This window comes from Streptomyces polyasparticus (genome assembly GCF_014493765.1).
GTDB lineage: Bacteria > Actinomycetota > Actinomycetes > Streptomycetales > Streptomycetaceae > Streptomyces > Streptomyces polyasparticus.
In genome coordinates, this window is sequence record NZ_JACTVJ010000003.1 from 1 (window position 1) to 57,159 (window position 57,159).

54 protein-coding genes and 1 pseudogene (1 of these 55 only partly in view) are annotated in these 57,159 nt (G+C 70.2%); 40 read left to right on the forward strand and 15 right to left on the reverse strand.

The features are described from left to right. The first annotated feature begins 150 nt into the window (after positions 1-150). The 8 genes from rsmD (at position 151) to H9Y04_RS03480 (ending at position 5,888) form a co-directional block, all read left to right on the forward strand. The gene (gene rsmD / locus H9Y04_RS03445) at positions 151-765 is read left to right on the forward strand and encodes a 16S rRNA (guanine(966)-N(2))-methyltransferase RsmD (protein ID WP_187812147.1); all 615 of its coding nucleotides are present in this window, start codon (positions 151-153) and stop codon (positions 763-765) included. Positions 766-800: 35 nt separating this feature from the next. Next, on the forward strand, positions 801-1,283 hold the full coding sequence (coaD, locus tag H9Y04_RS03450) for a pantetheine-phosphate adenylyltransferase (RefSeq protein WP_214660833.1): 483 nt from the start codon (positions 801-803) through the stop codon (positions 1,281-1,283). A gap of 107 nt (positions 1,284-1,390) precedes the next feature. After that, positions 1,391-2,509 carry an ATP synthase subunit B family protein gene (locus tag H9Y04_RS03455; RefSeq protein ID WP_187812149.1) on the forward strand — a complete coding sequence of 373 codons (1,119 nt, stop codon included), beginning with the start codon at positions 1,391-1,393 and terminating at the stop codon, positions 2,507-2,509. 191 nt (positions 2,510-2,700) lie between these two features. Then, complete coding sequence (locus H9Y04_RS03460) at positions 2,701-3,378, forward strand: YceD family protein (protein ID WP_187812290.1); 678 nt, start codon at positions 2,701-2,703, stop codon at positions 3,376-3,378. Positions 3,379-3,380: 2 nt separating this feature from the next. After that, positions 3,381-3,554 (forward strand): 50S ribosomal protein L32, encoded by a 174-nt coding sequence (rpmF, locus tag H9Y04_RS03465; protein WP_003965982.1) that lies wholly within the window; start codon positions 3,381-3,383, stop codon positions 3,552-3,554. 19 nt (positions 3,555-3,573) lie between these two features. Then, positions 3,574-4,377, forward strand: a complete 804-nt coding sequence (rnc, locus tag H9Y04_RS03470; RefSeq protein WP_187812150.1) for a ribonuclease III — start codon at positions 3,574-3,576, stop codon at positions 4,375-4,377. Positions 4,378-4,620: 243 nt separating this feature from the next. After that, positions 4,621-5,475: a bifunctional DNA-formamidopyrimidine glycosylase/DNA-(apurinic or apyrimidinic site) lyase gene (gene mutM / locus H9Y04_RS03475; RefSeq protein WP_187812151.1), complete on the forward strand. Its 855-nt coding sequence runs from the start codon at positions 4,621-4,623 to the stop codon at positions 5,473-5,475. A gap of 38 nt (positions 5,476-5,513) precedes the next feature. After that, on the forward strand, positions 5,514-5,888 hold the full coding sequence (locus H9Y04_RS03480; RefSeq protein WP_187812152.1) for a hypothetical protein: 375 nt from the start codon (positions 5,514-5,516) through the stop codon (positions 5,886-5,888). 18 nt (positions 5,889-5,906) lie between these two features. Here H9Y04_RS03480 and H9Y04_RS03485 read toward each other — a convergent pair whose 3' ends face one another. Beyond that, positions 5,907-6,776 carry a CAP domain-containing protein gene (locus tag H9Y04_RS03485; RefSeq protein WP_187812153.1) on the reverse strand — a complete coding sequence of 290 codons (870 nt, stop codon included), beginning with the start codon at positions 6,774-6,776 and terminating at the stop codon, positions 5,907-5,909. 148 nt (positions 6,777-6,924) lie between these two features. Between H9Y04_RS03485 and H9Y04_RS03490 the strand changes: the two genes are divergently transcribed. The 4 genes from H9Y04_RS03490 (at position 6,925) to H9Y04_RS03505 (ending at position 13,161) form a co-directional block, all read left to right on the forward strand. After that, on the forward strand, positions 6,925-7,206 hold the full coding sequence (locus H9Y04_RS03490) for an acylphosphatase (protein ID WP_187812154.1): 282 nt from the start codon (positions 6,925-6,927) through the stop codon (positions 7,204-7,206). Between the two features lie 388 nt (positions 7,207-7,594). Then, positions 7,595-7,795: a hypothetical protein gene (locus H9Y04_RS03495; RefSeq protein WP_187812155.1), complete on the forward strand. Its 201-nt coding sequence runs from the start codon at positions 7,595-7,597 to the stop codon at positions 7,793-7,795. 243 nt (positions 7,796-8,038) lie between these two features. Beyond that, positions 8,039-11,593: a chromosome segregation protein SMC gene (smc, locus tag H9Y04_RS03500; protein ID WP_187812156.1), complete on the forward strand. Its 3,555-nt coding sequence runs from the start codon at positions 8,039-8,041 to the stop codon at positions 11,591-11,593. Positions 11,594-11,754: 161 nt separating this feature from the next. Next, positions 11,755-13,161, forward strand: coding sequence for a sugar porter family MFS transporter (locus tag H9Y04_RS03505; RefSeq protein WP_308800852.1), 1,407 nt, complete (start codon positions 11,755-11,757; stop codon positions 13,159-13,161). Between the two features lie 44 nt (positions 13,162-13,205). On the opposite strand, the gene H9Y04_RS03510 is transcribed toward H9Y04_RS03505, so the two are convergent. Together H9Y04_RS03510 and H9Y04_RS03515 are read right to left on the reverse strand one after the other, a co-directional pair. Next, positions 13,206-14,186, reverse strand: coding sequence for an LLM class flavin-dependent oxidoreductase (locus H9Y04_RS03510; protein ID WP_187812157.1), 981 nt, complete (start codon positions 14,184-14,186; stop codon positions 13,206-13,208). A 110-nt stretch (positions 14,187-14,296) separates the two neighbouring features. Continuing rightward, positions 14,297-15,775, reverse strand: a complete 1,479-nt coding sequence (locus tag H9Y04_RS03515; protein WP_187812158.1) for a cytosine permease — start codon at positions 15,773-15,775, stop codon at positions 14,297-14,299. Between the two features lie 170 nt (positions 15,776-15,945). Here H9Y04_RS03515 and ftsY point away from each other — a divergent pair, with 170 nt between their 5' ends. Continuing rightward, complete coding sequence (ftsY, locus tag H9Y04_RS03520) at positions 15,946-17,166, forward strand: signal recognition particle-docking protein FtsY (protein WP_187812159.1); 1,221 nt, start codon at positions 15,946-15,948, stop codon at positions 17,164-17,166. A 66-nt stretch (positions 17,167-17,232) separates the two neighbouring features. Here the strand turns inward: ftsY and H9Y04_RS03525 are convergent, their stop codons facing one another. Then, positions 17,233-17,895, reverse strand: a complete 663-nt coding sequence (locus tag H9Y04_RS03525) for a bifunctional DNA primase/polymerase (protein WP_187812160.1) — start codon at positions 17,893-17,895, stop codon at positions 17,233-17,235. A gap of 438 nt (positions 17,896-18,333) precedes the next feature. On the opposite strand from H9Y04_RS03525, the gene nsdA reads away from it, so the two are divergent. The 5 genes from nsdA (at position 18,334) to ffh (ending at position 26,007) form a co-directional block, all read left to right on the forward strand. Next, entirely contained in the window at positions 18,334-19,803 is a 1,470-nt protein-coding gene (gene nsdA / locus H9Y04_RS03530) for a transcriptional repressor NsdA (RefSeq protein ID WP_187812161.1), read from the forward strand. 351 nt (positions 19,804-20,154) lie between these two features. After that, positions 20,155-21,516, forward strand: coding sequence for an ammonium transporter (locus tag H9Y04_RS03535; protein ID WP_187812162.1), 1,362 nt, complete (start codon positions 20,155-20,157; stop codon positions 21,514-21,516). Then, entirely contained in the window at positions 21,513-21,851 is a 339-nt protein-coding gene (locus H9Y04_RS03540; protein WP_030231663.1) for a P-II family nitrogen regulator, read from the forward strand. Before H9Y04_RS03535 ends, H9Y04_RS03540 begins: the two co-directional genes overlap by 4 nt. Positions 21,852-21,881: 30 nt before the next feature. After that, positions 21,882-24,326, forward strand: a complete 2,445-nt coding sequence (locus H9Y04_RS03545) for a [protein-PII] uridylyltransferase (protein ID WP_187812163.1) — start codon at positions 21,882-21,884, stop codon at positions 24,324-24,326. A gap of 124 nt (positions 24,327-24,450) precedes the next feature. Then, positions 24,451-26,007, forward strand: a complete 1,557-nt coding sequence (ffh, locus tag H9Y04_RS03550; protein WP_187812164.1) for a signal recognition particle protein — start codon at positions 24,451-24,453, stop codon at positions 26,005-26,007. 1 nt (position 26,008) lies between these two features. On the opposite strand, the gene H9Y04_RS03555 is transcribed toward ffh, so the two are convergent. The 8 genes from H9Y04_RS03555 to yhfZ all read right to left on the reverse strand — a co-directional run bounded on the left by H9Y04_RS03555 (position 26,009) and on the right by yhfZ (position 33,867). Beyond that, positions 26,009-27,241 (reverse strand): phosphopentomutase, encoded by a 1,233-nt coding sequence (locus tag H9Y04_RS03555; RefSeq protein ID WP_187812165.1) that lies wholly within the window; start codon positions 27,239-27,241, stop codon positions 26,009-26,011. Beyond that, positions 27,238-28,413 (reverse strand): alanine racemase, encoded by a 1,176-nt coding sequence (locus tag H9Y04_RS03560; protein ID WP_187812166.1) that lies wholly within the window; start codon positions 28,411-28,413, stop codon positions 27,238-27,240. The genes H9Y04_RS03555 and H9Y04_RS03560 overlap by 4 nt, the downstream gene beginning before the upstream one ends. 6 nt (positions 28,414-28,419) lie before the next feature. Next, positions 28,420-29,634, reverse strand: a complete 1,215-nt coding sequence (locus tag H9Y04_RS03565) for an aminotransferase class V-fold PLP-dependent enzyme (protein WP_187812167.1) — start codon at positions 29,632-29,634, stop codon at positions 28,420-28,422. Between the two features lies 1 nt (position 29,635). Further along, positions 29,636-30,580 carry a phosphotriesterase family protein gene (locus tag H9Y04_RS03570; RefSeq protein ID WP_187812168.1) on the reverse strand — a complete coding sequence of 315 codons (945 nt, stop codon included), beginning with the start codon at positions 30,578-30,580 and terminating at the stop codon, positions 29,636-29,638. 34 nt (positions 30,581-30,614) lie between these two features. Next, positions 30,615-31,895, reverse strand: coding sequence for a YhfT family protein (locus H9Y04_RS03575; RefSeq protein WP_187812292.1), 1,281 nt, complete (start codon positions 31,893-31,895; stop codon positions 30,615-30,617). Between the two features lie 148 nt (positions 31,896-32,043). Next, entirely contained in the window at positions 32,044-32,400 is a 357-nt protein-coding gene (locus H9Y04_RS03580; RefSeq protein WP_187812169.1) for a DUF2620 domain-containing protein, read from the reverse strand. A 54-nt stretch (positions 32,401-32,454) separates the two neighbouring features. Continuing rightward, positions 32,455-32,832, reverse strand: coding sequence for a PRD domain-containing protein (locus H9Y04_RS03585; RefSeq protein ID WP_187812170.1), 378 nt, complete (start codon positions 32,830-32,832; stop codon positions 32,455-32,457). 93 nt (positions 32,833-32,925) lie between these two features. Further along, a complete protein-coding gene (gene yhfZ, locus H9Y04_RS03590) occupies positions 32,926-33,867 on the reverse strand; it encodes a GntR family transcriptional regulator YhfZ (protein WP_187812171.1) in 942 nt (313 codons plus the stop codon). A gap of 139 nt (positions 33,868-34,006) precedes the next feature. Here yhfZ and ftsH point away from each other — a divergent pair, with 139 nt between their 5' ends. Beyond that, positions 34,007-35,932 (forward strand): ATP-dependent zinc metalloprotease FtsH, encoded by a 1,926-nt coding sequence (gene ftsH, locus H9Y04_RS03595; RefSeq protein WP_308800853.1) that lies wholly within the window; start codon positions 34,007-34,009, stop codon positions 35,930-35,932. A 31-nt stretch (positions 35,933-35,963) separates the two neighbouring features. On the opposite strand, the gene H9Y04_RS03600 is transcribed toward ftsH, so the two are convergent. Next, the gene (locus tag H9Y04_RS03600) at positions 35,964-37,079 is read right to left on the reverse strand and encodes a carboxylate-amine ligase (RefSeq protein WP_214660823.1); all 1,116 of its coding nucleotides are present in this window, start codon (positions 37,077-37,079) and stop codon (positions 35,964-35,966) included. A gap of 91 nt (positions 37,080-37,170) precedes the next feature. Beyond that, positions 37,171-38,034 carry an SAM-dependent methyltransferase gene (locus H9Y04_RS03605; protein ID WP_187812174.1) on the reverse strand — a complete coding sequence of 288 codons (864 nt, stop codon included), beginning with the start codon at positions 38,032-38,034 and terminating at the stop codon, positions 37,171-37,173. 245 nt (positions 38,035-38,279) lie between these two features. On the opposite strand from H9Y04_RS03605, the gene proS reads away from it, so the two are divergent. From proS to H9Y04_RS03695, 18 genes are all read left to right on the forward strand, one after another. Beyond that, positions 38,280-39,695 carry a proline--tRNA ligase gene (gene proS / locus H9Y04_RS03610; protein WP_187812175.1) on the forward strand — a complete coding sequence of 472 codons (1,416 nt, stop codon included), beginning with the start codon at positions 38,280-38,282 and terminating at the stop codon, positions 39,693-39,695. Between the two features lie 259 nt (positions 39,696-39,954). Next, positions 39,955-40,548, forward strand: a complete 594-nt coding sequence (locus H9Y04_RS03615) for a hypothetical protein (protein WP_187812176.1) — start codon at positions 39,955-39,957, stop codon at positions 40,546-40,548. 249 nt (positions 40,549-40,797) lie between these two features. After that, positions 40,798-41,238: a 30S ribosomal protein S16 gene (rpsP, locus tag H9Y04_RS03620; RefSeq protein ID WP_187812177.1), complete on the forward strand. Its 441-nt coding sequence runs from the start codon at positions 40,798-40,800 to the stop codon at positions 41,236-41,238. Between the two features lie 2 nt (positions 41,239-41,240). After that, positions 41,241-41,480, forward strand: a complete 240-nt coding sequence (locus H9Y04_RS03625) for an RNA-binding protein (protein ID WP_165332918.1) — start codon at positions 41,241-41,243, stop codon at positions 41,478-41,480. A 108-nt stretch (positions 41,481-41,588) separates the two neighbouring features. Further along, positions 41,589-42,191: a ribosome maturation factor RimM gene (gene rimM, locus H9Y04_RS03630; RefSeq protein ID WP_187812178.1), complete on the forward strand. Its 603-nt coding sequence runs from the start codon at positions 41,589-41,591 to the stop codon at positions 42,189-42,191. Continuing rightward, the gene (gene trmD / locus H9Y04_RS03635; protein ID WP_187812179.1) at positions 42,191-43,012 is read left to right on the forward strand and encodes a tRNA (guanosine(37)-N1)-methyltransferase TrmD; all 822 of its coding nucleotides are present in this window, start codon (positions 42,191-42,193) and stop codon (positions 43,010-43,012) included. Before rimM ends, trmD begins: the two co-directional genes overlap by 1 nt. 128 nt (positions 43,013-43,140) lie before the next feature. Further along, on the forward strand, positions 43,141-43,491 hold the full coding sequence (rplS, locus tag H9Y04_RS03640; protein ID WP_187812180.1) for a 50S ribosomal protein L19: 351 nt from the start codon (positions 43,141-43,143) through the stop codon (positions 43,489-43,491). Positions 43,492-43,566: 75 nt separating this feature from the next. Next, entirely contained in the window at positions 43,567-44,298 is a 732-nt protein-coding gene (lepB, locus tag H9Y04_RS03645; protein ID WP_187812181.1) for a signal peptidase I, read from the forward strand. After that, the gene (lepB, locus tag H9Y04_RS03650) at positions 44,291-45,319 is read left to right on the forward strand and encodes a signal peptidase I (protein WP_187812182.1); all 1,029 of its coding nucleotides are present in this window, start codon (positions 44,291-44,293) and stop codon (positions 45,317-45,319) included. The genes lepB (H9Y04_RS03645) and lepB (H9Y04_RS03650) overlap by 8 nt, the downstream gene beginning before the upstream one ends. A gap of 88 nt (positions 45,320-45,407) precedes the next feature. Beyond that, complete coding sequence (gene lepB, locus H9Y04_RS03655; RefSeq protein ID WP_438818069.1) at positions 45,408-46,226, forward strand: signal peptidase I; 819 nt, start codon at positions 45,408-45,410, stop codon at positions 46,224-46,226. Positions 46,227-46,438: 212 nt separating this feature from the next. After that, entirely contained in the window at positions 46,439-47,191 is a 753-nt protein-coding gene (gene lepB, locus H9Y04_RS03660) for a signal peptidase I (RefSeq protein WP_187812184.1), read from the forward strand. A gap of 88 nt (positions 47,192-47,279) precedes the next feature. Beyond that, complete coding sequence (locus H9Y04_RS03665; RefSeq protein ID WP_236070578.1) at positions 47,280-47,777, forward strand: NUDIX hydrolase; 498 nt, start codon at positions 47,280-47,282, stop codon at positions 47,775-47,777. A gap of 55 nt (positions 47,778-47,832) precedes the next feature. Further along, positions 47,833-48,141 carry a DUF2469 domain-containing protein gene (locus H9Y04_RS03670; RefSeq protein WP_003965949.1) on the forward strand — a complete coding sequence of 103 codons (309 nt, stop codon included), beginning with the start codon at positions 47,833-47,835 and terminating at the stop codon, positions 48,139-48,141. A 151-nt stretch (positions 48,142-48,292) separates the two neighbouring features. Then, positions 48,293-48,673 carry a YraN family protein gene (locus H9Y04_RS03675; RefSeq protein ID WP_187812186.1) on the forward strand — a complete coding sequence of 127 codons (381 nt, stop codon included), beginning with the start codon at positions 48,293-48,295 and terminating at the stop codon, positions 48,671-48,673. Continuing rightward, a complete protein-coding gene (locus H9Y04_RS03680; protein ID WP_187812187.1) occupies positions 48,673-50,292 on the forward strand; it encodes a YifB family Mg chelatase-like AAA ATPase in 1,620 nt (539 codons plus the stop codon). Before H9Y04_RS03675 ends, H9Y04_RS03680 begins: the two co-directional genes overlap by 1 nt. Positions 50,293-50,324: 32 nt before the next feature. Then, complete coding sequence (dprA, locus tag H9Y04_RS03685; protein WP_187812188.1) at positions 50,325-51,587, forward strand: DNA-processing protein DprA; 1,263 nt, start codon at positions 50,325-50,327, stop codon at positions 51,585-51,587. 253 nt (positions 51,588-51,840) lie between these two features. Further along, positions 51,841-52,713 (forward strand): RNA polymerase sigma factor WhiG, encoded by an 873-nt coding sequence (whiG, locus tag H9Y04_RS03690; protein WP_187812189.1) that lies wholly within the window; start codon positions 51,841-51,843, stop codon positions 52,711-52,713. Positions 52,714-52,944: 231 nt separating this feature from the next. Then, positions 52,945-53,502: a TetR/AcrR family transcriptional regulator gene (locus H9Y04_RS03695; protein WP_187812293.1), complete on the forward strand. Its 558-nt coding sequence runs from the start codon at positions 52,945-52,947 to the stop codon at positions 53,500-53,502. A gap of 331 nt (positions 53,503-53,833) precedes the next feature. Here the strand turns inward: H9Y04_RS03695 and H9Y04_RS46520 are convergent. Continuing rightward, positions 53,834-54,373: pseudogene (locus H9Y04_RS46520) on the reverse strand (M23 family metallopeptidase); the annotation flags it as partial. Between the two features lie 276 nt (positions 54,374-54,649). On the opposite strand from H9Y04_RS46520, the gene rpsB reads away from it, so the two are divergent. The 3 genes from rpsB to pyrH form a co-directional block, all read left to right on the forward strand. Next, complete coding sequence (gene rpsB / locus H9Y04_RS03705) at positions 54,650-55,534, forward strand: 30S ribosomal protein S2 (protein ID WP_187812191.1); 885 nt, start codon at positions 54,650-54,652, stop codon at positions 55,532-55,534. A gap of 105 nt (positions 55,535-55,639) precedes the next feature. Further along, a complete protein-coding gene (gene tsf, locus H9Y04_RS03710; protein ID WP_187812192.1) occupies positions 55,640-56,476 on the forward strand; it encodes a translation elongation factor Ts in 837 nt (278 codons plus the stop codon). A gap of 196 nt (positions 56,477-56,672) precedes the next feature. Continuing rightward, positions 56,673-57,159, forward strand: the 5' portion of a protein-coding gene (gene pyrH / locus H9Y04_RS03715) for a UMP kinase (protein ID WP_052579761.1). It continues 260 nt past the right edge of the window; the window shows 487 of its 747 coding nt (coding positions 1-487); it begins with the start codon at positions 56,673-56,675; the stop codon falls past the right edge of the window.

Consider the following 57,159-nt stretch of genomic DNA (forward strand, 5'->3'; position numbering starts at 1 on the left):
CCGCAGGCGCCACCCACCCAGCCCGAACGGACCCGCAGGCGCCACCCACCTCGGCCCAAGCGAACCCGCACCCCCACCCGCCCCCGAGCCACCTCCCACCCGGCCCCATATCGTGGACGCAACACCCGCCCACCCCCCCCAAGGACCCAGATGACCCGCGTGATCGCCGGCACCGCCCGCGGCCGCCGGATGGCCGTGCCGCCGGGCAACACCACCCGGCCCACGTCCGACCGCGCCCGCGAGGGCCTCTTCTCGACGTGGCAGTCGCTCCTCGGCGGCTCGCTCGACGGTGAGCGCGTGCTCGACCTGTACGGGGGCTCCGGAGCCGTCGGCCTCGAGGCGCTGTCCCGTGGCGCGGCTCACGCCCTGCTCGTCGAGGCCGACGCCAGGGCCGTCCGCACGATCCGCGAGAACGTGAAGACGCTCGGCCTCCCCGGCGCCGAGGTCAGGGCCGGCAAAGCCGAGCAGATCGTCGCGGGACCGGCCCCGAAGGACCCGTACGACATCGTCTTCCTCGACCCTCCGTACGCGGTCACGGACGACGATCTTCGCGAGATCCTGCTCACACTCGCCGCCCAGGGCTGGCTCGCGGACGAAGCGCTCGTCACCGTGGAGCGCAGCACCAGAGGCGGCGAATTCGGCTGGCCGGACGGCTTCGAGGGACTCAGGTCCCGGCGTTACGGCGAGGGCACGTTTTGGTACGGTCGCGCCGCCTCGACCAGCGAGGACACGGATTCCCCGACCGCCGAGGAACCGTACTCATGACCGCCCGGTCCGGACCGGAGAGCGAGGGACACCAGTTGCGCCGCGCCGTCTGTCCGGGGTCGTTCGACCCCATCACCAACGGACATCTCGACATCATCGCCCGCGCCTCCAAGCTGTACGACGTGGTGCATGTGGCCGTGATGATCAACAAGTCCAAGCAGGGACTGTTCACCGTCGACGAGCGGATCGAGCTGATCCGCCAGGTCACCGCCGAGTTCGGCAACGTGGAGGTGGAGTCCTTCCACGGCCTGCTCGTCGACTTCTGCAAGCAGCGCGACATCCCGGCCATCGTGAAGGGCCTGCGCGCGGTCAGCGACTTCGACTACGAGCTCCAGATGGCCCAGATGAACAACGGCCTCTCGGGCGTGGAGACCCTCTTCGTCCCCACGAACCCCACCTACAGCTTCCTGTCCTCCTCGCTGGTCAAGGAGGTCGCGACCTGGGGCGGCGACATCGCCCACCTCGTGCCGCCGGTGGTGCTCGAAGCCCTCACCGAGCGCCTCGCCGAGGAGCACTGACCCGCTCCGAAAGCTGACGGCTCGTCAGTTTGTGTCGCGGGCGCACCCCGTGGCCGTACAGTCGTGCCGTCCGTCTCCCAACCAGTTCTAGAGAGTGGCGAGCCACGGTGGACGTGCAGAAGAAGCTGGACGAGATCGTCGGGGCCGTCGAGGGCGCCAGATCGATGCCCATGTCGGCCTCGTGCGTGGTCAACCGCGCCGAGCTGCTCGCGATGCTCGAAGAGGTGCGCGGTGCGCTGCCCGGTTCGCTCGCCCACGCCGAGCAGGTCATCGGCGGCAGCGAGCAGCTGGTGGAGCAGGCGCGCCAGGAGGCCGAGCGGATCGTGCAGTCCGCCCAGGCCGAGCGCGGCTCGCTGATCTCGGACACCGCGATCGCCCGGCAGTCCCAGGAGGAGGCCGAGCGCATTCTCGCCGCCGCCCGCCAGGAGGCCGAGGAGATCAAGGCGGAGGCCGACGAGTACGTCGACTCCAAGCTCGCCAACTTCGAGGTCGTCCTCACCAAGACCCTCGGCTCGGTCGGCCGCGGCCGGGAGAAGCTCCTCGGTACGGGCATGGGCCTGGACGAGCAGGGCTACGAGGACCCGGACTTCACCGAGGCCCCCGAGCGCAGCCAGGACCCGGGGACTCAGCGGCAGCGGGCCGACGAGTACGTGGACGGCAAGCTCGGCGCCTTCGAGGCGGTCCTGGCCAAGACCCTGGAGGCGGTCGGCCGCGGCCGGCAGAAGCTCCAGGGCCGGATCGCCAGCGACGACCTCGGCCGCCTGGACGCCCTGCCGCAGCAGCAGACGACGGACGCCGACTTCCTCGCGGACCTGGCGGAGCCCGAGGCCCCGCAGCAGCAGAGCCCCCAGCATCAGGCCCCGCAGGACCCGCCGGCCTTCCCGCAGCAGGAGGCCTACCAGCAGCCCGACCCGTACGCGTACCAGCAGCAGCCGCACCAGCAGCAGGATCCGTATGCCTATCAGCAGCAGGGCTACGACCAGAGCGGCGGCTACGGGCAGAACGGCGGCGGACAGGCCGACCCGTACGGCTACCAGCAGCAGGACCCGTACGCGTACCAGCAGCAGGGCTACGACCAGAGCGGCGGCTATGGCCAGGGCAATGGCTACCCGGCGGCGGACGACCAGCAGGCCGCCGCGGCGCTCGACGAGACGAGTCTGTTCGACACCAGCATGATCAGCGTCGATCAGCTCCGTCAGTACGAGCAGGGGCGCGGCCAGAACTGAGACGCGGCGATCGGGGCCGGGACGGCCCGGGACCCCGTACGGACAAGGTCCGAGACCCCCGTAAAACAGGGGCCTCGGGGACCGGATTGGGCCGATGGCGAAAGGTCCAGTATCCTGGCTCTTCGGTCGCGCATACGCCCGCGATCACGGCTGCCCGCTCGAAGCGATCGGCAGCCGCCTTCTCGACTTCCATGATTGTGAAAGCAGGAAAAGCCCTGAACGGCCGCCTCGACCACCGCAACCCTCTCGTGTTCGATACGCACGAGCTGGGTCGGCGTCCTGGTGCCATGCAGCGCGTTTCCCGCACTGTGGAGGCGCCCGCCAAGGACGAGATCTTCGGCATCCAGGGCGTCATCGGAGTGCCTGCCGGCGCTCCGGTGGAGCTTGAGCTCCGCCTCGAATCGGTCATGGAAGGGGTGCTTGTCACAGGCACCGCCCGTGCACGGGCCGAGGGGGAGTGCGTAAGGTGTCTGGAGCCGGTCGGGCAGCAGCTCGACACGGACTTCCAGGAGATGTTCTCGTACCCCGACGCCGATGACCGGGGCCGCAAGCACGCGGAGCCGGTCGACGACGCCGAGGAGGACGAGGAGATCATCCCCCTCGAGGACGGACTTTTCGACCTCGAACCCGTGCTGCGTGATGCGGTGGTGCTCGCACTGCCGATGCAGCCGGTGTGCCGGGAGGACTGTGCAGGTCTTTGTTCCGAGTGTGGAATGAACCTGAACGACAACCCGGACCACCACCATGACGTCGCCGACATCCGTTGGGCGGCATTGCAGGGACTCGCCGGTTCGCTCCAGAGCGGCGAGAAGGACGAGATGAGCGGCGCCGAAGCTGAAGCGGGCGTCGACGAGAAGCAGGAGAAGTAGCCGTGGCTGTTCCGAAGCGGAAGATGTCGCGCAGCAACACGCGCCACCGCCGGTCGCAGTGGAAGGCTGCGGTCCCCACCCTGGTTTCGTGTGAGCGTTGCCAGGAGCCCAAGCTGCAGCACATTGCGTGCCCGTCTTGTGGCACTTACAACAAGCGCCAGGTCCTCGAGGTCTGAGCGGCTGGTGAGAGGCACGATGTCTGAACCGTCGAACAAAAAGCAGACGGAGAACACGGCCTCGTCCCACACGCTTCTGGAAGGGCGGCTCGGCTACAAGGTCGAGTCCGCCCTTCTGGTGCGTGCACTGACCCACCGTTCCTACGCATACGAGAACGGCGGTCTGCCGACCAATGAGCGTCTGGAGTTCCTCGGGGACTCCGTGCTCGGCCTGGTCGTCACGGACACGCTGTATCGCACCCACCCCGACCTGCCCGAAGGCCAGCTGGCCAAGTTGCGGGCCGCGGTGGTCAATTCGCGTGCGCTGGCGGAGGTGGGCCGTGGGCTCGAACTCGGTTCCTTCATCCGGCTCGGCCGTGGTGAAGAGGGCACGGGCGGCCGGGACAAGGCGTCCATCCTCGCCGACACCCTTGAAGCGGTGATCGGCGCGGTCTATCTCGACCAGGGTCTCGACTCGGCCTCGGAGCTGGTGCACCGCCTCTTCGACCCGCTGATCGAGAAGTCCTCGTCACTCGGTGCCGGCCTGGACTGGAAGACCAGTCTCCAGGAGCTCACCGCGACCGAAGGGCTCGGCGTACCCGAGTACCTGGTCTCGGAGACCGGCCCCGATCATGAGAAGACCTTCACAGCTGCCGCCCGCGTCGGAGGCGTCTCGTACGGCACCGGCACCGGCCGCAGCAAGAAGGAAGCGGAGCAGCAGGCTGCGGAGTCCGCGTGGCGTGCGATTCGTGCGGCCGCGGATGAGCGGGCCAAGGCTGAGGCCTCGGCTGAGGCCACGGCCTCGGCATCTGCCTCGGCTGAGGCGGACGCTGCTACCGCGTAGCGGTTTTCGGTACGACGGTCCGTCGCCCCTTTCCGGGGTGACGGACCGTCGGCGTTTTTTCTGCCGTACGTTGCGACGGGTGGCGCTTCCGGCAGATGTGCCGTGTCCGTGGGGCCTGCGCCCACCCGTGCCGCCCTGCGGCACGACTGCCCGCAGGAGGGGGCACGACTGCCCGCAGGGGTGGAACGGGCTGCCCGCAAGGGCGGAATGGGCTGCCCGCAGGGGGAGTGGGAGACTTCATCTGTGCCTGAGTTGCCGGAAGTTGAAGTCGTACGCCGTGGTCTCGAGCGGTGGGTCAGTGGTCGGGTCGTGACGGACGTGGAGGTGCGGCACCCGCGTGCGGTGCGTCGGCATCCCGCCGGGGGAGCGGACTTCGCCGCCCGGCTCAAGGGGCATCGCATCGGGCTCGCCCAGCGGCGCGGCAAGTACCTCTGGCTGCCGCTCGCCGACGCCTCGTACTCGGTGCTCGCGCATCTCGGGATGAGCGGGCAGCTGCTCGTGCAACCGGCGGATGCTCCGGACGAGAAGCACCTCCGCATCAGGGTCGCCTTCGACGACGATCAAGGCACCGAGCTGCGCTTCGTCGACCAGCGGACCTTCGGCGGCCTCTCGCTGCACGAGAACACCCCCGACGGGCTGCCCGACGTCATCGCGCACATCGCCCGCGACCCGCTCGACGCCGCGTTCGACGACGCGGCCTTCCACGAGGCGCTGCGCCGCAAGCGCACCACCATCAAGCGTGCGCTGCTCGACCAGTCCCTGATCAGCGGTGTCGGCAACATCTACGCCGACGAAGCGCTCTGGCGCTCGAAGCTCCACTACGAGCGCCCGACCGCGACCTTCACCCGCCCCCGTACCGCCGAACTCCTCGGCCACGTACGGGACGTGATGAACGCCGCACTGGCCGTCGGCGGCACCAGTTTCGACAGCCTCTACGTCAATGTGAACGGCGAGTCCGGCTACTTCGACCGCGCCCTCGACGCATACGGCCGCGAGGGCGAGCCCTGCCACCGCTGCGCGACCCCGATGCGCCGCCGCCCCTGGATGAACCGCTCGAGCTACTTCTGCCCGAAGTGCCAACGGCCTCCGCGTCCGTAGCCCTGTCGCGGACGGGCCGGCGGGCCTAGGATCCGCGCATGCCCGTAGCTGCGGTCCTGGTGATCCTGGCGTTGATCGCCGTCCTGGTCTGCATTCCGGGAATCCGTACGGCTCCCTCGGGGCTCGTGGGGGGCTGGGCGCTGTCCGTGCTCGCCTGTGTCCCGGTTTCCTACGTATGGGGACGAGCCGCCTCGCCCTGGGGCCCGGCCAATGAGGAGCTGTATCAGGGCGCCGAGTCGAACGAGCTCTGGGTCGTCGCCCCGTACGCGGTGCCACGCTTCGCCTGGCTCGCTCTCATGGCGACCGCGGTGTGGCTCTACGGCGCCTACCGGCACACGCTGGCACAGCAGCACGAGCGATCGCCTCGCCCATGGACACGCAGCGGCGCCGGTCACGGAGACCGGCGCCGCTGACGTACGGACGAGAAGGATTCAGAACCCGAAGTCCTGCGTCCACCAAGGGCCGCCCGCGCCGAAGTGGGCGCCGACGCCGAGGGTTTCGTACTCGCAGTTGAGGATGTTGGCGCGGTGGCCCGGGCTGTCCATCCAGGAGTCCATGACGGACTGGGCGTTGGCCTGGCCGCGCGCGATGTTCTCGCCGCCGAGGTTCGCTATGCCGACCGCGTCCGCGCGGTCCCAGGGGGTGTCGCCCTCGGGGTCGGTGTGGTCGAAGAAGCCGCGGGCGGCCATGTCGGCGCTGAAGTCCGAGGCCAGCTCGGCCAGCTGGGGATCGGCCTCGACCGGCTGGCAGCCGGCCTGCGCACGCTCCTGGTTGACCAGCGCGAGCACCTGGGCCTCGGCGCCGGACTGCGTGTCCGGGGTGTCCGGGGCCGCGGACTTCTCGGGGGCCCGGGTCTTCTCCTCGGCCGGCTTCTCGGTCTTGTTCCCGCCGCCGGTCTCGTCCTTCGCGTCCTCCTCGGCGGTACGCGAAGGAGTGGGCGACGGCTTCTCGGTCGACTTGGAGGGGCTCGCCGACGGCGCCTGGCGCTCCTCGTCCCGGCTGGCCTCGCTCGCCTGGCGCTCCGGCGTCTTGGAGCTGCCGCCCTGCGACTGCACATCGCCCGATACATCGGCGGCCTGCACCTTGTCGGTGGGCTCGTTGCCGAACCGGTAGTTCTCCGTGCCGGGCAGCACGCCCGAGGCCACGGCCACGGCGCCCAGGGCCACGGCCGCGGAGACGCCGAGGAGTCCCGTGCGTACGGGCTTCGCGGCGGCGCGCTTCCTTCGACGGTGCGATCCGCCGGTGCCAGTCGTCGCCGTGGGCTGCTGCGTATCGGCGGCGACGCGTCGGTGGCGTCCCATCTCCCGGCCTTCCGTGCTTTACGAACCAGACTCAGTCTTACGGTCGACGTGACTCACCCGAACGGGTGAGGCTCATCTTTCGCGACTGTACGCGATGACGGATGGGGGTGAAGTGCTCGATGAGGAATTGGCCGGTTAGCTTTCCCACATGAATGAGGAAGTACGCATGGTCGCCTGGGTGCGCGGGCGAGTACAGAAAGTGGGCTTTCGCTGGTTCACCAGGGCGAAAGCCCTGGAGATCGGCGGCCTGGTGGGATTCGCGCTCAATTTGGACGACGGCCGTGTGCAGGTCGTGGCGGAGGGAACCCGGTCCGGGTGCGAACAGCTTCTGGACTGGCTGCAGCGCGGCGACACTCCCGGGAGGGTCGACGGCGTGACCGAGATCTGGGACACACCGCGGGGGATCTACGAGACCTTCGCCATTCGCTGAGGGATGCGGCGCTCCGACCTGGGGGTGGGCCTCCAGCAGATGCCGGTGGCAACTGTGCGGGGCAGAAATGACCTGGTGGTTGCCAAGAACGGCATGTCGTGCAAGGCTGCGCGATAACGAAGATCTCCACGCCCCCAGGGCCCCGAAGGAGAGCACCGCCAGAAGGTTCGAGGCGCTGTGCCCCCGGGTTTGCCCGCCAATACGGGGTGTGATCGTGTTGACCGTCAAACATTTTGGTGAGACGCTGGAAGCCCCGCGCACCCTAGCTGTTTGGCATGTGAGAACGGCAGCACGACAAGCAGTGCCAGCCAGCCGCGGGTGCGATTTCCCTCACGACCAACGACCCACACCGCTTCGGTCGGTCACTCAGTGTGGAGGACCATCCATCATGGCAAAGGCGCTTCTCGGTTACGTCGGCGGTTCCGACCCGCGACTTCTCGCCGAGATGCGACGGCTCCAGCAGCGCGTACAGGACCTGGAATCCGAGCTCGTACGGATCCAGGCCGAGAATGACGCGCTGACGGCTACTGCTGTCGCTTCGCACAGCGAGCTTCTCGACGTACCCCAGGCGGAGCCTGCGCTCACCTGATCTTCGTCCGCTGCGGGACAAGATCAGGCTGCCCATGTCAGCCGCTTGAACAAGAAATGCAAGGGACGCTTCGGCGTCCCTTTTTTCTTTCGTGCGGATATGCCGCAGGCCCCCGCCGTGTCCTTACAAGTCTGATGTGCCCTGCATCTTCCCTGGCGAAACCGTGAGTTCATCCAGGGAACGCTTCGCCGCACTCGGACTTGCCTCCTGTACCGCGGCCCCCGCCCGGTAAAGTCCGTCGGCGTGCACCTCAAGGCCATGACCCTCCGCGGGTTCAAATCCTTCGCCTCGGCGACGACGCTCCGGTTCGAGCCCGGGATCACCTGTGTCGTGGGACCGAACGGCTCCGGCAAGTCCAATGTCGTGGACGCGCTGAGCTGGGTCATGGGCGAACAAGGGGCCAAGTCGCTGCGCGGCGGCAAGATGGAGGACGTCATCTTCGCCGGCACCACCGGGCGCCCGCCGCTCGGCCGGGCCGAAGTGTCGCTGACGATCGACAACTCCGACGGTGCGCTGCCCATCGAGTACGCCGAAGTCACCATTACGCGGATCATGTTCCGCAACGGCGGCAGCGAATACCAGATCAATGGTGATACCTGCCGACTCCTCGATATTCAGGAGCTGTTGTCCGATTCGGGCATCGGCCGTGAAATGCATGTCATCGTCGGGCAGGGCCAGCTCGACTCCGTCCTGCATGCCGATCCGATGGGCCGCCGGGCCTTCATCGAGGAGGCCGCAGGCGTACTCAAGCACCGCAAGCGCAAGGAGAAAGCGCTGCGGAAGCTGGACGCGATGCAGGCCAATCTCGCGCGCGTGCAGGACCTCACCGACGAACTGCGCCGCCAGCTCAAGCCCCTTGGCCGGCAGGCCGCCGTCGCACGCAGGGCCGCCGTCATCCAGGCCGATCTGCGCGATGCGCGGCTGCGGCTGCTCGCCGACGATCTCGTACGGCTGAAGGAAGCCCTGCGGACCGAGATCGCGGACGAGGCCGAGCTCAAGCGGCGCAAGGAGTCCGCCGAGGCGGAGCTCAAGGCGGCGCTCGCGCGCGAGGCCGATCTGGAGGACGAGGTACGGCGGCTGAGCCCGCGGCTGCAGCGGGCTCAGCAGACCTGGTACGAGCTGTCGCAGCTGGCCGAGCGCGTGCGCGGCACCATCGGTCTCGCCGACGCCCGTGTGAAGAGCGCGACGGCGGCGCCGCCCGAGGAGCGGCGCGGGCGCGAACCCGAGGACATGGAGCGCGAGGCCGCGCGGATCCGTGAGCAGGAGGCCGAGCTGGAGGCCGCGCTCGAAGCGGCCCAGCGCGCGCTCGATGACACGGTCGCGCACCGGGCCGAGCTGGAGCGCGCCCTGGCCGCCGAGGAGCGGCGGCTCAAGGACGTGGCGCGGGCCATCGCCGACCGGCGTGAAGGGCTCGCGCGGCTGACCGGGCAGGTCAACGCCGCCCGCAGCAGGGCCGCTTCGGCCCAGGCCGAGATCGACCGGCTCGCGCTCGCGCGGGACGAGGCCGATGAGCGCGCGGTCGCGGCGCAGGAGGAGTACGAGCAGCTCAAGGCCGAGGTCGACGGGCTCGACGCCGATGACTCCGAGCTCGGCGAGCAGCACGACGCCGCCAAGCGCGCACTTGCCGACGCGGAGGCCGCGCTGACCGCCGCGCGCGAGGCGGCCACCACGGCCGAGCGGAAGCGGGCGGCGGTGGCCGCGCGGCGCGAGGCGCTCGCGCTCGGGCTGCGGCGCAAGGACGGTACGGGCACGCTGCTTGCCGCCAAGGAGCGCCTGACCGGGCTCCTGGGCCCGGCCTCCGAGCTGCTCTCCGTCGCTCCCGGGTACGAGGTTCCCGTGGCCGCGGCGCTCGGTGCCGCAGCCGACGCGATCGCCGTGTCCACGCCCGCGACCGCCGCGGACGCGATCCGGCTCCTGCGCAAGCAGGACGCGGGGCGCGCGGCCATACTGCTCGCCGGCGGACCCGACGAGGTACGGCAGGAGCAGCGGCCGGACGGGCCGCCGTTCGCGGCCGACCTCGTGCGCGGGCCCGATGAGCTGCTGTCCGCCGTACGCAGGCTGCTCCGCGGGATCGTGGTCGTCGGGACGCTGGAGGACGCCGAGGATCTGGTCTACGCCCGGCCGGAGCTGACGGCCGTCACGGCCGAGGGCGATCTGCTCGGGGCGCACTTCGCGCAGGGCGGTTCGGCGGGTGCGCCGAGCCTGCTCGAAGTGCAGGCCTCCGTGGATGAGGCGGCGGCCGAGCTGGAGGAACTCTCCGTCCTGTGCGAGGAGTTGGCCGAGGCGCAGCACGCGGCCACCGAGCGGCGGCGTGAGTGCGCCGCGCTCGTCGAGGAGCTGGGGGAGCGGCGCCGGGCCGCCGACCGCGAGAAGTCGGCCGTGTCCCAGCAGCTCGGGCGGCTCGCCGGGCAGGCGCGCGGAGCGGCCGGTGAGGCCGAGCGGTCCACGGCCGCGGCGGCGCGTGCGCAGGACGCCTTCGACAAGGCGCTGATGGACGCCGAGGAGCTCGCGGAGCGCCTTGCCGTCGCCGAGGAGGCGCCGGTCGAGGAGGAGCCCGACACGTCCGTACGGGACCGTCTGTCGGCCGACGGTGCCAATGCGCGGCAGACGGAGATGGAGGCCCGGCTCCAGGTGCGTACGCACGAGGAGCGGGTCAAGGGGCTCGCCGGGCGGGCCGACGGGCTCGACCGGGCCGCGCGCGCCGAGCGCGAGGCCCGCTCCAGGGCCGAGCAGCGGCGCAACCGGATGCGGTACGAGGCGGCTGTCGCCGAGGCCGTCGCCTCCGGTGCGCGCCAGCTGCTCGCGCACGTCGAGGTCTCCCTCGTACGGGCGCAGGAGGAGCGTGATGCCGCCGAGCGGGCCAAGGCCGAGCGCGAGCAGGAGCTGACCGCGGCGCGCGGCCAGGGGCGCGATCTCAAGGCCGAGCTCGACAAGCTGACGGACTCGGTGCACCGCGGCGAGGTGCTCGGCGCCGAGAAGCGGATGCGGATCGAGCAGCTGGAGGCCAAGGCCCTGGAGGAGCTTGGCGTGGAACCCGCCGGGCTCGTGGGGGAGTACGGGCCCGACCAGCTGGTGCCGCCCTCCCTGCCCGCCGAGGGCGAGGAGCTGCCGGAGGACCCCGAGCATCCGCGCAACAAGCCGCGGCCGTTCGTACGGGCGGAGCAGGAGAAGCGGTTGAAGGCCGCCGAGCGCGCGTATCAGCAGCTCGGCAAGGTGAATCCGCTCGCGCTTGAGGAGTTCGCGGCGCTGGAGGAGCGGCACAAGTTCCTCAGCGAGCAGCTGGAGGACCTGAAGAAGACCCGCGCCGACCTCCTCCAGGTCGTCAAGGAGGTCGACGAGCGGGTCGAGCAGGTCTTCACCGAGGCGTACCGCGATACGGCGCGGGAGTTCGAGGGCGTCTTCAGCCGGCTGTTCCCGGGCGGTGAGGGGCGGCTGATCCTGACCGACCCCGACAACATGCTCACCACCGGCGTGGACGTCGAGGCGCGGCCGCCGGGCAAGAAGGTCAAGCGGCTCTCGCTGCTCTCGGGCGGTGAGCGGTCGCTGACCGCCGTGGCCATGCTGGTGTCGATCTTCAAGGCCAGGCCGAGCCCGTTCTACGTGATGGACGAGGTCGAGGCGGCGCTCGACGACACCAACCTGCAGCGGCTGATCCGGATCATGCAGGAGCTCCAGGAGTCCTCGCAGCTGATCGTGATCACGCACCAGAAGCGCACGATGGAGGTCGCCGACGCGCTGTACGGCGTCTCCATGCAGGGCGACGGCGTCTCGAAGGTGATCAGCCAGCGGTTGAGGTGAGCGGCTGCCGCGTTGTCAGTGGGCGCCGATAGCCTGAAAAGGGGCTCGGCCCCCGGGAGGGCGGGTTCTGTCCGGCGTACGGTGGTCCGCACCCCCGCTGACCTGCCCCCTTTGGGCACGCTCCAGTGGTGGGGCGGCCGGAGGTGTGCGGGACTGGACGGGTGACCAGCACACAAGCGCGTGAAGCCGCTCCGGAGCACCTCGGGCATGTCATCTTCATCACGGCCGCCGCCGCGATGGGTGGCTTTCTCTTCGGCTACGACAGTTCCGTGATCAACGGGGCCGTCGAGGCCATCCGTGACCGCTTCGACGTGGGATCCGAGGCCCTGGCCCAGGTGATCGCCGCCGCGCTGATCGGCTGCGCCATCGGCGCTGCCGTCGCGGGCCGGCTCGCCGACCGGATCGGCCGTATCCGCACGATGCAGATCGCGGCCGTGCTGTTCACCGTGAGCGCCATCGGCTCGGCGCTGCCCTTCGCGCTGTGGGACCTGGCGATGTGGCGGGTGCTCGGCGGTGTGGCCATCGGCATGGCGTCCGTGATCGGCCCGGCGTACATCGCGGAGGTCTCGCCGCCGGCCTACCGCGGCCGTCTCGCCTCCTTCCAGCAGGCCGCCATCGTCATCGGCATCGCCATCTCGCAGCTGGTCAACTGGGGCATCCTGAACGCCGCCGGCGGTGACCAGCGCGGCAAGATCATGGGGCTAGAGGCCTGGCAGGTGATGCTCGGCGTGATGGTCGTGCCGGCCGTGCTCTACGGGCTGCTCTCCTTCGCGATCCCGGAGTCGCCGCGCTATCTGATCGCCGCCGGCAAGGTAGACAAGGCCAAGGAAGTCCTGCGCGAGGTCGAGGGCGAGAAGATCGACCTGGACGCCCGGGTCGGCGAGATCAACACGGCGATGCGCCGCGAGCACAAGTCGACCTTCCGCGATCTGCTCGGCAAGCGGGGCTTCCTGCCGATCGTCTGGATCGGTATCGGGCTCTCCGTCTTCCAGCAGCTCGTCGGCATCAACGTGATCTTCTACTACAGCAACGCGCTGTGGCAGTCGGTGGGCATCGACCCGGCGAGCTCGTTCTTCTACTCGTTCGAGACCTCGATCGTGAACATCATCGGCACCGTGATCGCCATGGTGCTCGTGGACCGGATCGGGCGTAAGCCGCTCGCCCTGATCGGTTCGACCGGTATGGCGATCTCGCTCGGACTCGCCGCCTGGGCCTTCTCGTACAAGACGGGCACGGGCGACGACATCACCCTGCCCGACCTGCAGGGCACCGTCGCGATCGTCGCCGCCAACTGCTTCGTGCTCTTCTTCGCCCTGTCGTGGGGTGTGGTCGTCTGGGTGCTGCTCGGCGAGATGTTCCCCAACAAGATCCGCGCCGCCGCGCTCGGTGTGGCCGCGGCAGCGCAGTGGATCGCGAACTGGGTGATCACGGTGAGCTTCCCGACGCTGTCCGACTGGAATCTGTCGGGCGCCTACATGATCTACACGGCCTTCGCCCTGCTCTCGATCCCGTTCATCCTCAAGTGGGTGCCGGAGACCAAGGGCAAGTCGCTGGAGGAGATGGGCTGACGTCTTCCGCACGGGTCCGGCAGGGAAGCGGGTCCGTACGGGCGTCAGTTCTTGCAGCGGGGCAGCACCTGCTCCGTGAACAGGTGCAGACTGCGCCAGCCCTCGTCGATGGGCATGCCGCCGCACAGCGGGTGCAGGACCAGGTTGTCGAGCGTGCTGTCCGAGGCCGCCACGCACTCGTCGGGCGTGAGGATCCGGTAGACGCCCTCGGCGCGCAGCTCCTCGACGGTGTTCGCGCCCGAACTGACCGCGGACTTGATGTCCTTGGACTGCCAGGACTTGTACATCTTCGCCTCGTGCAGGAAGTGGTGCCCGTACTCGGCCCAGGTGCGGTCCGGGTCCTCGGAGATGTGCAGGAGCGGGGTCTCCTTGCCCGGCATCAGGATCCAGCCCTCGGTGCCGTGCTCCGCGAGCTGCTCCTCGTAGTACGTCTGGAGCTCGGGCAGATGCGCGCTGGGGAAGAACGGCAGGCCCAGACGGGCCGCGCGGCGGGCGGCGGGCTTGGAGGAGCCGCCGACGACCAGCATCGGGTGCGGGTCGGTGTACGGGCGGGGCGTGACGCGGACGGTACGGCCCTCGAACTCGAAGGGCTCGCCGGTCCAGGCCTTGAGCAGGGTTTCGAGGAGGCGGTCCTGGAGCTTGCCGCGCCGGCCCCACTCGACGCCGAACATCTCGTACTCCTCGGGCCGGTAGCCGATGCCGGCCACCGTCATCAGACGGCCCTTGCTCATCAGGTCGAGGACCGCGATCTCCTCGGCGATGCGCAGCGGGTCGTGCAGGGGGCCGAGGATCGCGGAGATGGTGACGGCGATGTTGCGGGTCGCGCCGAAGATGCCGGCGGCGAAGGTGAAGGGGGAGGGCAGCCAGTTGTTCTCGACGCCGTGGTGCTCCTCGGTCTGGATCATGGTCATGCCCGCGCTGTCGGCGAACCGGGCCATCTCGAGCGCGGCGCCGTAGCGGTCCGCGAGCTGGGCGGGTGTGCCTTCGGGGTCGATGAGGTTGAAGCGTGCGACCGAGACGGGCATGGCAGGCGTCCCCTTTGACGACGATGGTCGGGCGGGGCGCAGGCGCGGATACGCGAACGTCCCCCTTCGGGCCGTGGGTCCGGCGAAGGGGGACGTTAGCTGACGTAGCGTCAGATGGACAGGGCCGGGACGCGCTCTTCCGCGGGGGCCTCGACTGCCGTCTCGGTCACGGGCGTTACGGGCTTCGTACGCGGCAGCACCGCGTACAGCGCGGCCGCCACGACGATGGTGACCGCCCAGCCGAGACCGTTCCGGCCGAGCCAAGTCGAGGACAGCGGGCCCGCGAACCAGTCGACCTTGGTGAAGGCGAGACCGGTCAGGAGCGCCACGCCCCAGGCCGCCATGGCCTGCCAGGCGAAGCCGCCCTTGTACCAGTAGGCGCTGGTGCGGGTGGTGTCGAGCAGAGCCTTCGCGTCGTACGTCCTGCGCGTCAGCATGTCGACGCCGAAGACGCCGATCCAGGCGGAGAACGCGACCGCGAGCAGCGTCAGGAACGAGATGAACGAGCCGATGAAGCTGGTCGCCACGACCATCAGCAGGAAGCCGAAGACCAGGCTGATCACGGCGTTCACGGAGACCGCCCAGTGGCGCGGGACCTTGATGCCGAGGGTCTGCGCGGTGAAGCCGGCCGAGTACATCGACATCGAGTTGATCAGCAGCATGCCGATCAGCGCGATGAGCAGGTACGGGACGGCGATCCAGGTCGGGAGCAGGGCGCCGATGAAGGAGACCGGGTCCTGGGCGTTGGCCAGATCCGGGGTGCCCACCGCCATCACGGCGCCCATGAGCACCATCGGGAGCACGACGATGCCGGCGCCGCCGATCGTCGAACCGACCATCTTCGGCGCGGAGGCCGTACGCGGCAGATAGCGCGTGAAGTCCGGGGCCGAGGGCACCCAGCTGATGCCGCCCGCGCCGATCATGCCGATGCCCGCGACGACCATCGCGGCCGAACCGGCCGGCTTGTCGAAGACGGCGGACCAGTCGGTGTTCGCAATCAGGTAGACGAGCACGAGGACGCTGAAGGCGCCGAAGAGGTACGTGGACCACTTGCTGCACACGCGCAGGGCGTTGATGCCGAGGCCGGAGACCACGAAGGTCAGCGCCACGAAGACAAGCAGGGTCACCACGATGAGAGCGGTGTTGGACTTGATGCCGAAGAGCAGGTCGAGCACGGTGAGGATCGCGTACGCGCCGGTGACCGCGTTGATGGTCTCCCAGCCCCAGCGGGCCACCCAGATCAGCGAGCCGGGGAAGAGGTTGCCGCGCTGGCCGAAGACCGCGCGCGAGAGGGCCATGCCCGGGGCGCCGCCGCGCTTGCCGGCGATCGAGATCAGACCGACGATGCCGTACGAGACGACCGGGGCGACGGTGGCGACGATCAGGACCTGCCAGAAGTTCAGGCCGTTGAAGACCACCAGGCCGGCGCCCATGGTCAGGAGCAGCACGCTGATGTTGGCCGCGACCCAGGTCGGGAACAGCTCGCGTATCTTGCCGTTGCGCTCGTGGTCGGGGACCGGTTCGAGGCCCCGGGTCTCTATCGCGCTCTCGCTCTGGGAGGCGGCGGTGGCGCTCTTGGACGCGGACATGCACATGCTCCGTGGGGGGAGGGGGATGCCACAGCAATGTCAGGTGGCGGGGGTGGGGAGTTGCCCATCATCGTACATTCGCCCGAAAAAGACCAAAAAGAGGCCTTGGTCCTTAGTGGGATCCTCCAGGCGCTCCTGCCCGGCGGTCCGTGGCTGATACTGGGTGGGTTATGGAAATCGTCATCCTTGCTGTAGTCATCGCCCTGGTCGCGGTCGGTGCGATCAGCGGGCTCGTGGTCAGCGGCCGTAAGAAGAAGCAGCTGCCGCCCTCGGCCCCGTCGACCACGCCGACCATCACCGCGCCCCCGGCCGAGCCGCATGTCGGCGAAGAGGCCGCGGAGCCGCGCGAAGAGCCGCGCCGCACGATCGAGGAGGTGGACCTCCCGAAGGCCGGCGAACCGGCCGTCGAGGCGCCCATCGCCCCCGAAGAGATCGAGGAGCTGCCCGCTCCCGAGCTCGACGTGCCCGAGCCCACGGCGGGACGTCTCGTCCGGCTGCGCGCCCGGCTCGCCCGCTCCCAGAACTCGCTCGGCAAGGGGCTGCTCTCGCTCCTGTCGCGCGAGCACCTCGACGAGGACACCTGGGAGGAGATCGAGGACACGCTGCTCACCGCGGACGTGGGCGTCGCGCCCACCCAGGAGCTGGTCGAGCGGCTGCGTGAGCGCGTGAAGGTGCTCGGCACGCGGACACCCGAGGAGCTGCGCGCGCTGCTGCGCGAGGAGCTGCTCACGCTGGTCGGGCCCGACATGGACCGCGAGGTCAAGACCCAGAACGACCGGGAGACCCCGGGCATCGTGATGGTCGTCGGCGTCAACGGCACCGGCAAGACCACCACCACCGGCAAGCTGGCCCGTGTCCTGGTCGCGGACGGCAACACCGTCGTCCTCGGCGCCGCCGACACCTTCCGTGCCGCGGCCGCCGATCAGCTGCAGACCTGGGGCGAGCGCGTCGGTGCCTACACCGTGCGCGGGCCCGAGGGCGGCGACCCCGCCTCCGTCGCGTTCGACGCGGTGAAGGAGGGCAGGGAGATGGGTGTCGACGTCGTGCTCATCGACACGGCCGGCCGTCTGCACACGAAGACCGGGCTCATGGACGAGCTGGGCAAGGTCAAGCGGGTCGTGGAGAAGCATGCGCCGCTCGACGAGGTGCTGCTCGTGCTCGACGCGACGACCGGTCAGAACGGTCTGGTCCAGGCCCGCGTCTTCGCCGAGGTCGTGGACATCACGGGCATCGTGCTCACCAAGCTCGACGGTACGGCCAAGGGTGGCATCGTGGTCGCGGTCCAGCGTGAGCTGGGTGTTCCCGTCAAGCTCGTGGGCCTCGGCGAGGGGCCGGACGATCTGGCTCCGTTCGAGCCCGGTGCGTTTGTGGATGCGCTGATCGGGGACTGATCTGTCCCCTGGCTGTCGGAGGGCCCGCTCCCGGGTGGGGGCGGGCCCTTCCGTGTACGGGGAGAGCTACCGGCTCACCCGATGCGACGCATACGCCAGCGCGCCAAGGACCAACCGCGCCTGCGGCGGATTCGACGCCGAGTCCAGGGCCGGGGCGCGGAGCCAGCGGACCGGGCCGAGGCCGGCGCGATCGGACGGGGGAGCGGTGATGTAGTCGCCGTGGCCGAGGCCCCGCAGGTCGAGGTCGGCGTCGTCCCAGCCCATCCGGTAGAGGAGCGAGGGGAGTTCGGCGGCGGCGCCGGGGGCGACGAAGAACCATGCGCGCCGGTCCGGGGTGGAGATCACCGGGCCGAGGGGCAGGCCCATCCGCTCCAGGCGGATCAGGGCGCGGCGGCCGGCCGACTCGGAGACCTCGAGGATGTCGAAGGTGCGGCCGACCGGGAGCATCGCGGCGGCGCCGGGGAACTCGCCCCAGGCGCGCGTGACTTCGTCGAGGGTGGCGCCCGCGGGCAGCTCGCCGGCGAAGCTCAGCGGGTGCGCTCCGGGCGCCGCGCACCGCGTGTCACCGCAGGAGCAACTGCCGGACGCGGCACGGGCGCCGGGGACCACGGCCCAGCCCCACAGCCCGGTGAACTCGGCCACGGCCGTGCACTCGGACATACGGCCGCGCCGCCGCGCACCGGTGCGGTTCTCGCGGATCCCGCGGCTGCCGCCGATAGTGAAGCCCATGCCCCCTCCAACGGGTCGAGCACGTCCATGGTTACGAGCCGGAGTGCGCCCCTGACTCTCCGTACAACGGCGCCCCATGGTCCGGTGCGGCGCCGGGGAAGGTCAGGGGTGGTGCGAAGCCGGGCGTGCGCCCCGGTGTGCTTCGCTCCGCCCACTCCCGTCCGTCATGTGTCAAGTGAATCGCGTGTAGCCGCAGCTGAGTTCATTCGAAGGGGTGGCGAAAGGTGGCGTTTCCTGGAACGCCCTCGCCGGAGGGGTGATCGTAGGATTACTTTCAGTGCACGGACCCGGGGCTGTTCGCGGCCGTGGGTATGCCAAGGGCAAGTCGGTTTCCTGTTCGACGGGTGAGCAAGTGCCGGACAAGGGGACTCAACTCCCGGCATTCTGTAAGGACTTGAGAGCCGGACTCGAAGAACTGTCAGGGATGGGGGCGTTCCAGTGGGCGGCACGGGAGGCGGCGGCACGCAGGCCGAGAAGCGCCCCAACGAGCAGCTGACGTCCTGGTTCGTGCGCAGCGGCTGGTCCAAGGGAGAGCTCGCGCGCCAAGTGAACCGTCGCGCGCGGCAGATGGGCGCCAACCACATCTCGACCGACACCTCGCGCGTCCGGCGCTGGCTCGACGGCGAGCAGCCCCGCGAGCCGATCCCGCGGATCATGTCGGAGCTGTTCTCCGAGCGCTTCGGCTGTGTGGTCGCCGTCGAGGACCTCGGGCTGCGCACGGCGCACCAGGCACCCTCCGTGTCCGGCGTGGACCTGCCGTGGACCGGCGATCAGACCGTCGACCTGATCAGCGAGTTCTCGCGCAGCGACCTGATGCTCGCGCGCCGCGGCTTCCTCGGCACCTCGCTCTCCCTGGCCGCAGGACCCGCCCTGATCGAGCCGATGCAGCGCTGGCTGGTGCCGACCCCGGCCGTGCCCGCCGTCGAGCCGCCCACCCCGATCCGGCGCAGCGGCCGGCTCTCGGGCCCCGAGCTGGATCTGCTCGAGTCGACCACCGTGATGTTCCGGCAGTGGGACGCGCAGTGCGGCGGCGGTCTGCGGCGCAAGGCCGTGGTGGGCCAGCTGCACGAGGTGACGGATCTGCTGCAGGAGCCGCAGACCGAGGAGACCCGGCGCAGGCTCTTCAAGATCGCGGCCGAACTGGCCGAGCTGGCCGGGTGGATGAGCTATGACGTGGGCCTGCAGCCCACCGCGCAGAAGTACTTCGTGCTCGCGCTGCACGCCGCCAAGGAAGGCGGGGACAAGCCGCTCGGCTCGTACATCCTGTCCGGGATGAGCCGGCAGATGATCCACCTCGGGCGGCCGGATGACGCTCTTGAACTCATCCACCTCGCGCAGTACGGCAGTCGGGACTGCGCCACCCCGCGCACCCAGGCGATGCTGTATGCGATGGAGGCCCGGGCGTACGCCAATATGGGACAGCCCAGCAAGACCAAGCGGGCCGTGCGGATGGCGGAGGACACCTTCGCGGACGCCCTCGAGGCGAACGAGCCCGAGCCCGACTGGATCCGCTTCTTCTCCGAGGCGGAGCTGAACGGGGAGAACGCGCACTCGTACCGCGACCTCGCCTATGTCGCGGGCCGCAGCCCCACGTACGCCTCCCTGGCGCAGCCCGTCATGGAGCGCGCGGTCGAGCTCTTCGCGAAGGACGCCGAGCACCAGCGTTCGTATGCGCTGAATCTGATCGGCATGGCCACCGTGCACCTGCTCCAGAAGGAGCCCGAGCAGAGCGTGGCGCTCGCGGAGAAGGCGCTGGGTGTGGCCAGGAAGGTGCGCTCGGAGCGGGTCAACACCCGGCTGCGCAAGACGCTGGACTCCGTGGTCCGCGAGTTCGGCGAGGACAACAAGCTCGTGGACCTGACCGACCGGCTCGCCCGGCAGCTGCCCGAGGCGGCGGAGGCCGTCTGACCCCGCCGCCCTGAGCGGCACCCCCACAGACACCGGCCGCGGCCGGCCATCCCGGATCACCCGACTCGGCTCCCCCACCGCCAGGTCAACCGGATGGCCCCCGCGGCCGGGTTCTTTGTGTGCTGCACAGGATAGAACCGGACAAGCCGCCCGACAGGGGCAGTTCATGTACGCGTAACACGCACGACCTCTTCGTCACTGCCGCGAAACATCGAGGGGCATCCGTCGAAACGGCGCTGCGGGAATCTCTGGCCCATAACCGGCCGACCGCTACGGCCCACCTGACGGCCCACCCCTCATGCACGCAGAGCTTCGCCCGCACGGGCCGCATACGACGACGAGGAGACGCCGATGCCCCCAGGCATCATGATCGCCGCAGAGGAGCCCACGCTTTCTTCTGCCAACACCGGGTTCATGCTCATCTGCTCAGCCCTGGTGATGCTGATGACGCCTGGCCTTGCCTTCTTCTACGGAGGCATGGTCCGCGTCAAGAGCACCCTGAACATGCTGATGATGAGCTTCATCAGCCTCGGGATCGTCACGATCCTGTGGGTCCTGTACGGCTTCAGCATCGCGTTCGGCACCGACAAGGGCGGCATCGTCGGCTGGGAGGGCGACTTCCTCGGCCTCAGCGGCCTCGGAATCACCGAGCTGTGGCCCGGATACACGATTCCGGTCTATGTCTTCGCCGTCTTCCAGCTGATGTTCGCGATCATCACGCCCGCGCTGATCAGCGGTGCCCTCGCGGACCGTGTGAAGTTCACGGCCTGGGCGCTGTTCATCGCCCTGTGGGCCACGATCGTGTACTTCCCCGTCGCGCACTGGGTATGGGGCACGGGCGGCTGGGCCTTCGAGCTCGGCGTCATCGACTTCGCCGGCGGTACCGCCGTGCACATCAACGCGGGTGCCGCGGCGCTCGGCGTGATCCTCGTGATCGGCAAGCGGGTCGGCTTCAAGAAGGACCCGATGCGGCCGCACTCCCTGCCGCTCGTGATGCTCGGCGCCGGTCTCCTGTGGTTCGGCTGGTTCGGCTTCAACGCCGGTTCGTGGCTGGGCAACGACGACGGTGTGGGCGCGGTCATGTTCGTCAACACGCAGGTGGCCACGGCCGCCGCGATGCTGGCCTGGCTGGCGTACGAGAAGATCCGGCACGGCGCGTTCACCACGCTGGGCGCCGCTTCCGGTGCCGTCGCCGGTCTGGTCGCCATCACCCCGTCCGGCGGCTCCTGCTCGCCGCTCGGCGCGATCGCCATCGGTGCCATCGCGGGTGTCCTGTGCGCCATGGCCGTCGGCCTGAAGTTCAAGTTCGGCTACGACGACTCGCTCGACGTCGTCGGCGTCCACCTCGTCGGCGGTGTCGTCGGCTCGCTGCTCGTCGGCTTCTTCGCCACCGGTGGTGTGCAGAGCGACGTCAAGGGCCTCTTCTACGGGGGCGACGCCTCGCAGCTCGGCAAGCAGGCCGCCGGTGTCTTCGGAGTCCTTGCGTACTCCCTGGTGGTCTCTGCCATCCTCGCCTTCGTCATCGACAAGACGATCGGGATGCGGGTCTCCGAGGACGACGAGGTCACGGGTGTCGACACGGTCGAACACGCCGAGTCCGCCTACGACTTCAGCGGCGCGGGCGGCGGTACGGCCTCCCGTACCGCAGCGGTCCCCGCACCGCCGGCCGCAGCCCAGGACAGCAGCGCACCCGCAAAGAAGGTTGACGCATGAAGCTCATCACCGCGGTCGTGAAGCCGCACCGGCTCGACGAGATCAAGGAGGCCCTGCAGGCCTTCGGGGTGCACGGGCTCACCGTCACCGAGGCCAGCGGATACGGCCGCCAGCGCGGACACACCGAGGTGTACCGGGGTGCCGAGTACACGGTGGACCTCGTGCCCAAGATCCGTATCGAGGTACTGGTCGAGGACGACGACGCCGAGCAGCTGATCGACGTCGTCGTGAAGGCCGCCCGCACCGGCAAGATCGGTGACGGCAAGGTCTGGTCGATTCCGGTGGAGACGGCGGTACGCGTCCGCACCGGCGAGCGCGGACCCGACGCGCTCTAAAGGGCAACTGAACAGGCAAGGAGCTGCTGGGTGACGACGACGGACACCGTGACGGAATCTCAGGGGGATTCGAATCCCAGCGGCTATGCGGCGGCCCGGCTGCGCCTCCTTCAGGGGGAGGCGCAGTCCGGGCCGCCGCGCCGTGCGTCGCTCGCGCGGCTCACGGACGACTGGCTCGCCGGTCTGTTCGCCGCACAGCCGCTGAAGGGGACGGCGCTGGTGGCGGTCGGCGGCTACGGGCGCGGGGAACTCTCCCCGCGCAGCGACCTCGACCTGCTGCTCCTGCACGACGGCAGCGCGGACGCGGGCGCGCTCGCCGCGCTCGCCGACCGCATCTGGTACCCCGTGTGGGACCTCGGGCTGGCGCTCGACCACTCGGTGCGTACGGCAGGTGAGGCGCGCAAGACGGCAGGCGAGGACCTCAAGGTCCAGCTCGGATTGCTCGACGCCCGGCACATCGCCGGTGATCTGGGGATCACGGCGGGGCTGCGGACCTCGGTGCTCGCCGACTGGCGCAACCAGGCGCCGCGCAGGCTGGGTGAGCTGCGGGAGCTGTGCGCCGAACGGGCCGCGCGGCAGGGCGAGTTGCAGTTCCTGCTCGAACCCGACCTCAAGGAAGCGCGCGGCGGGCTGCGCGACGCCACGGCGCTGCGGGCCGTCGCGGCGTCCTGGCTGGCCGACGCGCCGCGCGCCGGACTCGACGAGGCGCGCAGGCAGCTGCTCGACGTACGCGACGCGCTGCATCTCGTGACCGGGCGGGCCACGGATCGCCTCGCTCTGCAAGAGCAGGATCAAGTCGCTTCCGCACTCGGCCTGTTGGACGCCGACGCACTGCTGCGTCAGGTATACGAAGCGGCCAGGACCATCTCGTACGCGAGTGATGTCACCTGGCGCGAGGTGAGCCGGGTGCTGCGCTCGCGCAAGGCGAAGCCGCGGCTGCGCGCGATGCTCGGGTCGAAACCGGCGCCCGAGCGGAGCCCGCTGGCCGAGGGGGTCGTCGAGCAGGACGGGGAGGTCGTGCTCGCCCGGGTCGCGCGCCCCGACCGCGATCCGGTCCTGCCGCTGCGGGCCGCAGCCGCCGCGGCGCAGGCCGGACTGCCGCTCTCCCTGCATGCCGTACGGGCGTTGGCGGGCGCGACGCGCCCCTTGTCCACTCCGTGGCCGGCCGAGGCACGCGAGCAGTTCGTGACGCTGCTCGGAGCCGGGAGGCCGATGGTCGGTGTCTGGGAGGCGCTCGAGGCCGAGGGGCTGATCACCCGGCTCCTTCCCGACTGGGAGCGGGTGCGGTGCCGGCCGCAGCGCAATGCGGTGCACACCTGGACCGTGGACCGGCACCTGGTCGAGACCGCCGTCCAGGCGGCCGAGCTGACCCGCCGGGTGCACCGTCCCGACCTGCTGCTCGTGGCGGCCCTGCTGCACGACATCGGCAAGGGCTGGCCCGGCGACCACTCCGAGGCGGGCGAGGTCATCGCGCGGGACGTGGCCGCGCGGATCGGATTCGACCGTGCGGACGTCGAGGTCCTCTCGACGCTCGTACGGCATCACCTGCTCCTGGTGGACACCGCGACGCGGCGTGATCTGGACGACCCGGCCACGATCCGCTCGGTCGCCGAGGCCGTCGGTTCGGCCGGGGTGCTCGAACTGCTGCATGCGCTCACCGAGGCGGACGCGCTGGCCACCGGGCCCGCCGCGTGGTCCACATGGCGCGGGTCCCTGGTGGCCGACCTGGTGAAGCGCGTGGGGGCGCTGCTCGCCGGGGATCCGGTGCCGGATCCCGTGCAGGTGCCGAACACCGTGGAACAGGAGCGGCTCGCCCTGGAGGCGTTCCGTACCGGGGGCCCGGTGCTCTCGCTCCGTGCCCAGGTGGAGTCCGGCGCCTCCGACGAACCGGTCGGCGTCGAGCTGCTCGTCGCCGTGCCGGACCAGCCGGGGGTGCTGCCCGCGGTGGCGGGCGTCCTCGCGATGCACCGGCTCACCGTGCGTACGGCGGATCTGGGGGCGATCTCGCTGCCGGACGAAGTCGGCTCGGAGTCCACTTCAGGCGCGGTGCTGCTGCTCCAGTGGCGGGTCGCCGCCGAGTACGGCTCGCTGCCCGAGGCGGCCCGGCTGCGGGCCGATCTCGTACGGGCGCTCGACGGGTCTCTCGACATCGCGGCGCGGCTCGCGGAGCGTGACGCGGCCTATCCGCGGCGCCGCGGCGCGGTGGCACCGCCGGCCCGGGTGTCGGTCGCGGCCGCGGGCTCGCAGCTGGCGACGGTGATCGAGGTACGGGCCCAGGACGCGCCGGGGCTGCTGCACCGGATCGGGCGGGCGTTGGAGGGGGCCGGGGTCTCGGTGCGGTCGGCGCATGTGTCGACGCTGGGGTCGAACGCGGTGGACGCGTTCTATGTGACCGGCGTGGAAGGGGAACCCTTGTCGAGCGAGGATGCGGTGACGCTGACCAGGGTGGTGGAGCGGGCGCTCGCACCCAGCTGATCCGGCCCTTCCACCAGCACTCCGGAGATCGGACTCCGGCCGCCGGGACCGCTTGCTCCCGGCGCCGGATACCCTGGAGGGCGCACCATCCCGCCCGCCACCGACCCGAGGATTCGCGACCGCCGTGTTCGATACTCTCTCCGACCGCCTCGCAGCGACATTCAAGAACCTCCGCGGCAAGGGTCGCCTCAGCGAGGCGGACATCGACGCCACGGCACGGGAAATCCGTATCGCGCTGCTCGAGGCCGATGTCGCGCTGCCCGTCGTGCGCGCCTTCATCAAGCAGATCAAGGAGCGCGCCGCCGGCGCCGAGGTCTCGCAGGCGCTGAACCCCGCGCAGCAGGTCATCAAGATCGTCAACGAGGAGCTCATCGGCATCCTCGGCGGCGAGACCCGCCGGCTGCGCTTCGCCAAGTCCGGCCCGACCGTGATCATGCTCGCGGGTCTGCAGGGCGCCGGTAAGACGACGCTGGCCGGAAAGCTCGGCCACTGGCTGAAGGGGCAGGGCCACGCGCCGCTGCTCGTCGCCTGTGACCTGCAGCGCCCCAACGCCGTCAACCAGCTCAGCGTCGTCGCCGAGCGCGCGGGCGTGGGCATCTACGCCCCGCAGCCGGGCAATGGCGTCGGCGACCCGGTGCAGGTCGCGCAGGACTCGATCGAGTACGCGAAGACCAAGCAGTACGACGTGGTCATCGTCGACACCGCAGGACGCCTCGGTATCGACCAGGAACTGATGCAGCAGGCCGCGGACATCCGCGACGCGGTCAAGCCCGACGAGGTCCTGTTCGTCGTCGACGCGATGATCGGTCAGGACGCGGTCAACACCGCCGAGGCCTTCCGCGACGGCGTCGGCTTCGACGGTGTCGTGCTGTCGAAGCTCGACGGTGACGCCCGCGGTGGTGCCGCGCTGTCGATCGCGCACGTGACCGGCCGCCAGATCATGTTCGCCTCCAACGGCGAGAAGCTGGACGACTTCGACGCGTTCCACCCGGACCGCATGGCGTCCCGCATCCTCGGCATGGGCGACATGCTCAGCCTGATCGAGAAGGCCGAGCAGACCTTCTCGCAGGCCGAGGCCGAGAAGATGGCCGCCAAGCTGCAGAGCGCCAAGGGCGGCAAGGACTTCACGCTCGACGACTTCCTGGCTCAGATGGAGCAGGTCAGGAAGATGGGCTCGATCTCCAAGCTGCTCGGCATGCTGCCGGGCATGGGCCAGATCAAGGACCAGATCAACAACATCGACGAGCGCGATGTGGACCGTACGGCGGCCATCATCAAGTCGATGACCCCGGCCGAGCGCGCGGACGCCACGATCATCAACGGCTCGCGCCGTGCGCGTATCGCCAAGGGTTCCGGTGTCGAGGTCAGCGCGGTCAAGAACCTCGTCGAGCGGTTCTTCGAGGCGCGCAAGATGATGTCGCGCATGGCGCAGGGCGGCGGCATGCCGGGTATGCCCGGGATGCCGGGCATGGGCGGCGGCCCCGGCCGGCAGAAGAAGCAGCAGAAGCAGGCCAAGGGCAAGCGGAAGTCGGGCAACCCGATGAAGCGGAAGGCCGAGGAGCAGGCGGCGCAGGCCAAGCGGGAGCAGGCCGCGCAGGGTGGGAACGCGTTCGGCCTGCCCTCCGGTCAGCAGGGCAAGGACTTCGAACTCCCGGATGAGTTCAAGAAGTTCATGGGCTGATTCAGCCCCTGCGGCACTTGAGCAGATCCGAGCGAAGCTCGGATGCGGGGGGCTGGGGGCGTAGCACGGACGCGTCCAGCCCCAGGGACGCCGCCGCCATGGCGCCGACGTCCGCCAACGATCCCGCGTCCGGGAGGAGTTCCAGCGCCGTGGCCTCCGGGCGGTGGATCAGGACCGGGACGTATTCGCGGGTGTGGTAGGCGTGGCCGATGGTCGGGTCGTTGCCGTGGTCGCCTGTCACGATCAGGCGGTCGCCCGGCTCGCGGAGCTCGGAGAGGAGCTCCAGGAGGCCTGTGTCCACCTGTTCGAGGATCTCGCCGTAGCGGCGTACGTCCTGCTGATGGCCGGCCAGGTCCGTCTCCTGGACGTTGGCCACCACGAGGCCGGGCCGGCGGGCCGCCTCCAGGGTGTGGGCCAGGACATCCGCGGTCGGCACGGCGGGGCGCCGTACCGCCTCGGCGCACTCCAGGATGTCCGCCGCCTTGCCGACCAGCGTGACCGGGATCCCGGCCGCGGCCGCGAGCGAGGGCAGCTGGCGGGTGTGGTCCAACTCCGCTCCCAGGTGCTGCACTTGGAGCCCGCCGCCGCGGTAGAACCCGCTCGCCGGAGTGTCGAGGCCGACGGTGCCCGCGTCCCCGTCCCGTACGTACGAGGAGAGCGGCGCCGGGGCGTGGCCGCCGACCACGATGACACGGGCGACCGGGGCGACCGCCCGTACCGTACGGGCGATGGAGAGGATCCGGTCGAAGGGGAGGTCCTCGAGGCGGCCGGAGGTGTTCCAGTTGATGCCGGGGTCGGCTTCGAGGTTGTCGTGGACGAGGACGGTGCCGTCGACCACCAACAGGGGCTTGCCGCCGAGGAGTTCGACCCGGTGGCCCGCCGTACGAAGCGTCGCGGCCACCTCGTCCAGATGCTCCGCGAGCCGCGCCACCGTGACCCTGCTGAAGTCGGCGCCCATCATCGTCTGGTGCCCGGCGAAGGTGTCCGCCCCCGGGTAGCCGAGGGCCGCGCGCCCCGCCGCGACGGGCAGCGGTGTGCTGGGGGGCAGGGCGGCGTGCGGGTGGACGAGTCCGAGGCCCAGCCTGCCGAGTGCGGGCAGGCGCAGGGCGCGGCCGCAGTGGTCGAGCACATGACCGCAGGTGTCGGCGGCCAGATCGCCGGGGCGCAGCGCGCCCGCGTCGGGCATCGCGCCCACGCCGAAGCCGTCGATGACGACGACGACCGTACGGTTCATCGGGCAGTCACCTCCTGCTGCGGGCGGCCCAGCGCGTCGTACAGGCCGATGAGCCGTGGGCTGCCGGTGGAGAGGCCGGCGACGACGGCGACATTGCTGCGGGTCACGAAGATCTGGGTGCGGAAGGCGAGCAGCGCCGTGTCGCCCGCGCGCACCGCGGCGCCGGGCGCTGCCAGCAGCCGGTAGTAGTCGATGTTCTCGGCGGGGGCGTCGAGCACGGCGGCCCTCGTGCCCGTGCGCGGGAGCAGCGCCTCCTTGATGCCGGCGCGCGGGTAGAAGCCGCCGCCGTACACCGCGGGCCGGCCGTCGGCGAGGGTGTGGGCGACTTCGGTGACGTACACGTAGGCGGGGATCTCCGGCTGGCCAGGGTCGACCGCGTGCAGGGGAGTGGTGCCGGTCAGGGCGTGGCCCGGCTCGCCGTGCGTGGCGCCCATCGCGGCGAGCAGCGGCAGGGAGGCCACCGAGGTGGCGCTGGGGGCGCTGAGCTTGAGGCCGGTGTGGCCCCGGGCGGCCAGCAACTCGCGTGCCTTCAGGGCGAGTTCGAAGTTGGCGGTGGCCTGCGGGGCGCCGGTGCCGGGGTCGCACAGGACACACGGGAAGGCGGTCACGCCCGCGATCCGGATGCCGTCGAGCCGCTCGGCATCGGCTGCGAAGGCGTCCAGGGAGTCGAGCGGCACCCCGCCTTCCTGCCCGGGATATACGGCGCCCGGCGCACCCTCCAGACGGATCAGCACATCCTGGACAAAGCCGAGTGCGCGAGCCGCTTCGGATACGGCGCGGGCGTTGGCCAGGTCGAAGACCGTGACCGCCTCCGGGCGCCAGGTGAGCAGCTCGGGCAGCTGCCGGTGCGGGATCTGCACCAGATGGCCGAGGTTCCCGGCCTCGGCGCCCGCGGCGTGCAGGACGCGGGCCTCGGGCGGGTCGATGGCCGCGAACCTGGGGATGTGCCGGGCGACCGCCTTGATCAGCTCGGGGTTGCGCCCGAACTGCTTGACCACGAACCACAGCGTGAGCCCGAGCCGTTCGGCCTCGGCGGCGAGCAGCCGCGCGTTGGCCTCGACCGCGTCGAGGTCCATCACGTATGTGTCCGGGGGGATCGCGCCCGAGCGGTGCAGGCCGGCCGCCGTATCGGCCAGACCGGGATTGCGGGCGAGGAGGGTGTCGAGGAACACGGTCGTTCAGTCCTTGCTGTGGGGAGCGAAGGGCTCGGTGCCGGAGGGCTCGGTGCTGTGGGTTTCGGTGCTGTGGGTCTCGGCGCTGTGGGTCTCGGCGCTGTGGGGCGCGCTCGTCGGGCGCAGCTCGCGAAGTGCCTTGCGCAGGATGTCGATCACCAGGTCGGCGCCGGCCCGCATCGGATTGATCCGTACGGTCCAGTCGGCGAGTTCGGGTGCGTCGTCGAGGGAGGAGCTCGACATCCGGTAGAAGAGCGGGGCGATCTCGTAGCGCGAGTTGGAGCCCACCGGGTAGGGAGCGGCACCGAACTTCGCGGCCGCGGCCGGGAGTTCACGGGCCACCGGACGGTCGAGCCGGACGAGAAGGCAGCGGTCCTGCGCGTTGGCGATCCGCACCTCGGCCACGCCCTCGACCTCACCGGCCGCGAGCCGCCCGGCGACCTCGGCCCCGACCTGCGACTGCACCGACCACATCACCGGTACGTGGGTCAGGGCCCGCAGCGCGTCCAGCGCCTGGTGGCCCTGGACCTGGCCGCCGCCCGAGTAGTTGTCCGTGCGCACCCGCGCGACCACGTCCCGGGCGCCGACGACGACGCCCACGCCTTCAGGTCCGTGCAGCTTGAAGAGGGAGAAGCAGGAGGCGTCCGCGCCCAGCTCCACACCGGCTGCGGGGGTGCGCATGACCGCGTAGTTGTCGTCCACGATCGTGCGCACACCGGCGGCCCTGCAGGCCGCGAGCACCTCGCCGGGATCGTACGAGTCGCCCAGGCGCTGGCGGGTGTGCTGCACATAGGCCCAGGTGAACCGGCCGGACGCCAGCGCCTCGCGGAGCGCGCCGAGGTCGTTGAAGTCGGCCTCGACGGTCTCCATGCCCAGGCCGCGCAGGGTGACCTCGGTGCTCCGGTAGACGGGCGCGCTGTGGATGAGCAGCGGTCCGTGCGCGGTGGCCAGCGCGGCCCGGATCGCCCCGGTGCCCGCACCCTGCACGAGCGCGGCGTCCTCGGCGCCGAAGAACGCGGCGAGGACGGCCTCGACCCGTGCGGTCGTCCGCGGCCGACCGAGGCCCGGCACGACACCGGCGTCGGCGGCGAAGAGCTGTTCGCCCTCGAAGTGGGCGGCCGTGCACTCGAGCAGCCGGAACTGCCGGGCAATCGCGTCCTGGAGGGGGACGGTGGCCAGCGGGAAGGTCTCGGGGAGCTTTGCGCTGTGGGGGAGCTTCATCTCATATGTCCTCATGGGCAGCGCCGCCCGTCAGGAAGCGCACCGGATTGCGGCGCGTCATCAGATCGATCAGGTCCTCGTCGACCCCGGCGGCCCTGGCCTGCCCCAGGAACGTACGGAACAAGTGGCCGTACCCCGTGCCGCCTTCGGACTCCAGATAGCCGTGCCGCGAGATGTCGCAGCTGAGCAGCACCCGGTCGGCGTGCCCGGCCTCCAGCAGCCGCAGGAGCAGCCGGAGGCGGGCCGCATCGGGCTGATAGCTCTCCTTGCCGACGGTGTCGAAGGCCACGTAGGCGCCGCTCGCCGCCAACTCCCGGTGTACGGAGGGATCGTCGAGCAGATCCTGGTGGCCGACCGAGATCCGGTGCGGGGCGAGACCCGCACCCGTCAGGAGGTCGAGCTGGGCCGGACCGCCGCGCCCCAGCTGGGCGTGGGTGGCGACGGAGAGCCCGGTGGCCACGGCCGCCCTGGCCGCGGCGAGCAGGGAACGCGTCTCCGGCTCGCTCGGTTCGGCGCCGTGGCTGCCGACCTCCCCGATGACGCCCGGCCGTATGCCCGTGGTGCCGATCCTGCCGTCGATCTCGCGGATCAAGGTGTCCGCGAGCCGCTCCACGCTCGCGTCGCCGATCTCCGGTGGGTGGAAGGGCTCGTAGTACCAGCCGGTCGCCGCCACGACGGCGACCCCGGACTCCTTCGCCATCCGCGCCAGGGCTTCGACGTCGCGGCCCATGCCCCGACAGGTGAGCTCGACGACGAGCGAGAGGCCGAACTCCGCGCGCAGCGCCGCGAGTTCCCCGACGATCCGCGGCCCGTGCAGCTGCGGGTCGAGGACGGCGGCCCGGTCGCCGGAGCGGTCGAGATCGAGGGCCAGATGTTCGTGGGCGAGCACGGGACCGTGCACGTCGGTGGGGGAGAGGGGGCCGAGAACGGTCTGCAGGTGGTTCATGTCGTACGCCTAACGGGTGTTTTGGCGGGGCGGTTCACTTGACCGGGGTGAACAGGTCCATCCAGTACAGGAGGTTGAGCAGGATGCCGCCGATGATCACCGCGACCGGCGCGGCCGCCATCCGCACGACCGGGCGTCCCATGGCCTCGTTGAGCAGGTAGAGCCCGCCGCAGATGAGGATGCCGAGGCCGCCGCCCATCGCGTTGGCCGCCATCAGCGAGCCGAAGAGGATCGCGAGCCCGAGCGCCTCGCTGATCGCGCTGCGCAGATGCTCCGAGGAGTCACGGACGCTGGGCAGCCTGCCGAGGACCCTCCCGATGTACGACAGGGCGAGCACTTCGAGCGCGAAGACCGCGGCGCCGGCGAGCGCGGCCAGGAACGGGTTCGGCATCAGATAGCCGATGGGGTACGCGAGGGTGAAGCCCGCGATGCCGTACGCGCCCGAGGCGAGCGCGGTCGTCGCGATCAGCGGGACGAAGCCGAACACCCGGTAGAAGTCGACCTGCGCGGCCTCCGCGTACTGGCCCTTGGCGATCAGGAAGCTGGTCGCCTCGCCACCGCCGAAGATCTTCATCTGCGCCAGCACACAGACACCGGCGCCGAGCACCATGAACAGCGGCAGATGTCTGCGCAGCCGCGCCGCGCTCGCGCTGAACAGCGAGGCCATCGGGTCCTCGACCCCTTCGGGGAGTTCGTACGAGACTCCGGCGGCCCGGTCGGCCCTGCGCTGCTTGAGGTCCTTGTCGATGGCGAAGCCGATGAGGGCGAGGACGCCGACGGCCATGGCGATCGCGCCGGGGAACACCGAGGGCCAGAGCTTCATCGTCATGACCACCAGGGCCAGTTCGACGACACCGACGATGCCGCCGCGAAGGCGGCCGAACTGCTTGGTGACGGCGAGCACCGGGAACAGCGTGAACAGGAACAGGATCGGCGTCGACATCTGCTGCATCGCGTCGAGGAAGTCGACGGGCAGCTTCTTCGCCAGATCGTTCGCGCCGCCGAGCCCGTAGACCACGACCGCGCCCCAGCCCGCGCCGAGCAGCGGCGCCAGCCACTTCTTCGGCGACAGGAGGCCGAGGATGTCCGTGGGCAGGAAGAGCAGCCACGGGTTCAGGACCCCGGAGACCAGCGCCATCGGCGCACCCAGACCGAAGATGAACCCCGCCGAGAGGCCGAACGAGACCGCGGTGGTGGCGCTGCGGGTGGTGCGCTTCTGGATGAAGTCGAGCATGAAGGGCCGTACGCCGTCGTTGAAGACGGCGAGGGCCATATGCGAGACGTACGCCGTGAGGGCGCACAGCGCGATCACCATCAGCTGCTGTGACAGCGTGAAGTCCAGGTTGTTCGCGGCCAGTTGGAGCGTGTGCGGATCGCCGAGCGGGGCGGCGGGTGCGGCGGGGTTCACGGGGTCACTCCTTTGTGCCCTGGGTCCTTTGTGCCCTGGGTCCTTGTGGCGGGCGTCAGCCGCGTGCGGCTATGGCGCGGGCGATGACCGGCGCGACCTCGGCGATCTGGTCCATGGCGAAGCCGAAGACCTTCTTGCCGCTCGCGATCAGCGCGGTGACCTCGTCCTCGGAGGGGACGCTCCGGCCGAAGGTGTGGCAGGCGGCCTGGCCCATCAGACCGACGAGGACGCCCAGGGAGGCGCCGGCTCCGGTGTGGCAGGTGCCGAGGTAGAAGTCGGCCTGGTTGACGCGCAGCTTCATCGCGGCGTCCATGTCGCTGGAGACGACGACCTCGACGCCGTCGAGACCGAGGTTCCTGACCGTGTCCGCGACCTCGACCTTGCCGACGCCGCCGGTGAGGATCTTCGTCATGGTGCTGTCCTTCTTTCAGGGGGCCTTGAGGGGCTTTGAGGGGCCTTCAGGGGTTCAGGGGGTGGAGGTCTGCTGAGCCAGTACGGCCAGATGCAGGGCGAGGAAGTTGACCTCGGAGTCGGGGAGCCGGGCGCCCAGTGCGCCCGCGGCCCGTTCGGCGATCTCGCGGGCGCGGGCCACGGCCCCGGGATGCGCCGCGAGCTCGGCCCTCACCTGCTCGTCGGTGAGGAACTCCTCGATCGGCTCATCGGTCAGCAGCCGGGTGAGCGCCATCATCAGATGGCTCGTGAGCATGCCCGCGGTGTCATCGGTGACCGGTCGGCCCTCGGCTTCGAGCGCGGTCAGCTCGGCGGTCACGAAGTCGGCCACATCGGGCCGGACCTGACCGCTCTCACGGAACAGCCGGATACGGAGTGCGAGCTGCTCGTCCATGACCTTCCCTTCCTTCCGGCTTGGACAGTAACCAGGATTCTGGATTCTCAGGAGGGGCCTTGGTCCTGTCCGCGGCGGGTCTTTGTGGTGTCGTCAGTACGAGGGGATCCGCTCGCCCCTCAGCACTTCCTGCTGCAGGGCGGTGACGAGCGAGAGATCGAGACCGTCCCGTACGGCGTCCAGCGCGTGCGCGCCCTCGGAGCGCCCGACGATCGCGGCGGAGGAGTTGCGCAGGGAGAGCTCACGGGTGATCTCGTCGCCGAGCGGGAGCACGTCCACGAGGTCCTCGCCGAGCCGGTCCACCTCGTCGAGATTCCAGACCGTGGCGTCCACGCGGCCCTGCCGGAACAGATCGCGCAGCTGCATGTACGAGGCTTCGATCCACTCGATGTCCGGGCGCTGCGCGAAGGCCCGCTCGACGAGCATCGACTGGTCCTGCGAGGAGTGGTCGATCGCCACCCGGAGTCCTGGCCGGTTGGGCTGGACTCCCTGGCGTACGAGTATTCCGTGGGCCCCGACATAGCTGGCGGGGCCGAGATCGGCGACCAGCTCGACGGGCTCGCCGCCCTCGATCAGGCGGTCGGCGGCGAAGCGCGAGAGCACGACGAGGTCCACCTTCCGCTCGACCAACGCCGTGACCCGGTCGGTCGCACCCCGCATGAAGGTGATCGCGAAGGGCGCGCCGGCCTGCTCGAACGCGGTCCGCAGACCGGTCGCGAGACCTTCGTAGCGGCGCGAGTACGGCAGGGGCATCGCGGCGAGCAGCGTGCCCAGGCCCGACAGGCGCCAGAGTATGGCGCGGTCCGAGCGGACCAGGAACGTGCCGAGGTGGCCGCGGGCCTGGGTGGTGATGGCGCCCGATTCCTCCAGGAGGTGCAGCGCGGCCTGGACCGTGCCGTTGCCGACCTTCAGCTGCTCGGCGAAGTCGCGCACCCGGGGGAGCCGGGTGTCGGGCTCATGGCCGAGGAGCAGCACCGCCACCTGGCGGGCGGTGAGGCCGTTGCGGGTCAGGAAGCGCTCGTCGATGCCGTTCACGCAGCCGACAGTAACCAGGATCCTGGATACTGCACAAGGGGCGAGCGCCGGGATTTATGCACGACAGGGGCCGAGGGGGCGGGTGTCCATGTGCGGGCCCGGAATGCCGGAAATGCCCACCTCTCGAATAATGGCGAGCGTGACAGCCCCCAGCCCCGTGCCCCCGCGCGACCGCACCGACCAGCCGTGGCGCTCCGAGGGTGCACCGCCGCCGCCCCCGCCCAAGAAGAAGCTGTCCTGGCGCAGCCTGCTGTGGACGGCGCTCCTCGTCTATCTCCTGACCAACCTCGTCCTCGGCTTCTTCGGCGACGACAAGCCGAAGACGATCTCGTACACCGAGTTCAGCAGCCAGTTGAACGCCGGCAACGTCGAGAAGATCTACGCCAAGGGCGACCAGATCCAGGGCGATCTCAAGGCGGAGAAGCCGGTCCCGGACGGCGGCAAGGGCGACTACAAGGAGTTCATCACCCAGCGCCCGAGCTGGGCGGACGACCAGATCTGGGCCGAGCTGACCAAGCAGAAGGTCACGGTCACCGCGGAGCCGGTCTACAAGGAACCGAGCCTGCTCACCAACCTTCTTCTCTCCCTCCTGCCCATCCTTCTTCTCGTCGGCCTGTGGATGTTCATGGCCCGCCGGATGGCGGCCGGCATGGGCGGCGGCGCGGGCGGCATGCTGGGGCGCAAACAGCCGCCGAAACCGGTCGAGTTGGAGGCCGGCAAGCGCACCACGTTTGCCGATGTCGCGGGCATCGACGAGGTCGAGGGCGAGCTCAACGACGTGGTCGACTTCCTCAAGAACCCGGACGCCTACCGGAAGATGGGCGCCAAGATGCCCGGCGGCGTCCTGCTCGCCGGCCCGCCCGGCACCGGCAAGACCCTGCTCGCGCGGGCGGTCGCGGGCGAGGCGGAAGTCCCCTTCTTCTCCGCCTCCGCCTCCGAGTTCATCGAGATGATCGTCGGCGTCGGCGCCTCACGCGTACGCGAACTCTTCGCCGAGGCGCGGAAGGTGGCGCCCGCCATCATCTTCATCGACGAGATCGACACCATCGGCCGGGCCCGCGGCGGCGGCTCGGGCATGGGCGGCCACGACGAGCGCGAGCAGACCCTCAACCAGATCCTCACCGAGATGGACGGCTTCTCCGGCTCCGAGGGCGTCGTGGTCCTCGCGGCCACCAACCGCGCCGACATCCTCGACCCCGCGCTGACCCGGCCGGGACGCTTCGACCGCACGGTCACCGTCAGCCCGCCCGACCGCAAGGGACGCGAGGCCATCCTGGAGATCCACACCCGCGGGATCCCGCTCGCCCCGGACGTCGACCTCGCCCAGGTGGCCCGTACGACCCCGGGCATGACAGGCGCGGAACTGGCCAACCTCGCGAACGAGGCGGCCCTCCTCGCGGTCAAGCGCAAGCAGCCCCAGGTGAGCCAGTCCGACCTCTCCGACGCCTTGGAGAAGGTCCAGCTCGGCGCCGAGCGCCCGCTGGTGATGCCCGACGAGGAGCGCCGGCGCACCGCGTACCACGAGAGCGGACACGCTCTCCTCGGCATGCTGCAGCCGGGCGCGGACCCGGTCCGCAAGATCACCATCGTGCCGCGCGGCCGGGCCCTCGGTGTCACCCTGTCGACCCCGGACGCCGACAAGTACGCGTACACCGAGGAGTATCTGCGCGGCCGGATCATCGGCGCGCTCGGCGGCATGGCGGCCGAGTACGTCGTCTTCGACGAGATCACCACCGGCGCCGAGAACGACCTCGAACAGGTCACCAACATCGCCCGCGGCATGGTCGCCCGCTGGGGCATGAGCGAACGCGTCGGCCGCCTCTCGGCGGTGCCCAACGACGGCCAGAGCCCCTACGGCCTGACGGCGGCGCCCTCCACCCTCGACGCGATCGACAACGAGATGCGCCGCATCGTCGACGAGTGCTACGAGTCCGCCTGCCGCCAACTCCGCGACAACCGCGACAAGTTGGACGCCCTCTCCGAGGCGCTGCTCGCCAACGAGACCCTCGACGAGGCGGAGGCCTATCGCGCGGCCGGGATCACACGGCTGACCAAGGAGTCATGAGCGGCCGCCAGGAGCTGTAGGGGCGGCGCCGTCACCCGGCCCCGACCACCGCCGGGGCGGCCCCGCCCTCCGCGGTCGCCACCAGCAGGTCGTCCACCACCGCCGTGAGCCCGCGTGCCGCGGAGGCCCGCTGCCGGGCCGCACCGCCACCCGCCGTGAGGAGCTCCCGCAGCCAGTCCGAGGCCGGCGGCAGATCCTCCCCGAGATACGGTCCGAGCCGCGCGAACAGCTCGGTGAGTACGGTCCGTACGGGCCGCAGAGCGCCGGTGAGCGGATCGAGATGGTCGCCGTCGAGCCCGTCGCGTGCTGCTCGCCAGTACGCCACCCGCAGCAGCTCGGGCGAGGGCTCGGGCCCGCTGTCGCCCCGGTCGACCGCCGCGTCCGCCTCGCGCACCAACGCCCGTACCAGCGCCGCGATCAGCGCCGAGGTCGACGCGGACTGCGGTACGTCGGCGGCCCTGACCTCCAGGGTCGGCAGCGAGTGCGAAAGCCGGATGTCCCACCACAAGGTGCCCTCGTCCACCAGTGCTCCGGTGTCCAGGAGCCGGGCGACGGTCTCGTCGTAGTGGCGCGCGGAGCGGAAGTGCGGCGGCGGTCCCGCCACCGGCCAGCGCTGCAGCCCGACGCTGCGCCAGCTCGCGTATCCGGTGTCCCGGCCGCACCAGAAGGGCGAGTTGGCGGCGAGCGCGACAAGCAGCGGCAGCCGCGGCCGCAGATGATTGCTGAGCAGCACGGCCCGGTCCCGGTCCGGTGCGTGGACGTGCGCATGCATCGCGCAGACGGTCACCTCGTCGTGCAGCGCACGGAATGTGGCGTCGCCGCGCTGCTGCCGTTCGCCCTGGGTGATGGTCGCGGGCGCCACGTTTCCCCGTACGGGGGATCCGCTGGCCACGACGCCGGCCCCGGCCCGCGCGGCGGCTGCAGCCAACTCGCGCCGGGCATACGTGAGTTGATCGAGGATCTCCGTCGCCGGGCCGCACGGTGCGGTCCTCGTCTCCACCTGCATGTCGGTGAACTCGGGGCCGACGCGCTCGCCGAGCACCGGACTCGCCTCCGCGATCACCTGCCCGGCCCGCGCCGCCATCATCCTGGAGTCGGGATCGACGACGAGGAACTCCTCTTCCACCCCGAGGGAACGCTCCACCATGTCCGCCATGGTGCACACGCTCCCACGCCACCGCCCGGCGTGGCCGAGAGGTCCGCCGGGCGGGTGAAGGGGGACTGCGCCCGTTGACGGGTCAGCTCGTCCGTGCCACCAAGTAGCGGAAGACGTTCGCCATCCACACCGTCCCGTCCCGGCGCAGATGCGGGTGCAGGGCCTCGGTGAGCTCCTTGCGGACCTGGGCCGGGTCCGTCGCCCCGACCGCCGCGTCGAACAGACCCGTCGAAAGGAGTCCGCGCACCGCGCTGTCCATGTCCGCATAGCCGAACGGGCAGGCCACCCGCCCCGAGCCGTCCGGCTTGAGCCCGGCGCGCTGCGCCACGTCCTCCAGATCGTCGCGCTCCGAAGGACGCCAACTCCCCGTGGACCGCAGCGGATCCGCAAGCCGCGTCGCCACCCGCAGCACCGAGGACGTCGTGCACCGCTCGGGCGGCCCCCAGCCGGCGAGCACCACCGGCGAGCCGCGCTCCGCGAGCGGCGCCGCGCGCTCCAGGACGGGCGCGAGCCCTTCCGAATCCCCTGCCATGCAGCCGATCGGCTGGAACGCGGTGATCAGGTTGTACGGGGGACGCGCGACGTCCTCGGCCGCCTCGGGGCCGCCCGCCACGAGCCGTGCCTCGGGGGCCCGGTCGTCCCACGCTCCGTCGGGCAGCAGCCGTTCGCGGGCCAGGGCGAGCCGCTCGGGGCAGAGGTGCTCGACACCGGTGACCGAGGCGCCGCGCGTGGCCGCCATGAGAAGAGCGAGCCCGGATCCGCAGCCGAGGCCCAACAGCCGTGTGCCGGTGCCCACTTCGAGCCGTTCGTGGACCGCGTTGTAGAGCGGAACGAGCATCCGCTCCTGGATTTCCGCCCAGTCACGCGCGCGAATGAGGGCATCCGTCGCCCGGGGTGTGCTGGTGCCCGGGTGGGTCAGGTGCCGCTGCGCGAGCGTAGGTGTCATGAAGAGCGCCCCAATCGCCGAGAGAAGCCGAGAGTTTCGACGGTGACCTGGTGTGCCGGTGTGTTCGTGTCGTTCCGGACTGCCCGCCCCCGTACGGTGCGCCCGCACTCCCCCCGTATGCCAGACAACTCCCCATCCGCGCCCGCGTCCAGAGCGTGAAAGCAAAGCTTGGGTGCACCTCGCCCGACGCCGTACGGGGGAAATGAACTCCCTTCCTCCGCCGGCCCCGCCGTACCATGCGCGCCATGGCAAAAGCACCCATTCTCACGCCCCGGGCGGACGACTTCCCGCGCTGGTACCAGGACCTGATCAACAAGGCCGAGCTGGCCGACAACGGGCCGGTGCGCGGCACCATGGTCATCCGGCCGTACGGCTACGGCCTGTGGGAGCGGATGCAGCAGGAGATGGACGCGCGCATCAAGGAGGCGGGTGCACAGAACGCGTACTTCCCGCTCTTCATCCCGCAGTCGTATCTGACGCGGGAGGCCGAGCACGTCGAGGGCTTCGCCCCGGAGCTCGCGGTCGTCACGCACGGCGGCGGCAAGGAGCTGGAGGAGCCGGTGGTCGTCCGGCCGACCTCCGAGACGATCGTCAACGAGTACTTCTCGAAGTGGGTGCAGAGCTACCGGGACCTGCCGCTGCTCATCAACCAGTGGGCGAATGTGGTGCGTTGGGAGATGCGCCCGCGGGTCTTCCTGCGCACGACGGAGTTCCTGTGGCAGGAGGGCCACACCGCGCACGCCACGTACGAGGAGGCGCGTGACTATGCGGCGTACATCCACGAGAAGGTGTATGCCGACTTCATGGTGAACGTGCTCGGGATCGACGTCGTCCTCGGACGCAAGACCCCGAAGGAGCGCTTCGCGGGCGCCGTGAACACGCTGACCCTGGAAGGGATGATGGGCGACGGCAAGGCGCTGCAGATGGGCACGAGCCATGAGCTCGGCACCAACTTTGCCAAGGCCTTCGGCACCGAGTACCTCTCCAAGGACGGCAAGCAGGAGCTCGTCTGGCAGACGTCCTGGGGGTCCTCCACGCGCATGGTCGGTGGCCTGATCATGTCGCACGGCGACGACAACGGTCTGCGCGTCCCGCCGCGCCTCGCCCCGGTCCAGGCCGTCGTGCTCGCGATCAAGGGCGACGATGCGGTTCTGGCCAAGGTCCGCGAGCTCGGCGACCGCCTCAGGGCCGCCGGCATCCGGGTCCAGGTCGACGACCGTACAGACACTCCGTTCGGGCGGCGCGCGGTCGACTGGGAGCTGAAGGGCGTTCCGGTACGGATCGAGGTCGGGCCGCGCGATCTGGAGAACGGCACAGCGATGCTGGCCCGCCGCATCCCGGGCGGCAAGGAGCCGGTCGCGCTCGACGCACTGGCCGGTCTGCTGCCCGCGATCCTGGAGGAGGACCAGGCTCAGCTGCTGCGCGAGTCGCGCGAGCGCCGCGAGTCCCGCACGTCGGACGTCTCCACCGTCGCGGAGGCGGCGGATGTCGCCGCGGCCGGCGGCTGGGCCCGCATCCCCTGGTCCGTCCTGGGCGAGGCGGGCGAGGCCGAGCTCGCAGAGAAGTCCGTGACCGTACGGTGTCTGGTCGCCGAGGACGGCTCGGTGCCGCGGTCCGACGACGAGGCGGGCGCGCTGGCGATCGTGGCACGGGCCTACTGATGCGGAGCCTCCGCATCTAAAGAGGCGGAAAAGCCTCTTGCGTAACGGATGACAACTACCGCCCCGGCGCGTGTACTTGCCCTACGCGCCGGGGCGTACGCGCCGCTACGTACCCACTTAGTACGAGGTATGCGGCATCTCCGCAGATCAGCGCACCCGCCCTCGTCCTGGCGTATGAGCGGCAACTGACTGGTACGGGCAAATTATTTGGGATGCCCCGGAATAGGAACACCAAGGGGCCTTGGCTCGTTGTCACGACGTGAGCACGACACCACCTGTTCTCGCCGCAGAGCTGGCGCAGGCGTGGGCCGATATTCAACGGTTCCACCCCGAGCTGCCGGACCTTGCCGCGCCCGAATCCCTGATCGGGGAGTCCTCGTCCGCCTGTGGCGCCGAGCTCTCCTTCGAGCGTCTGCTGCACGAGGCCGTGCACGGCATCGCCGCGGCCCGCGGCGTCCGTGACACCTCCCGCGCGGGGCGCTACCACAACCGCCGCTTCCTCTCGATCGCCGAGGAGATGGGGCTCGACCACCCGGCAGAACCGCATGCGAGCAGCGGATTCTCCCTGGTCACGCTGAATCCGGAGGCGAGAAAGCGCTACCGGCCGACGATCGAACGGCTGCAGCGCGCCCTCAAGGCGCACACCGCCGCCACCTCGGCGGACACGGCCCGCTCCTTCCGCGGTCCGGCCGCGCGCCACGGCTCCTCGGGCGGCGGCGTCCGCGTCAAGGCGGTCTGCGACTGCGGCCGCAATGTGCGCGTCGTGCCCTCGGTCCTGGCCCAGGCCCCGATCGTGTGCGGCGGCTGCGGCAAGCCGTTCCGTATCCCGGAAGCGGTGGCGGCGGCGAGCTGAGGCAGGGCTCCGGGCGCCGGGGGAGCGACCTCCGGCGTCGCGGAGCGGCGCAGCAGCCTGCCCAGGCAAGGGGCACAAGGGCCGGGGACGACGCCCCCACTCCGTATGGCACAATGGCTAGCTGTACTCGACAGCCGCATAGGAACCCTCTCGCCTCCGGCTGACGCGTCCATCGGGCACCCGAGTACCGCAACCCCACGTGGCATCTCATGTGCCCAACCACGTCATAGACCAGGAGACACCACTCCCGTGGCAGTCAAGATCAAGCTGAAGCGTCTCGGCAAGATTCGCCAGCCCCACTACCGCATCGTCGTCGCCGACTCCCGTACCCGCCGTGACGGCCGGGCCATCGAGGAGATCGGTCTGTACCACCCGACGTACAACCCCTCGCGCATCGAGGTCGACTCCGAGCGTGCCCAGTACTGGCTGTCCGTCGGCGCCCAGCCGACCGAGCCGGTCATGGCCATCCTGAAGCTCACCGGCGACTGGCAGAAGCACAAGGGCCTGCCGGCCCCGGCTCCGCTGCTGCAGCCGGAGACGAAGGAAGACAAGCGCGCCTCCTTCGACGCGTTCGCGAAGACGCTCGAGGGTGACGACGCCAAGGGCGAGGCCATCACGCCGAAGGCGAAGAAGGCCGACAAGAAGGCGGACGAGGCCGAGGCCTCCTCCACCGAGTCGACCGAGGCCTGAGCATGCTCGAGGAGGCTCTCGAGCACCTCGTGAAGGGCATCGTCGACAACCCCGACGACGTGCAGGTTGCTTCCAAGAACCTGCGCCGTGGCCGTGTGCTCGAGGTCCGGGTCCACCCCGACGACCTCGGCAAGGTGATCGGCCGTAACGGCCGCACCGCACGCGCCCTGCGCACCGTCGTGGGCGCCATCGGCGGCCGCGGTGTCCGCGTCGACCTCGTCGATGTGGACCAGGTTCGCTGAACCACAGCAGTACCGGCACGGGCCGGGGAGGGCTTCAGGGCCCACCCCGGCCCGTAGTCGTACGTCCGTAAAGCAGCAGGTCGTACGTAAAGCATTCAGGAGACAGCAGTGCAGCTCGTAGTCGGACGGATCGGCCGCGCCCACGGGATCAAGGGCGAGGTCACCGTAGAGGTGCGCACGGACGAGCCCGAGCTCCGGCTCGGCCCCGGCGCCGTACTGACCACCGACCCGGCCTCCGCCGGACCGCTGACCATCGCGTCGGGACGGGTGCACAGCGGGCGGCTCCTGCTGCGCTTCGAGGGCGTGGCCGACCGCACCGGCGCCGAGGCGCTGCGCAACACCCTGCTCATCGCGGACGTCGACCCCGAGGAACTCCCCGAGGGCGAGGACGAGTACTACGACCACCAGCTCATGGACCTGGACGTGGTGCTCGCCGACGGCACCGAGGTGGGCCGGATCACCGAGATCTCGCACCTCGCCTCGCAGGACCTGTTCATCGTGGAGCGCGAGGACGGTACGGAGGTGATGATCCCGTTCGTCGAGGAGATCGTCACCGAGATCGACCTGGAGAACCAGCGGGCCGTGATCGACCCGCCGCCGGGCCTCATCGACGACCGTGCCGAGATCGCCTCCTCCCGTGACGCGGACGAGGCGGACGAGGGCGGCGCGGACGACTCGGATGACGACGCGGACGAGAAGGACGCCCGGTAATGCGGCTCGACGTCGTCACGATCTTCCCCGAGTACCTGGAGCCCTTGAACGTCTCCCTCGTCGGCAAGGCCCGCGCCCGCGGCCGGCTCGACGTGCACGTCCACGACCTGCGGAACTGGACGTACGACCGGCACAACACGGTCGACGACACCCCGTACGGCGGCGGCCCCGGCATGGTCATGAAGACCGAGCCCTGGGGCGACTGCCTCGACGAGGTGCTCGCCGACGGGTACGAGGCGGGCGTCGGCGCCCCCGCGCTCGTCGTGCCCACACCGAGCGGCCGCCCCTTCACGCAGGAGCTCGCCGTCGAGCTCTCCGAGCGGCCCTGGCTGGTCTTCACGCCCGCCCGCTACGAGGGCATCGACCGGCGCGTGATGGACGAGTACGCGACGCGTATGCCCGTATACGAGGTGTCGATCGGCGACTACGTCCTCGCGGGCGGAGAAGCCGCCGTCCTGGTGATCACCGAGGCCGTGGCCCGGCTGCTCCCGGGCGTCCTCGGGAACGCCGAATCCCACCGGGACGACTCCTTCGCACCCGGCGCCATGGCCAATCTGCTCGAAGGGCCCGTCTACACCAAGCCGCCCGAGTGGCGCGGCCGCGGGATTCCGGACGTGCTGCTCAGCGGCCACCACGGCAAGATCGCCCGCTGGCGCAGGGACGAGGCGCTGCGGCGCACGACCGCCAACAGGCCCGATCTCATTGAGCGTTGCGACCCCGCCGTATTCGACAAGAAGGACCGGGAGATGCTCTCGATCCTCGGCTGGGAGCCGGAGCCCGGCGGCCGATTTTGGCGTAACAGCCAGGCCGTGGAAGAATAGACCGCTGCTGTACGTCCAGCGTGCGCCCCTGCCACAGGGGGACATGACGCCCGTCCGACGGAGCAGCTCCGAAACACATCTACCTTGCCCGTCGATGACCTGTGGCATCGGCGAAGAAAGCAGACATCATGTCGAACCTGCTCGATGCAGTGAACTCCGCTTCCCTGCGCAGCGACGTCCCGGACTTCCGTCCCGGTGACACCGTCAACGTCCACGTGCGCGTGATCGAGGGCAACCGCTCCCGTATCCAGCAGTTCAAGGGCATCGTCATCCGCCGCCAGGGCTCGGGCATCAGCGAGACCTTCACGGTCCGCAAGGTCTCCTTCTCCGTCGGCGTCGAGCGCACCTTCCCGGTGAACTCCCCGATCTTCGAGAAGATCGAGCTCGTCACCCGCGGTGACGTCCGTCGCGCCAAGCTCTACTACCTGCGTGAGCTGCGCGGCAAGGCTGCGAAGATCAAGGAGAAGCGCGACAACTGATCGCGCGCGGGCCTCAGGGCCCGTAAGGATCCTCGGATCCACCGTCCGAAGGCGGCCGGATAGGCTCTGGCCCCGATGGACACCGAAGCACGAAGCACGGAGCGCGACCGCTCTTCCGAACCCACAGGGGACCAGGAAGAGGGGTCGCGCTCCGTGCGTTTGCGGCCCGGGGACCTGCTGAGCACGGGGCTGCGCCGGCTGCTCGCCGGGTTCGTGGTGATCGCGGTGGTCCTGCTTCTGGTCAGCCACTTCGTGATGCAGCCGTTCCTGATCCCCAGCGGCTCCATGGAGCCCACGCTGCGCGACGGCGACCGGGTTCTGGTCAACAAACTCGCGTACCGTTTCGGGTCCGAGCCGGGCCGCGGCGAGGTCGTCGTGTTCGACGGCAGCGGCTACTTCGGGAACTCGGACTACATCAAACGCGTCGTGGGAGTGGGCGGTGACCACATCGTCTGCTGCGACGAGAAGGGGAGGATCGAGGTGAACGGCGAGCCGGTCGAAGAGACGTATCTGCACCCGGGCGACTCCCCTTCCAGCGTCCCCTTCGACGTGGTCGTGCCCGAGGGCACGCTCTTCCTGCTCGGCGACCACCGCAGCGACTCCAGCGACTCCCGCGACCACCTCGGCTCGCCCGGCGGCGGCTTCCTGCCCGTCGAGCAGGTCATCGGGCGCGCGGAGTGGGTCGGCTGGCCGTACGGACGATGGGCCGACATCAAGACGGCCGACGGGCTTGCCGCGGTCCCCGGGGGTACGGGGAGTACGGGGAGCGCTTCGGGGGCCGAGGCGCCGAAGGCCCGCCATGGGTAGCCGAGGCCGGCCGCGCGCGCACCACCGTGCCGACACCCGGCTGCCCACCGGCACCCGCCCGACCAGCGGTCCGGTGCTTCCCGGGCGGGCCGAGCGGCGCAAGCTCGCCAAGAAGGTCAAGCGCAGGCGCAGGCGCTCCGCGGTCAAGGAGATACCCCTCCTCATAGGCGTGGCCGTGCTGATCGCGCTCGTCCTGAAGACGTTCCTGGTGCAGGCCTTCGTGATCCCGTCCGGCTCGATGGAGCAGACGATCAAGATCGGCGACCGGGTGCTCGTCGACAAGCTCACCCCGTGGTTCGGCAACAAGCCGCAGCGCGGCGATGTCGTGGTGTTCAAGGACCCCGGCGGCTGGCTGACCAAGGAGCAGGTCGAGCCGAAGAACGACCCGGTGGTCCTCAAGCAGGTCAAGCAGGGCCTCACCTTCATCGGACTGCTGCCGTCCGACAACGAACAGGACCTGATCAAGCGCGTCGTCGGCGTCGGCGGCGACCGTGTGGCCTGCTGCGACAAGGACGGCCGCGTCACCGTCAACGGCGTGGCCATCGACGAGCCGTATCTCAATCCCGGCGACAAGCCCTCGGTCCAGAAGTTCGATGTACGGGTCCCCGCGGGGCGGCTGTTCGTCCTGGGCGACCACCGGTCGAATTCGGCGGACTCCCGCGCCCATTTCGACAAGGGCCAGGGCGGCACGATCTCCGAGGAAGAAGTCGTCGGCCGGGCCGTGGTGATCGCCTGGCCGGTGGGCAACTGGCGCAGCCTCGAGGAGCGCAGTGCCTACGCCTCCGTACCCGATCCGGCCAGCACGCGTGGCGGGTCGACCGCGGCCACAGGCCTGTCGCATAGGGTGGCCCGGGACGATTTCAGTGCGGCGACTCTGCCGCCGACCCCTGCGGAACTCCCGCTCGTTATGGGAGTGGTAGGCCTTCGCCGTCTGTGGCGCGGGCAGCGGTACGGAACGAGGAGTGGATGTGGGGGATTTGGCCGTCGGCGCACGATCCGGACACGACGAACCCGAGGATGAACGCGAAGTGATCAGCGGCAGTGGTCCGGCCGGTTCCGATGACGCCCAAGACCCTCAGTCCGGCCCGGCGGGATCCGCCGCGGACGGGGTGACGTCCGATGATGCCGATGACACCGGGGCTTCCGATGAATCCGGCGAATCCGGTGCGAAGAAGCAGCGCTCCTTCTGGAAGGAGCTGCCGCTGCTCATCGGTATCGCCCTGCTGCTCGCGCTGCTGATCAAGACCTTCCTGGTGCAGGCGTTCTCGATCCCCTCGGACTCGATGCAGAACACGCTGCAGCAGGGCGACCGCGTCCTGGTCGACAAGCTCACACCGTGGTTCGGCTCCGAGCCCGAGCGCGGCGAGGTCGTCGTCTTCCACGACCCGGGCAACTGGCTCGCGGGTGAGCCCACGCCCACCCCCAATGCCATTCAGAAGGTCCTCAGCTTCATCGGCCTGATGCCGTCCGCCGAGGAGAAGGACCTGATCAAGCGGGTCGTCGGCGTCGGTGGCGACACCGTGGAGTGCAAGGGGACCGGGCCGCTTCTGGTCAACGGCAAGGCACTCGACGAGCCGTATGTCTTCCCGGGCAACACCCCGTGCACCGACGACACCGAGGGCGGCCAGTTCAAGCTCAAGGTGCCCGACGGCAAGCTCTGGGTGATGGGCGACCACCGGCAGAACTCGATGGACTCCCGCTACCACCAGAACGACCCGGGCGGCGGCTTCGTCCCGGTCGACAATGTCGTGGGCCGCGCGTTCGTGATCGCCTGGCCGCCCACTCGCTGGGCCACGCTGCCGGTGCCCGACACCTTCGACCAGCCGGGGCTGTCCGCGGCGATGTCGGCGGCGCCGGGTGCGCTGGGGCTTGCCGGTGCGGTGCCGTTCGTCCTGTGGCGGCGCCGGAAGGCTGCTGTGCAGGGCTGAGCCTTCGGCTGGGCGTGCGTGCGGTGGTCTGGGTTGTGTGGTCGGCCGTGCGCGTGTGGCCTGATCCTGTGGAGGCTTCCGGGCGGTTCCGGGCGAGGGTTTCTGGCGACGGTACCGCCGGGTAGGGTGCCGTCCCAGATCGCCGATCTTTCCCGCGTACGGACGTGCGTGCGTGCGCGGGGAGCGGACTTCCGAGGTGGGGACGGGCCGGGATGAGCAGAGCACGCAGTACGGACCAGGGCAGCCGACTGGGCAGCACCCTTTCGGGCATTGCCGTGGCGCTCGGCTGTGTGCTGTTCCTCGGTGGGTTCGTCTGGGGCGCGCTCGTCTACCAGCCGTACACCGTGCCCACCGGCTCCATGTCGCCCACCATCCAGGCCGGCCAGCGGGTCCTTGCCCAGCGGATCGAGGGCGACGAGGTCAAGCGCGGCGACGTCGTGGTCTTCAAGGAGAAGGACTGGGGCGACCTGCCGATGGTCAAGCGGGTCGTCGCGGTCGGCGGGGACAAGATCACCTGCTGTGATGCCGACGGCCGGATGACCGTGAACGGCAAGGCGATTGAAGAACCGTATCTGCCGACCAGTGCGGGGAAAGCGGGCACCAACTTCCCGCCGACCACGGTGCCGAAGGGGCGGATCTTCCTGCTCGGCGACGACCGGGCCGTCTCCCTCGACTCCAGCGCCCACCTGGAAGACGCAGGCAACGGCGCGGTGCCCCTGTCCGGCGTCGACGCGCGGGTCGAGGCGATCGCCTGGCCGATGGACGGCATGCTCCCCGAGCCCAGCGGCTTCAAGGACCTGCCGGGCGGAATCTCCGAGCCGGGCCCGCTGGGGCTGATGCTCACTGCCGTGGTCGCCGGAGCGGTGCTCGTCATGGGCGGTGCGGCGTACGGGCCGATCGCCAAGCGGGCCGGCAGGCGCGGGAAGCGGCCGGCTGCTCGACGGGAGCCTGCGGGTGCCCGGTAGGAGTGCCGCGGGGGTTGGCGGGGGATCCGGGTCCGGCAGTGAAGGTGCCGGGGCTGCGGGTGAGGTTTCTGGCGAGCGTTCCGCGGAGCTGAGGCGGGTGGCGCGCGTCGTGCTGCTCGATCCCGACGACCGGATTCTGCTGCTGCACGGGCATGAGCCGGACGATCCCGACGACGACTGGTGGTTCACGCCGGGCGGCGGGCTCGAGGGCGAGGAGAGCCACGAGCAGGCCGCGCTGCGGGAGCTCGCCGAGGAGACCGGGATCACGGATGTCGCACTCGGCCCGGTGCTGTGGAAGCGGGTGTGCTCCTTCCCCTTCGCGGGGCGGCGCTGGGACCAGGACGAGTGGTACTTCCTTGCCCGTACGACGCGGAAGGCGGCCGCGGAGACGGAGTCGGCGGCCGCTATGCCCGGTCTGACCGCGTTGGAGCGCCGAACTGTTGCCGGATTGCGGTGGTGGACGTGCGAGGAACTCATCTCCGCGCATGAGACGGTGTACCCGACCAAGCTCGCCGGGCTGCTGAGCGCACTGCTCGACGAGGGTCCCCCCAGCGCTCCCGTTGTCCTCGATACGGAAATCGTCTAGAGGCGGGCGGGGCTGGCGCACAATAGGGGGACGCACGGCTGAAGGGGAACATGCCATGAGCGCCGAGGACCTCGAGAAGTACGAGACCGAGATGGAGCTGAAGCTCTACCGGGAGTACCGCGATGTCGTCGGTCTGTTCAAATATGTGATCGAGACCGAACGGCGCTTCTACCTCACCAACGACTACGAGATGCAGGTGCACTCGGTCCAGGGTGAGGTTTTCTTCGAGGTGTCCATGGCGGATGCCTGGGTGTGGGACATGTACCGGCCTGCTCGCTTCGTGAAGCAGGTGCGAGTGCTCACGTTCAAGGACGTGAATATCGAGGAGCTCAACAAGAGCGACCTCGAGCTGCCGGGCGGCTGAGCACGCCCCTGACGGGAGGCCGACGGGAGCCTTTGCGGCTCCTTGAGGCTCCTCTTGCGGGTGAGTGAGTTTTCCACAGCCCGCCGGTTGTCCACCAAGATCAACAACTTCCGGGGATCTGCGTCACCTTCGACCTCGGAGGTGATGCCCCATGAGCGCACGCAGTGCACTGGGCAAGTACGGGGAGAACCTGGCGGCGCGTCGGCTGACCGACGCCGGGCTGAACATTCTGGCGCGCAATTGGCGGGCGGGGCGCGGTGGCGAGGTCGACATCGTCGCCATGGACCGCGATGCGCTGGTCATCTGTGAGGTCAAGACCCGAAGAGCGGGACCGCCGGGCGCCGGCGGGCCGTTCCAGCACCCCATGGATGCGATCACACCCGCCAAGGCGCAGCGGCTTCGCACGCTCGCCGAGAACTGGGTGCGCCGCCATGGCGGACCGCCGCCGGGCGGGGTGCGGATCGATCTCGTGGGCGTCGTGCTGCCTGCGCGCGGTGCGCCGGTGGTCGAGCATGTGCGGGGGGTGGCCTGATGGCCTTCGCGCGTACGTGTGCGGTGACCCTTGTCGGCGTCGAAGGCGTCGTCGTGGAGGTGCAGGCCGATCTGGAGCCCGGCGTGGCCGCGTTCACGCTGGTGGGGCTGCCCGACAAGAGCCTCAGCGAGAGCCGGGACCGGGTGCGCTCTGCCGTGGTCAACTCCGGTGCCGACTGGCCGCAGAAGAAGCTCACCGTGGGGCTCAGCCCTGCTGCCGTGCCCAAATCCGGTTCCGGCTTCGATCTGGCGATCGCCTGCGCAGTTCTCGGCGCGGCCGAGCGGATCGATCCCCGTGAGCTGGCCGATGTCGTGATGATCGGCGAGCTGGGACTCGACGGCCGGGTCAGACCCGTTCCGGGCGTGCTGCCCGCCGTGCTCGCCGCCGCCGACGCGGGCTTCAAGAAGGTGGTGGTGCCCGAGGTGACGGCGGCGGAGGCCAAGCTGGTGCCGGGCGTATCGGTGCTCGGCGTCCGGACGCTGCGGCAGGTGGTCGCCGTGCTCAGCGACGAACCGGTGCCGCATGAGGAGCCGGACGCCGAAGGCCGCCCGGATGCCTCGCTCGCGGGGCTGCATGTGCCGGGCGCGGGGGTCGGCACCGGCCTTTCGGGGGTCGGTGAGCAGGAGCGGCCGCTCGATCTGGCCGATGTGGTCGGCCAGTTGTCGGCGCGTACGGCGATCGAGGTGGCGGCGGCCGGCGGACATCATCTCTTCTTGTCGGGGCCGCCCGGCGCCGGCAAGACGATGCTGGCCGAGCGGCTGCCCGCGATCATGCCGCCGCTGACCCGGGCGGATGCCCTGGAGGTCACGGCGGTGCACTCGGTGGCCGGGATGCTGCCGCCGGGCCGGCCCCTGGTGGACACGCCGCCGTACTGCGCGCCGCACCACTCGGCGACCATGCAGTCCCTGATCGGGGGTGGCAACGGGCTGCCCAGGCCGGGAGCCGTGTCCCTGGCCCACCGTGGGGTGCTCTTCATGGACGAGGCGCCCGAGTTCAGTCCGAAGGCGCTGGATTCGCTGCGTCAGCCGCTCGAGTCGGGGCATGTGATCGTGGCCCGGGCCGCGGGCGTGGTGCGGCTGCCTGCGCGCTTCCAGATGGTGCTTGCGGCGAACCCCTGCCCCTGCGGTCAGTTCACGGTCATGGGGGAGTTGTGCGAGTGCCTGCCGGCGATGGTCCGGCGCTATCAGGCCCGGCTGTCGGGGCCGTTGCTCGACCGGGTGGACATCCGGGTCGAGGTGGACCGCGTCACCCGAAATGAGCTCACCGGACAGCTCGGCGCCGGGGAACCGACCTCGGTCGTGGCGGACCGGGTGCGGGCCGCGCGGGAGCGCGCCCTGGCCAGGCTCGACGGGACGCCCTGGCGGAGCAACGCCGAAGTGCCGGGGCATGAGTTGCGGACCAGATGGCGGGCGGCACCGGGAGCGATGGAGGGCGCCGAGCGCGACCTGGAACACGGACTGCTCACCGCCCGTGGGCTCGACCGTGTGCTGCGGGTGGCCTGGACGATCGCCGATCTGACGGGGCACGCGCGCCCCGACGCGATGGACGTGGAACTTGCGCTGCAGCTGCGGACTGGGATCTCGCGCGGGGTGCCGATGGTGATCGGGGCGGGGGTATGACGGGCGGCGGGCGTATGGCGGACGGCGGGCGTATGACAGACGGCGGACGCGAACAGGAGCTGCGGGAGAGGGAGCTGCGGGAACGGGGGTTGCGGGAGCCGGAGCTGCCGGAGCTGCGGGAGTGGGGGTTGCAGGAACGGGAGCGGGGGTTGCGGGAGCGGGAGCTGTTGGCGCGGATCGCCCTGGCCCGGACGATCGAACCGGGGGACGAGAGCGGGGGCCGGTGGCTGCGGGCGTACGGGGCGCGAGGGACCGTCGAGCGGATCGCGGCCGGTGACGATTCGCTGACAGGGGTGAAACCGGGGCGGCTGATCGGACTCGGGGAGCGACTGCTCGCCGCCCGCCCCGAGCGGGACTTGGCGGCGGCGGCCGCCTGCGGCGCGCGGTTCGTGATCCCGGGAGACGCCGAATGGCCCGTGCAACTGGACGACTTGGGGGACGCCCGGCCCATCGGGCTGTGGGTCAGAGGGCAGCCGTCGCTGCGGATATGGGCGCTGCGCTCCGTCGCGCTCGTCGGCTCACGGGCCTGCACGCCCTACGGTGCGCACATGGCCCAGACGCTCGGTGCGGGGCTGGCCGAGCGCGGGTGGGTCGTGGTGTCCGGCGGCGCCTTCGGGATCGACGGCGCCGCGCATCGCGGTGCGCTGTGCGAGGGCGGGGCGACCGTCGCCGTGCTCGCCTGCGGGGTGGACCGGGTGTATCCCGCGGGTCATAAGCAGCTGTTGGCGCGGATCGCCGAACAGGGGCTGCTGGTCAGCGAGTTGTCGCCCGGATCGCATCCGACGCGCTACCGGTTCATCCAGCGCAACCGCGTCATCGCTGCGTTGACGCGAGGCACCGTCGTCGTCGAGGCCGCGCTGCGCAGCGGGGCCCTGGTGACCGTGCGCCGTGCGCAGCGTCTCGGCCGGCATGTCATGGGTGTGCCGGGACCGGCGACCAGCAGGCTCTCGGCAGGGGTGCACCAACTGCTGCGCGGCGAGGGCATGCTGGTCACGGACGCGGCCGACGTGGTCGAACTGGTCGGTGAGATGGGTGACCTGGCCCCGGAGCGGCGTGGCCCCGTCGTGCCGCGCGATCTGCTCGCGCCGACGGCGGCCAGGGTGCTCGAGGCCTTGCCGGCGCGCGGCGTCGCCACGGCCAAGGACATCGCGCGGGGCGCGCAGAGCGGTGTGGACGAGACGGTCGGCAGGCTGTACGAGCTGCAGTCACTGGGGTTCGTCGAACGACACGGCGACGGCTGGCAGTTGACACGCCAGAAGGCCAACCCGGTCTGCGCCGGGCGGAAGGAGGGCTGACACGAGAGGTTGAGCCGTCCGGTGGAATGGCCGTGACCTAGGCGGATTCCCGGGATTCGGGCCTTTCGGGCGATCGAGGATGGTGCCGCGGACGTCAGCGGGCGACGCGTATTCGAGCCCATACGAGCAAGGGTGATCCCCTGCCCTTCGCACACTGCGACACTCCAGTCACGCTACGCTCACAAGGCTTCCGACTCCGACAAGGCCAACTCGGCTTCACTTCACGGTTCCACAGAACGGCACAAGACGACGAATGCCCCAGCACACCTCCGGGTCTGACCGCGCGGCAGTTCCCCCAGCCGCCCGCGGCAGCGTGCGGCCTGCCGCACCCTCGTCGCGCGACGAGGGCAAGGTGCGGCCCCCCGCACCCGCGTCGCTCGACGAGCTGTGGCGGTCGTACAAGACAACGGGTGACGGAAGGCTGCGCGAGCAGTTGATCCTGCACTACTCACCCTTGGTGAAGTACGTCGCGGGCCGGGTGAGCGTCGGGCTGCCGCCCAATGTGGAGCAGGCGGACTTCGTGTCCTCCGGGGTGTTCGGTCTGATCGACGCGATCGAGAAGTTCGACATCGAGCGGGAGATCAAGTTCGAGACGTACGCGATCACGCGGATCCGTGGCGCGATGATCGACGAACTGCGCGCCCTGGACTGGATTCCGCGCTCGGTGCGGCAGAAGGCGCGCAATGTCGAGCGCGCCTACGCCACGCTGGAGGCGCAGCTGCGGCGCACTCCTTCGGAGACCGAGGTCGCGGCCGAGATGGGCATCGCCGTCGAGGAACTGCACGCGGTATTCAGCCAGTTGTCGCTCGCGAACGTGGTGGCGCTCGAGGAACTGCTGCATGTCGGCGGCGAGGGCGACCGCCTCAGCCTGATGGACACGCTCGAGGACACCGCGGCCGACAACCCCGTCGAGGTCGCCGAGGACCGCGAGCTGCGGCGGCTGCTCGCGCGGGCGATCAACACGCTGCCCGAGCGCGAGAAGACCGTGGTCACGCTCTATTACTACGAGGGCCTGACCCTGGCCGAGATCGGCAATGTGCTGGGGGTCACGGAGAGCCGCGTCAGTCAGATCCACACGAAGTCGGTGCTGCAGCTGCGGGCGAAGCTGGCGAGTTTCGGTCGCTGAATCGGTACTGCCGGACCCGCCGCCCGAGCCTCTGCAATGGCGCTCACGAGTCGTCCACGGTCGCGCTCATAGGTCTGGGTCGCACTCATGGGTCTGCAGCAGGGGCCGCTCACGGATGTGCTGCAGGGGCGCTCACGGATGTGCTGGGGGCGTGCGGGGGACATATGAGCTCCCCAGCCGGCCGCATGGCTCCGTAGAGTGGAAACCGTGCCAAGGATTCGAGCGGCCTCCGTGGCCGAGCACCGGTCGATGCAGCGTGGCGCTCTTCTCGACGCCGCGCGCTCATTGCTGTCCGAAGGCGGTACGGAAGCGCTGACCTTCCCCGCCCTGGCCGAGCGCACTGGCCTCGCCAGGTCGTCGGTCTACGAGTACTTCCGGTCGCGCGCCGCAGTCGTCGAGGAGCTGTGCGAGGTCGACTTCCCGGTCTGGGCTGCCGAGGTCGAGTCCGCGATGGAGGCGGCCGCGACACCCGAGGCCAAGGTCGAGGCGTATGTGCGCTCCCAGCTCGCGCTCGTGGGGGATCAGCGGCACCGGGCCGTGGTGGCCATCTCGAACAGCGAGCTGGACGCCGGGGCCCGCGAGAAGATCCGGGCCGCGCACGGCGGGCTCGTCGCGATGATCGTCGAGGCGCTCTCCGCCCTTGGGCACGAGCAGCCGCGGATGGCGGCGATGCTGCTGCAGGGCGTGGTGGACGCGGCGGTGCGGCGGATCGAGGTCGGTGCGGCGGAGGATCAGGCGGCCATCACGGATGCGGCTGTGGGGATGGCCCTGCGGGGGGTTTGCGGCTGAGGTGGGGGGCCTGCGGCGGGCTGATTTCCGCCGCCCCGCCCCGCCCCTTCCTGAATCCGGGGGCTGCGCCCCGGACCCCCGGGTGGGTGGGACGCGGGGGCTTCGCCCCCTGCACCCCCGCGGGGGCTTCGCCCCTTGCCCCCACTGGGGGCTCTGCTCCCAGACCCCCTCTGGGGGCTGCGCCCCCAGACCCCGCCAAGCGACGCAAGGGCTGGATTTGCCGGTGGGCCAGGGCGGCCATGAGTGCGAGGAGCGCGGCTTGTACGGCGTCCACCGGGCCCGCCGTCGCCACCGCTCCGAGCGGCGCCGGCTCGCGGGTGGCCCGCAGCTCGGGTACGCCGAAGACCGGGAGCAGGCGGGACGGGCCGCGTCTGAGCATCCATGGCGGCAGCAGGCCGAGCGGATCGAGATACGTCTCTCCCCGGAGCAGGCCCCAGTGGAGGCAGGCCGCGGGGCAGTGGAACGGGCCGGATTCCAGGATGGCGACCACCTCGCCCGCCGCCACCTCGTCGCCCTCGTCCACGACCGCCCGTACCGGCTCATAGGTCGTCCGCAGCGGAGGGTCGCCCGAGCCCGAGAGTTCGACGGACAGGACACCGCGGCCCGCGACCCGGCCCGCGAACGACACCGTGCCGCCCGCGGCCGCCCGTACCGCCGTGCCGGGTGCCGCCGCCAGGTCCACGCCCCGGTGGCCCGCTCCGTAGGGCGTCGCGGGCGGATCCCAGCCATGTACGACCGCGGGCCGGTCGCCGACGGGCCAGGCGCGGTCGCCGGCCGGGTCCGGGGCTGCCGCGGCGGCCGGACCCTGGAGAACGGCCGCAAGCACGGCAGCAAGCAGGGCGAGGGCCCTGCGGATCGTCTTCTCGCACATGCCGTGGACGGTCCCAGAACCCCCGGAATCAAGCGGATCTTGGCCGTGAACTGTGGATAACCGGCCGCTTGTGGACAGCGGCGTCACCCGGTGCCTTCCGGGTCCCGTACACTTCATGTGGCGATCCGGGTCACCGGGTCGACTTCGCACGCCCCGACTCCAGCGCTTTCGCAGCCGTCGGAGTCAGCGCCCCATCGGTCCCGTACCTCATCGGTATGCGGCAGGGGTGCGCGAGGGCGTCAGGCACATAACCGAGAAAACACAAGGAGTACGGCCATGGCCGTCGTCACGATGCGGGAGCTGCTGGAAAGCGGCGTCCACTTCGGTCACCAGACCCGTCGTTGGAACCCGAAGATGAAGCGCTTCATCTTCACGGAGCGCAACGGCATCTACATCATCGACCTGCTCCAGTCGCTGTCGTACATCGACCGCGCCTACGAGTTCGTCAAGGAGACCGTCGCCCACGGCGGCACGGTCATGTTCGTCGGCACGAAGAAGCAGGCGCAGGAGGCCATCGCCGAGCAGGCCACCCGCGTCGGCATGCCCTTCGTCAACCAGCGCTGGCTGGGCGGCATGCTCACCAACTTCTCGACCGTCTACAAGCGTCTGCAGCGCCTCAAGGAGCTCGAGCAGATCGACTTCGACGACGTCGCCGCGTCGGGCCTCACCAAGAAGGAGCTTCTCGTGCTCTCGCGCGAGAAGGCCAAGCTGGAGAAGACCCTCGGTGGTATCCGCGAGATGTCCAAGGTGCCCAGCGCCGTCTGGATCGTGGACACCAAGAAGGAGCACATCGCCGTCGGTGAGGCTCGCAAGCTGAACATCCCGGTCGTCGCGATCCTCGACACCAACTGCGACCCCGACGAGGTCGACTACAAGATCCCGGGCAACGACGACGCGATCCGCTCCGTCACGCTGCTCACCCGCGTCATCGCCGACGCCGTCGCCGAGGGCCTCATCGCCCGCTCCGGCGCTGCCGGCAAGGGCGACAAGGCCGAGGGCGAGCCGCTCGCCGCCTGGGAGCGCGACCTCCTCGAGGGCGAGAAGAAGGCCGACGAGGCGCCCGCCGCCGAGGCCGAGAAGCCGGCCGAGGCTGCTGCTGAGGCCCCCGCTGCCGAGGCGCCCGCCGCCGAGGCCCCGGCCGCCGAGGCCGAGCAGGCCTGACGCAGGCCCGGTTCCAGGTTCGGTAAGTGACGGCGGGGGCTCCAGGGCCCCCGCCGTTCACCCGTAGACCTTCGTCCAAAGACTTCGAGAAAGATTCACTGAATCATGGCGAACTACACCGCCGCCGACGTCAAGAAGCTCCGTGAGCTCACCGGCGCCGGCATGATGGACTGCAAGAAGGCGCTCGACGAGGCCGAGGGCAACGTCGACAAGGCCGTCGAGGCGCTCCGTATCAAGGGCCAGAAGGGCGTCGCCAAGCGCGAGGGCCGCTCTGCCGAGAACGGTGCCGTCGTCTCCGTCATCGCCGACGACAACACCTCCGGCGTCATCGTCGAGCTGAAGTGCGAGACGGACTTCGTCGCCAAGGGCGAGAAGTTCCAGGCCGTCGCCAACCAGATCGCCGAGCACGTCGCGAAGACCTCCCCGGCCGACCTCGAGGCGCTGCTCGCGTCCGAGATCGAGGCCGGCAAGACCGTGCAGGCCTTCGTCGACGAGGCGAACGCCAACCTCGGCGAGAAGATCGTCCTGGACCGCTTCGCGCAGTACAACGACGGCTTCGTCTACGCGTACATGCACCGCACGATGCCCGACCTGCCGCCGCAGATCGGTGTCCTCGTCGAGTTCGACAAGGCCGACGCCGCGACCGCCAAGGGCATCGCGCAGCACATCGCCGCCTTCGCGCCGAAGTACCTCACCCGTGAGGACGTTCCGGCCGAGGTCGTCGAGTCCGAGCGCCGCGTCGCCGAGGAGACCACCCGCGCCGAGGGCAAGCCGGAGGCCGCGCTCCCGAAGATCGTCGAGGGTCGCGTCAACGGCTTCTTCAAGGAGGCCACCCTCCTGGGTCAGCCCTACGCGCTGGACAACAAGAAGTCCGTCGAGAAGGTCCTGGCCGAGGCCGGTGTCACCCTGAAGCGCTTCTCGCGCATCAAGGTCGGCATCTGAGTCCGTACCGCGACCGACGGTAGACCCCGATAGGGTCGACGGCAGTCGCGTCCGCCCACGCCTCGTGCGGGCGTGCGGACGACTGTAGATCTGACGAGGAGGCCATTGCCGCGCAGGGAGTCAACACCCCCCGGCAATGGCCTTCTTGTATGTGCACCATGGAATGTGCACCACGGCACCACTAGGGAGAAATTCCATGCCCCATGCCGATGACGGCAAGAAGTCCGGCCGCTTTCTGCTGAAGCTCTCCGGTGAGGCGTTCGCCGGCGGCGGCGGCCTCGGCGTCGACCCCGACGTGGTGCACGCCATCGCCCGCGAGATCGCCGCGGTCGTCCGCGACGGCTTCGAGATCGCGGTCGTCATCGGCGGCGGCAACTTCTTCCGCGGCGCCGAACTGCAGCAGCGCGGCATGGACCGGGCCCGCTCCGACTACATGGGCATGCTCGGCACCGTCATGAACTGCCTTGCCCTGCAGGACTTCCTGGAGAAGGAAGGCATCGACTCGCGCGTCCAGACGGCCATCACCATGGGCCAGGTCGCCGAGCCGTACATCCCGCTGCGCGCCGTGCGCCACCTGGAGAAGGGCCGTGTGGTCATCTTCGGTGCCGGTATGGGCATGCCGTACTTCTCGACCGACACCACCGCCGCTCAGCGAGCCCTCGAGATCGACGCCGAGGCCATGC

Coding starts and splice junctions, on each gene's coding strand:
- H9Y04_RS03555 (WP_187812165.1), bottom strand. CDS start 27,241: ATGAACCGTACGGTCGTCGTCGTCATCGACGGCTTCGGCGTGGGCGCG.
- H9Y04_RS03460 (WP_187812290.1), top strand. CDS start 2,701: ATGATTGTGAAAGCAGGAAAAGCCCTGAACGGCCGCCTCGACCACCGC.
- H9Y04_RS03575 (WP_187812292.1), bottom strand. CDS start 31,895: ATGGTGATCGCGCTGTGCGCCCTCACGGCGTACGTCTCGCATATGGCC.
- H9Y04_RS03670 (WP_003965949.1), top strand. CDS start 47,833: ATGAGCGCCGAGGACCTCGAGAAGTACGAGACCGAGATGGAGCTGAAG.
- lepB (WP_187812181.1), top strand. CDS start 43,567: ATGGACACCGAAGCACGAAGCACGGAGCGCGACCGCTCTTCCGAACCC.
- rsmD (WP_187812147.1), top strand. CDS start 151: ATGACCCGCGTGATCGCCGGCACCGCCCGCGGCCGCCGGATGGCCGTG.
- H9Y04_RS03480 (WP_187812152.1), top strand. CDS start 5,514: ATGCCCGTAGCTGCGGTCCTGGTGATCCTGGCGTTGATCGCCGTCCTG.
- H9Y04_RS03510 (WP_187812157.1), bottom strand. CDS start 14,186: ATGCCCGTCTCGGTCGCACGCTTCAACCTCATCGACCCCGAAGGCACA.
- H9Y04_RS03680 (WP_187812187.1), top strand. CDS start 48,673: ATGGCCTTCGCGCGTACGTGTGCGGTGACCCTTGTCGGCGTCGAAGGC.
- trmD (WP_187812179.1), top strand. CDS start 42,191: ATGCGGCTCGACGTCGTCACGATCTTCCCCGAGTACCTGGAGCCCTTG.
- H9Y04_RS03540 (WP_030231663.1), top strand. CDS start 21,513: ATGAAGCTCATCACCGCGGTCGTGAAGCCGCACCGGCTCGACGAGATC.
- rnc (WP_187812150.1), top strand. CDS start 3,574: ATGTCTGAACCGTCGAACAAAAAGCAGACGGAGAACACGGCCTCGTCC.
- ftsY (WP_187812159.1), top strand. CDS start 15,946: ATGGAAATCGTCATCCTTGCTGTAGTCATCGCCCTGGTCGCGGTCGGT.
- H9Y04_RS03570 (WP_187812168.1), bottom strand. CDS start 30,580: ATGAACCACCTGCAGACCGTTCTCGGCCCCCTCTCCCCCACCGACGTG.
- H9Y04_RS03675 (WP_187812186.1), top strand. CDS start 48,293: ATGAGCGCACGCAGTGCACTGGGCAAGTACGGGGAGAACCTGGCGGCG.
- H9Y04_RS03580 (WP_187812169.1), bottom strand. CDS start 32,400: ATGACGAAGATCCTCACCGGCGGCGTCGGCAAGGTCGAGGTCGCGGAC.
- rplS (WP_187812180.1), top strand. CDS start 43,141: ATGTCGAACCTGCTCGATGCAGTGAACTCCGCTTCCCTGCGCAGCGAC.
- H9Y04_RS03600 (WP_214660823.1), bottom strand. CDS start 37,079: ATGGTGGAGCGTTCCCTCGGGGTGGAAGAGGAGTTCCTCGTCGTCGAT.
- H9Y04_RS03625 (WP_165332918.1), top strand. CDS start 41,241: ATGCTCGAGGAGGCTCTCGAGCACCTCGTGAAGGGCATCGTCGACAAC.
- H9Y04_RS03490 (WP_187812154.1), top strand. CDS start 6,925: ATGAATGAGGAAGTACGCATGGTCGCCTGGGTGCGCGGGCGAGTACAG.
- H9Y04_RS03605 (WP_187812174.1), bottom strand. CDS start 38,034: ATGACACCTACGCTCGCGCAGCGGCACCTGACCCACCCGGGCACCAGC.
- H9Y04_RS03485 (WP_187812153.1), bottom strand. CDS start 6,776: ATGGGACGCCACCGACGCGTCGCCGCCGATACGCAGCAGCCCACGGCG.
- H9Y04_RS03565 (WP_187812167.1), bottom strand. CDS start 29,634: ATGAAGCTCCCCCACAGCGCAAAGCTCCCCGAGACCTTCCCGCTGGCC.
- H9Y04_RS03525 (WP_187812160.1), bottom strand. CDS start 17,895: ATGGGCTTCACTATCGGCGGCAGCCGCGGGATCCGCGAGAACCGCACC.
- H9Y04_RS03495 (WP_187812155.1), top strand. CDS start 7,595: ATGGCAAAGGCGCTTCTCGGTTACGTCGGCGGTTCCGACCCGCGACTT.
- proS (WP_187812175.1), top strand. CDS start 38,280: ATGGCAAAAGCACCCATTCTCACGCCCCGGGCGGACGACTTCCCGCGC.
- dprA (WP_187812188.1), top strand. CDS start 50,325: ATGACAGACGGCGGACGCGAACAGGAGCTGCGGGAGAGGGAGCTGCGG.
- rpsB (WP_187812191.1), top strand. CDS start 54,650: ATGGCCGTCGTCACGATGCGGGAGCTGCTGGAAAGCGGCGTCCACTTC.
- lepB (WP_187812184.1), top strand. CDS start 46,439: ATGAGCAGAGCACGCAGTACGGACCAGGGCAGCCGACTGGGCAGCACC.
- H9Y04_RS03535 (WP_187812162.1), top strand. CDS start 20,155: ATGCCCCCAGGCATCATGATCGCCGCAGAGGAGCCCACGCTTTCTTCT.
- whiG (WP_187812189.1), top strand. CDS start 51,841: ATGCCCCAGCACACCTCCGGGTCTGACCGCGCGGCAGTTCCCCCAGCC.
- H9Y04_RS03515 (WP_187812158.1), bottom strand. CDS start 15,775: ATGTCCGCGTCCAAGAGCGCCACCGCCGCCTCCCAGAGCGAGAGCGCG.
- lepB (WP_187812182.1), top strand. CDS start 44,291: ATGGGTAGCCGAGGCCGGCCGCGCGCGCACCACCGTGCCGACACCCGG.
- tsf (WP_187812192.1), top strand. CDS start 55,640: ATGGCGAACTACACCGCCGCCGACGTCAAGAAGCTCCGTGAGCTCACC.
- H9Y04_RS03585 (WP_187812170.1), bottom strand. CDS start 32,832: ATGGACGAGCAGCTCGCACTCCGTATCCGGCTGTTCCGTGAGAGCGGT.